Source organism: Nonomuraea rosea (assembly GCF_039539705.1).
In the GTDB taxonomy this organism is placed as follows: Bacteria; Actinomycetota; Actinomycetes; order Streptosporangiales; family Streptosporangiaceae; genus Nonomuraea; species Nonomuraea rosea.
Window position 1 is genome coordinate 113,555 of record NZ_BAABDQ010000027.1, and the last position, 55,970, is coordinate 169,524.

At 71.5% G+C, this 55,970-nt stretch carries 50 protein-coding genes (2 of these 50 running past the window's edge); 20 read left to right on the plus strand and 30 right to left on the minus strand.

Annotation, left to right across the window (positions count from 1 at the left end; translation table 11 throughout):
- The 5 genes in view from ABEA43_RS44160 to ABEA43_RS44180 are tightly spaced (at most 60 nt apart) and all read right to left on the minus strand, a layout consistent with a single transcriptional unit that may run on beyond the window.
- On the minus strand, positions 1–963 hold the 5' portion of the coding sequence (locus tag ABEA43_RS44160; protein WP_345571858.1) for a sugar ABC transporter ATP-binding protein. The gene continues 525 nt to the left of window position 1, outside the view; the window shows 963 of its 1,488 coding nt (coding positions 1–963); its start codon is at positions 961–963; the stop codon falls past the left edge of the window.
- On the minus strand, positions 960–1,901 hold the full coding sequence (locus tag ABEA43_RS44165; RefSeq protein WP_345571860.1) for a sugar-binding transcriptional regulator: 942 nt from the start codon (positions 1,899–1,901) through the stop codon (positions 960–962). The genes ABEA43_RS44160 and ABEA43_RS44165 overlap by 4 nt, the downstream gene beginning before the upstream one ends.
- On the minus strand, positions 1,898–3,412 hold the full coding sequence (locus ABEA43_RS44170) for an FGGY-family carbohydrate kinase (RefSeq protein ID WP_345571862.1): 1,515 nt from the start codon (positions 3,410–3,412) through the stop codon (positions 1,898–1,900). Before ABEA43_RS44170 ends, ABEA43_RS44165 begins: the two co-directional genes overlap by 4 nt.
- Positions 3,413–3,414: 2 nt before the next feature.
- On the minus strand, positions 3,415–4,467 hold the full coding sequence (locus tag ABEA43_RS44175) for a galactitol-1-phosphate 5-dehydrogenase (protein ID WP_345571864.1): 1,053 nt from the start codon (positions 4,465–4,467) through the stop codon (positions 3,415–3,417).
- 60 nt (positions 4,468–4,527) lie between these two features.
- Positions 4,528–5,511 (minus strand): substrate-binding domain-containing protein, encoded by a 984-nt coding sequence (locus ABEA43_RS44180; RefSeq protein WP_345571866.1) that lies wholly within the window; start codon positions 5,509–5,511, stop codon positions 4,528–4,530.
- 150 nt (positions 5,512–5,661) lie between these two features.
- Here ABEA43_RS44180 and ABEA43_RS44185 point away from each other — a divergent pair, with 150 nt between their 5' ends.
- The 3 genes from ABEA43_RS44185 (at position 5,662) to ABEA43_RS44195 (ending at position 7,312) form a co-directional block, all read left to right on the plus strand.
- Positions 5,662–6,096: a MarR family winged helix-turn-helix transcriptional regulator gene (locus ABEA43_RS44185; protein ID WP_345571868.1), complete on the plus strand. Its 435-nt coding sequence runs from the start codon at positions 5,662–5,664 to the stop codon at positions 6,094–6,096.
- The gene (locus ABEA43_RS44190) at positions 6,093–6,428 is read left to right on the plus strand and encodes an ester cyclase (RefSeq protein WP_345571870.1); all 336 of its coding nucleotides are present in this window, start codon (positions 6,093–6,095) and stop codon (positions 6,426–6,428) included. The genes ABEA43_RS44185 and ABEA43_RS44190 overlap by 4 nt, the downstream gene beginning before the upstream one ends.
- A 146-nt stretch (positions 6,429–6,574) precedes the next feature.
- On the plus strand, positions 6,575–7,312 hold the full coding sequence (locus ABEA43_RS44195; protein ID WP_345571872.1) for an MBL fold metallo-hydrolase: 738 nt from the start codon (positions 6,575–6,577) through the stop codon (positions 7,310–7,312).
- 11 nt (positions 7,313–7,323) lie between these two features.
- Here the strand turns inward: ABEA43_RS44195 and ABEA43_RS44200 are convergent, their stop codons facing one another.
- From ABEA43_RS44200 to ABEA43_RS44245, 10 genes are all read right to left on the minus strand, one after another.
- A complete protein-coding gene (locus tag ABEA43_RS44200; RefSeq protein WP_345571874.1) occupies positions 7,324–8,640 on the minus strand; it encodes an Nramp family divalent metal transporter in 1,317 nt (438 codons plus the stop codon).
- A 3-nt stretch (positions 8,641–8,643) separates the two neighbouring features.
- Entirely contained in the window at positions 8,644–10,335 is a 1,692-nt protein-coding gene (gene groL, locus ABEA43_RS44205) for a chaperonin GroEL (protein ID WP_345571876.1), read from the minus strand.
- A gap of 20 nt (positions 10,336–10,355) precedes the next feature.
- Complete coding sequence (locus ABEA43_RS44210; RefSeq protein WP_345571878.1) at positions 10,356–11,381, minus strand: NAD(P)-dependent alcohol dehydrogenase; 1,026 nt, start codon at positions 11,379–11,381, stop codon at positions 10,356–10,358.
- Positions 11,378–12,175, minus strand: a complete 798-nt coding sequence (locus tag ABEA43_RS44215) for an iron-sulfur cluster assembly protein (RefSeq protein WP_345571880.1) — start codon at positions 12,173–12,175, stop codon at positions 11,378–11,380. The genes ABEA43_RS44210 and ABEA43_RS44215 overlap by 4 nt, the downstream gene beginning before the upstream one ends.
- Positions 12,172–13,206, minus strand: a complete 1,035-nt coding sequence (locus ABEA43_RS44220; protein WP_345571882.1) for an amidohydrolase family protein — start codon at positions 13,204–13,206, stop codon at positions 12,172–12,174. Before ABEA43_RS44220 ends, ABEA43_RS44215 begins: the two co-directional genes overlap by 4 nt.
- Before the next feature lie 4 nt (positions 13,207–13,210).
- Positions 13,211–13,588, minus strand: coding sequence for a propane 2-monooxygenase effector subunit MimD (mimD, locus tag ABEA43_RS44225; RefSeq protein WP_345571884.1), 378 nt, complete (start codon positions 13,586–13,588; stop codon positions 13,211–13,213).
- The gene (locus tag ABEA43_RS44230; protein ID WP_345571886.1) at positions 13,585–14,748 is read right to left on the minus strand and encodes a ferritin family protein; all 1,164 of its coding nucleotides are present in this window, start codon (positions 14,746–14,748) and stop codon (positions 13,585–13,587) included. Before ABEA43_RS44230 ends, mimD begins: the two co-directional genes overlap by 4 nt.
- A gap of 13 nt (positions 14,749–14,761) precedes the next feature.
- Entirely contained in the window at positions 14,762–15,796 is a 1,035-nt protein-coding gene (locus ABEA43_RS44235) for an FAD-binding oxidoreductase (RefSeq protein ID WP_345571888.1), read from the minus strand.
- Between the two features lie 3 nt (positions 15,797–15,799).
- Positions 15,800–17,452, minus strand: a complete 1,653-nt coding sequence (locus ABEA43_RS44240) for a ferritin family protein (RefSeq protein WP_345571890.1) — start codon at positions 17,450–17,452, stop codon at positions 15,800–15,802.
- A gap of 90 nt (positions 17,453–17,542) precedes the next feature.
- Positions 17,543–17,788, minus strand: coding sequence for a hypothetical protein (locus tag ABEA43_RS44245; protein ID WP_345571892.1), 246 nt, complete (start codon positions 17,786–17,788; stop codon positions 17,543–17,545).
- 179 nt (positions 17,789–17,967) lie between these two features.
- On the opposite strand from ABEA43_RS44245, the gene ABEA43_RS44250 reads away from it, so the two are divergent.
- The 3 genes from ABEA43_RS44250 to ABEA43_RS44260 all read left to right on the plus strand — a co-directional run bounded on the left by ABEA43_RS44250 (position 17,968) and on the right by ABEA43_RS44260 (position 22,143).
- Positions 17,968–19,776, plus strand: coding sequence for a sigma-54-dependent Fis family transcriptional regulator (locus ABEA43_RS44250; protein WP_345571894.1), 1,809 nt, complete (start codon positions 17,968–17,970; stop codon positions 19,774–19,776).
- A 191-nt stretch (positions 19,777–19,967) separates the two neighbouring features.
- Positions 19,968–21,410, plus strand: coding sequence for a serine/threonine-protein kinase (locus tag ABEA43_RS44255; RefSeq protein WP_345571895.1), 1,443 nt, complete (start codon positions 19,968–19,970; stop codon positions 21,408–21,410).
- A 100-nt stretch (positions 21,411–21,510) separates the two neighbouring features.
- A complete protein-coding gene (locus ABEA43_RS44260) occupies positions 21,511–22,143 on the plus strand; it encodes a pyridoxamine 5'-phosphate oxidase family protein (protein ID WP_345571897.1) in 633 nt (210 codons plus the stop codon).
- 12 nt (positions 22,144–22,155) lie between these two features.
- Here the strand turns inward: ABEA43_RS44260 and ABEA43_RS44265 are convergent, their stop codons facing one another.
- Entirely contained in the window at positions 22,156–23,529 is a 1,374-nt protein-coding gene (locus tag ABEA43_RS44265) for an SPFH domain-containing protein (protein ID WP_345571899.1), read from the minus strand.
- 142 nt (positions 23,530–23,671) lie between these two features.
- On the opposite strand from ABEA43_RS44265, the gene ABEA43_RS44270 reads away from it, so the two are divergent.
- Both ABEA43_RS44270 and ABEA43_RS44275 read left to right on the plus strand, forming a co-directional pair.
- Positions 23,672–23,905 (plus strand): DUF6289 family protein, encoded by a 234-nt coding sequence (locus ABEA43_RS44270; protein ID WP_345571900.1) that lies wholly within the window; start codon positions 23,672–23,674, stop codon positions 23,903–23,905.
- Between the two features lie 109 nt (positions 23,906–24,014).
- The gene (locus tag ABEA43_RS44275; RefSeq protein ID WP_345571902.1) at positions 24,015–24,512 is read left to right on the plus strand and encodes a DUF305 domain-containing protein; all 498 of its coding nucleotides are present in this window, start codon (positions 24,015–24,017) and stop codon (positions 24,510–24,512) included.
- A gap of 51 nt (positions 24,513–24,563) precedes the next feature.
- On the opposite strand, the gene ABEA43_RS44280 is transcribed toward ABEA43_RS44275, so the two are convergent.
- The 4 genes from ABEA43_RS44280 to ABEA43_RS44295 form a co-directional block, all read right to left on the minus strand.
- Positions 24,564–24,782 (minus strand): hypothetical protein, encoded by a 219-nt coding sequence (locus ABEA43_RS44280; RefSeq protein ID WP_345571904.1) that lies wholly within the window; start codon positions 24,780–24,782, stop codon positions 24,564–24,566.
- Positions 24,783–25,007: 225 nt separating this feature from the next.
- Positions 25,008–27,020 carry a S8 family serine peptidase gene (locus tag ABEA43_RS44285; RefSeq protein ID WP_345571906.1) on the minus strand — a complete coding sequence of 671 codons (2,013 nt, stop codon included), beginning with the start codon at positions 27,018–27,020 and terminating at the stop codon, positions 25,008–25,010.
- A 128-nt stretch (positions 27,021–27,148) separates the two neighbouring features.
- Positions 27,149–27,469 (minus strand): SCO4225 family membrane protein, encoded by a 321-nt coding sequence (locus tag ABEA43_RS44290; RefSeq protein ID WP_345571908.1) that lies wholly within the window; start codon positions 27,467–27,469, stop codon positions 27,149–27,151.
- Positions 27,470–27,522: 53 nt separating this feature from the next.
- Positions 27,523–29,154, minus strand: a complete 1,632-nt coding sequence (locus ABEA43_RS44295; RefSeq protein WP_345571910.1) for a hypothetical protein — start codon at positions 29,152–29,154, stop codon at positions 27,523–27,525.
- 236 nt (positions 29,155–29,390) lie between these two features.
- Here ABEA43_RS44295 and ABEA43_RS44300 point away from each other — a divergent pair, with 236 nt between their 5' ends.
- Entirely contained in the window at positions 29,391–32,198 is a 2,808-nt protein-coding gene (locus ABEA43_RS44300; RefSeq protein WP_345571912.1) for an AfsR/SARP family transcriptional regulator, read from the plus strand.
- A gap of 68 nt (positions 32,199–32,266) precedes the next feature.
- On the opposite strand, the gene ABEA43_RS44305 is transcribed toward ABEA43_RS44300, so the two are convergent.
- From ABEA43_RS44305 to ABEA43_RS44315, 3 genes are read right to left on the minus strand one after another with little or no spacing between them, the layout of a single operon-like run.
- On the minus strand, positions 32,267–32,956 hold the full coding sequence (locus ABEA43_RS44305) for a winged helix-turn-helix transcriptional regulator (protein WP_345571914.1): 690 nt from the start codon (positions 32,954–32,956) through the stop codon (positions 32,267–32,269).
- Positions 32,957–32,984: 28 nt separating this feature from the next.
- Entirely contained in the window at positions 32,985–33,656 is a 672-nt protein-coding gene (locus ABEA43_RS44310) for an alpha/beta fold hydrolase (protein ID WP_345571916.1), read from the minus strand.
- Positions 33,653–34,657, minus strand: coding sequence for an LLM class flavin-dependent oxidoreductase (locus tag ABEA43_RS44315; RefSeq protein WP_345571918.1), 1,005 nt, complete (start codon positions 34,655–34,657; stop codon positions 33,653–33,655). The genes ABEA43_RS44310 and ABEA43_RS44315 overlap by 4 nt, the downstream gene beginning before the upstream one ends.
- Before the next feature lie 159 nt (positions 34,658–34,816).
- Between ABEA43_RS44315 and ABEA43_RS44320 the strand changes: the two genes are divergently transcribed.
- Positions 34,817–35,746: an endonuclease/exonuclease/phosphatase family protein gene (locus ABEA43_RS44320; RefSeq protein ID WP_425570485.1), complete on the plus strand. Its 930-nt coding sequence runs from the start codon at positions 34,817–34,819 to the stop codon at positions 35,744–35,746.
- On the opposite strand, the gene ABEA43_RS44325 is transcribed toward ABEA43_RS44320, so the two are convergent.
- On the minus strand, positions 35,736–36,389 hold the full coding sequence (locus tag ABEA43_RS44325) for a DUF3159 domain-containing protein (protein WP_345571922.1): 654 nt from the start codon (positions 36,387–36,389) through the stop codon (positions 35,736–35,738). The two genes, ABEA43_RS44320 and ABEA43_RS44325, sit on opposite strands and share 11 nt — an antisense overlap.
- A complete protein-coding gene (locus tag ABEA43_RS44330; protein ID WP_345571924.1) occupies positions 36,380–37,555 on the minus strand; it encodes an FAD-dependent oxidoreductase in 1,176 nt (391 codons plus the stop codon). Before ABEA43_RS44330 ends, ABEA43_RS44325 begins: the two co-directional genes overlap by 10 nt.
- Before the next feature lie 105 nt (positions 37,556–37,660).
- On the opposite strand from ABEA43_RS44330, the gene ABEA43_RS44335 reads away from it, so the two are divergent.
- The 3 genes from ABEA43_RS44335 to ABEA43_RS44345 all read left to right on the plus strand — a co-directional run bounded on the left by ABEA43_RS44335 (position 37,661) and on the right by ABEA43_RS44345 (position 41,905).
- Positions 37,661–38,269 carry a TetR/AcrR family transcriptional regulator gene (locus ABEA43_RS44335; protein WP_345571926.1) on the plus strand — a complete coding sequence of 203 codons (609 nt, stop codon included), beginning with the start codon at positions 37,661–37,663 and terminating at the stop codon, positions 38,267–38,269.
- Positions 38,270–38,409: 140 nt separating this feature from the next.
- The gene (locus tag ABEA43_RS44340) at positions 38,410–39,324 is read left to right on the plus strand and encodes an LLM class flavin-dependent oxidoreductase (protein WP_345571928.1); all 915 of its coding nucleotides are present in this window, start codon (positions 38,410–38,412) and stop codon (positions 39,322–39,324) included.
- An 85-nt stretch (positions 39,325–39,409) separates the two neighbouring features.
- On the plus strand, positions 39,410–41,905 hold the full coding sequence (locus ABEA43_RS44345) for a polysaccharide lyase family 8 super-sandwich domain-containing protein (RefSeq protein ID WP_345571930.1): 2,496 nt from the start codon (positions 39,410–39,412) through the stop codon (positions 41,903–41,905).
- A 34-nt stretch (positions 41,906–41,939) separates the two neighbouring features.
- On the opposite strand, the gene ABEA43_RS44350 is transcribed toward ABEA43_RS44345, so the two are convergent.
- Positions 41,940–42,749 carry an AfsR/SARP family transcriptional regulator gene (locus ABEA43_RS44350; RefSeq protein ID WP_345571932.1) on the minus strand — a complete coding sequence of 270 codons (810 nt, stop codon included), beginning with the start codon at positions 42,747–42,749 and terminating at the stop codon, positions 41,940–41,942.
- A 313-nt stretch (positions 42,750–43,062) separates the two neighbouring features.
- On the opposite strand from ABEA43_RS44350, the gene ABEA43_RS44355 reads away from it, so the two are divergent.
- Positions 43,063–43,893, plus strand: coding sequence for a maleylpyruvate isomerase family mycothiol-dependent enzyme (locus ABEA43_RS44355; RefSeq protein WP_345571934.1), 831 nt, complete (start codon positions 43,063–43,065; stop codon positions 43,891–43,893).
- A gap of 28 nt (positions 43,894–43,921) precedes the next feature.
- Here ABEA43_RS44355 and ABEA43_RS44360 read toward each other — a convergent pair whose 3' ends face one another.
- From ABEA43_RS44360 to ABEA43_RS44375, 4 genes are all read right to left on the minus strand, one after another.
- Positions 43,922–45,670, minus strand: coding sequence for an acyl-CoA dehydrogenase family protein (locus tag ABEA43_RS44360; RefSeq protein WP_345571935.1), 1,749 nt, complete (start codon positions 45,668–45,670; stop codon positions 43,922–43,924).
- Complete coding sequence (locus ABEA43_RS44365) at positions 45,667–46,362, minus strand: AfsA-related hotdog domain-containing protein (protein ID WP_345571937.1); 696 nt, start codon at positions 46,360–46,362, stop codon at positions 45,667–45,669. The genes ABEA43_RS44360 and ABEA43_RS44365 overlap by 4 nt, the downstream gene beginning before the upstream one ends.
- Positions 46,359–47,309 carry a 3-oxoacyl-ACP synthase III family protein gene (locus ABEA43_RS44370; RefSeq protein WP_345571939.1) on the minus strand — a complete coding sequence of 317 codons (951 nt, stop codon included), beginning with the start codon at positions 47,307–47,309 and terminating at the stop codon, positions 46,359–46,361. Before ABEA43_RS44370 ends, ABEA43_RS44365 begins: the two co-directional genes overlap by 4 nt.
- A gap of 115 nt (positions 47,310–47,424) precedes the next feature.
- Complete coding sequence (locus tag ABEA43_RS44375) at positions 47,425–49,953, minus strand: LuxR C-terminal-related transcriptional regulator (RefSeq protein ID WP_345571941.1); 2,529 nt, start codon at positions 49,951–49,953, stop codon at positions 47,425–47,427.
- Positions 49,954–50,042: 89 nt separating this feature from the next.
- On the opposite strand from ABEA43_RS44375, the gene ABEA43_RS44380 reads away from it, so the two are divergent.
- The 6 genes from ABEA43_RS44380 to ABEA43_RS44405 all read left to right on the plus strand — a co-directional run.
- Positions 50,043–51,329: an NAD(P)/FAD-dependent oxidoreductase gene (locus tag ABEA43_RS44380; protein WP_345571943.1), complete on the plus strand. Its 1,287-nt coding sequence runs from the start codon at positions 50,043–50,045 to the stop codon at positions 51,327–51,329.
- 165 nt (positions 51,330–51,494) lie between these two features.
- Positions 51,495–52,682 carry a low temperature requirement protein A gene (locus tag ABEA43_RS44385; protein ID WP_345571945.1) on the plus strand — a complete coding sequence of 396 codons (1,188 nt, stop codon included), beginning with the start codon at positions 51,495–51,497 and terminating at the stop codon, positions 52,680–52,682.
- Positions 52,683–52,776: 94 nt separating this feature from the next.
- Positions 52,777–54,507 carry an L-aspartate oxidase gene (locus ABEA43_RS44390; RefSeq protein WP_345571947.1) on the plus strand — a complete coding sequence of 577 codons (1,731 nt, stop codon included), beginning with the start codon at positions 52,777–52,779 and terminating at the stop codon, positions 54,505–54,507.
- A 191-nt stretch (positions 54,508–54,698) separates the two neighbouring features.
- On the plus strand, positions 54,699–54,788 hold the full coding sequence (locus ABEA43_RS44395; RefSeq protein ID WP_345571949.1) for a universal stress protein: 90 nt from the start codon (positions 54,699–54,701) through the stop codon (positions 54,786–54,788).
- A 36-nt stretch (positions 54,789–54,824) separates the two neighbouring features.
- The gene (locus ABEA43_RS44400; RefSeq protein ID WP_345571964.1) at positions 54,825–55,703 is read left to right on the plus strand and encodes a universal stress protein; all 879 of its coding nucleotides are present in this window, start codon (positions 54,825–54,827) and stop codon (positions 55,701–55,703) included.
- Between the two features lie 156 nt (positions 55,704–55,859).
- A protein-coding gene (locus ABEA43_RS44405; RefSeq protein ID WP_345571951.1) for an SDR family oxidoreductase crosses the window boundary here: on the plus strand, positions 55,860–55,970 show its 5' end (the start). 642 nt of this gene lie beyond the right edge of the window; 111 of the gene's 753 nt are visible here — the first part of the coding sequence; the start codon lies at positions 55,860–55,862; its stop codon lies beyond the right edge, outside the window.

Consider the following 55,970-nt stretch of genomic DNA (forward strand, 5'->3'; position numbering starts at 1 on the left):
CGGGCTCGCGGGCTTGAGCGGGCGGCCGTCCAGCCGCGCCACGACGTGCGCCTTGAGGTCGCCGAACAACGCGCGCAGCAGCGTGGTACGCCCCGCGCCGCCGAGCCCGGCGAGCCCGACGACCTCGCCGGGACGCACCTCGATGTCGCGTACGTCCAGCAGCCCCGGCACGTGCACCCGGGCGACGCTGAGCAGCGGCTCGCCCTCGGGCGCGGCCCGGTCGGTGGCGCCGACCAGCTCGGGGACGTCGCCGATCATCGCGGCCACGATCTCGTCCGGCCCGGTCGAGGCCAGGTCGTAGACGCCCGCGGTACGGCCGTCGCGCAGCACCGTGGCGCGGTCGCCGATCTCCATCACCTCGTCCATCCGGTGCGAAATGAAGATCACCGAGCGTCCCTCCGCGGTGAGCGACCTGATCACCTCGAACACCGCGAGGAGCTCGCTCTCGCCGAGCGTGGCGGAGGGCTCGTCCATGACGATGACGCGCGCGTCGGCGGTCAGCGCCTTGGCGATGGCGGTGAGCTGCTGGGCCGCGATCGGCAGCTCCCTGACCCGGGTGGTCACCGGGAAGGCCGCGCCGACCCGGTCCAGCGCCTCGCGGGCCAGCTGCGCCCGCCGGGCCCGCCGCACGAGCGGGCCCAGGTGCGGGGCCCGGCCCAGCAGCAGGTTCTGTGCCACGGTGAGGTCGGGCAGCAGGTCCAGCTCCTGGTAGATGACGGCGATGCCGGCCGCCAGCCCGGCGTGCGGGGTGGCGGCCCTGAACGGCTGGCCGTCCAGCAGGATCGTCCCCTCGTCCGGCTGGTACGAGCCCGCCAGGATCTTCATCAGCGTGCTCTTGCCGGCCCCGTTCTCGCCCAGCAGGCAGTGCACCTCGCCGGGACGCACGCTCAGCTCCACGCCGTCCAGGGCGACGGTGCCCGGGAAGCGCTTGACGATGCCGGTCATGTGCAGCCGCTCGGTCATGGCTCCTCCAGCAGGCGGATGGCGTTCTGGTCGTCGGTGACGAGCACGTCGCACAGGCCGCTCGTCACCACGGCCCGGCACACCGCCCGCTTGGCCTCGCCGCTGACGAGCGCGACCGAGGTGACGGCCGAGCGCAGGGCGTCCAGGGACAGGCCGAGCGTGCGCCCGTCCAGGGCGGGGTCGACGATCCGGCCCTCCGCGTCGATGAAGCGGCCCAGCACGTCGCCCACCGCGCCCGCGCTCGTGAGCCGGGCCAGGTCGTCCGCGTCGATCTGGCCGGAGTCGACCAGCACCGAGTCGCTGCCCATGCCGCCGGGGCTGAACAGGAACAGGTCCGCCCTGGCGGCCAGGGCGAGCACGTCGGAGACGGCCCGGTCGCTCTCCAGCACCGCGCGGGTGCTCTCCTGCTCCAGGATCGCCGGCGCGGTCAGCAGCGTCGCGGTGCCGCCGCCGTGGTGGGCGATCAGGCTCGCCATGCTGTGCGCGCTGGTCGGCTGCCGCGAGCGGCTGAGGCCGCCGTTGATCTGCACCACGTGGACGCCCGTGGCCCATCCGGGGGTGAGCCCGCCGGCCAGCCGGTCGAGCGTCCGGCCCCAGGAGACCCCGATCAGCCGGGGCACGGGCCGCAGCTCCATCAGGTGGTCGGCGCCCGCCGCGGCCACGCGGTCGCGCACCTGCTCGGCGTCGCCGCTGCCGCCGTTCGCGACCACGATGGCGTCGCGCAGGCCGAACCGCTCCTTGAGGGACTTCTCCAGGGCGTGCACGCGGGAGCGCGGATGCAGCACTTCGATCCGGACGATGCCGGCCTCGCGTGCCTCCGCCAGCATCCGCCCCACCTTCCAGCGGGTCAGGTGCATCGCGTGGGCGATCTGCTCCTGCGTCTCGCCGCTCTCGTAGTAGCGGACGGCCACCTGGTAGAGCTGGTCCTCGCCGGTCATGAGCCGGACCTCCGTCCCGGCTCGCTCAGCCGGTGGGAGATCTCCGTCGTGGCGGCGGTGGCGGCGAGGTAGTCGGCGTAGCCGGTCCGGTACGCCGCCACGTGCGCGGCGACCGGCTCGACCGTGCGCACCTCGGGTGCGTACTGCGCGGCGGCCTCCGCCAGCGAGGCGTACCGGCCCGAGCCGGCCGCGGCGAGCACCGAGCAGGCGCGCAGCGTGAGGTTGTCGCCGGCGACCAGGTGGACCGGCCGGCCGAGCACGTCCGCGGTGGTCTGGAGCCACAGCTCGTTGTGCCGGATGCCGCCGGAGAGGAAGACCTCGTCCACGGCCACCCCGCCGTCGGTGAAGGAGTCGAGAACCTGGCGGGTGCCGTACGCGACGCCTTCCACGGCCGCCCGGTAGACCTGCTCGGGAGAGCTGGCCAGGGTCAGCCCGAGCACCGCGCCCCGCAGGCGCGGATCCCGCAGCGGCGTGCGGTTGCCCATGAAGTAGTCCAGGACGATCAGGCCGTGATCGACCGGCGGCAGCGCCCCCGCGGCCTTGATGAGGCCGCCGAGCTCCGCCCTGGGCCGCCCGATGAGCCCCTCGCCCGCCCAGGCCAGCACGGAGCCCGCGCTGACCTGGCCGCCCTCGACGAGCCAGCGGCCCGTGTGCAGCGCGTCCGGGTACGGCCCCCAGACGGTGGGCGGGAAGACCGGCTCGTCGATCTCCGTGACGAACGCGTTGGACGTGCCGCAGACGATCGACACCCGGCCTTCCGGAGCGCCGCCGATGGCCAGCAGCGACAGGTGCGCGTCGATCCCGCCGGACACGACGACGGCGGGGCCGGTGACGCCCAGCTCGTCGCGGGCCGCGGCGCCGAGCGGCCCGACCGGGTCGCCGACGGGCACGATGTCGTCGGGCAGCTTGCCGGCCAGGTCGCCGATGCCGAGCGACTCGTACAGGTCGAGCGGGAAGCCCGCCCCGCGCGGGTCGTAGTTGCTCTTGCAGACCGCGTTCATCCGGGATCCGGCCCACCGCCCGGTGAGCCGCCAGACCATGTAGTCCACCGCCTCGGCGACGCGGGCGGCGGCGCGATAGGTCCCGGGCTCGTGGCGGGCCAGCCACATGGCCTTCGGCACCAGCCACTCCACCGCGTCGCTGCCGCCGGAGTAGCGCAGGACCGGGTGACCGGTCCGCGCGGTCAGCGCCGACTCCTCGCCCGCCCTGCAGTCCATCCAGAGCAGGGCCGGCCGCAGCGGGCGCCCGTGCCGGTCGAGGACGGCCACCGTGGAGGCCGTGGTCGCCACCGCGACCCCGGCGATGTCCGGGTTCCCGGCGGCGGCGAGCGCCTGGCGCGCCGCGCTGACGCTCGCCCGCCACCAGTCGTCCGGGTCCTGCTCGGCCCAGCCCGGCCGGGGATAGCTGGTCGGGTACGAGTCGTCGCCCGCTCCCATCGGCGACCCGTCCGCGCTGTAGACCGCGGCCCGCGCGCCTTCTGTGCCCAGGTCGAGGGCGAGGAAAGCCGTCATCGTCACTCCTCGTTCGGCAGGAAGAGGACCTTGGAGCTGAAGACGGACCGCTCGCCGAGCGCGGCCATCGTCTCGGGCAGCGCGTCCAGCCCCAGCTCGTGCGTGATCATGAACTTCCACGCCAGGTCGCCCGAGGCCAGCGACCTGGCCGCGACCCGCCACTCCTCGCCGGGGAACGGCGCGGAGAAGGAGTTCCACGCGCCGTGCAGGGTGACCTCGCGGCGCAGGAACGAGCTGAACGTGGACTTGGGCAGCACCACCGGCTGGTGCGGGATGCCGATGAACACCGCCTCGCCGTGCCTGGCCACCAGGGTCACGGCCTGGTCGACCGTGGCCGGCACGCCCGCGGACTCGATGACCACGTCGTAGCCGTCACCGGCCGTCTCGGCGGCGGCCTCCGCGCTGGTCGCGGTGTGTGTGGCGCCCGCCTCGGCGGCCATGGCGGCCTTCTGCTCGTTCAGCTCGATCACGAGCACCTCGGACGCCCCCGCGATCCTGGCCCACTGCACGGCGAACAGCCCGATCGGGCCCGCGCCCACCACCGCCACCCGGTGGCCGCCGCGCATCTTCGTGCGCCACAGGGCGTGCAGCGCGATCGCGGCCGGGTCCAGCATGGCCGCGGCCCGCGGGTCGAGATCGGCGGGCAGGACCATGAGGTTCTCGTCCGGCACGGTGACGTACTGGGCGTAGGCCCCGTCCCTGCGGCTGCCGAAGTAGCCGTAGTCCTTGCACAGGCTGAAGTGGCCCTGGCTGCAGGGGCCGCACTTGTGACAGGGGATGAGCGGGGGCACGGTGACCAGGTCGCCCTCGCGTACCCGGCCGGTGGCGGCCAGGCGGTCGCCGAGGCGTACGACGTGCCCCGAGAACTCGTGGCCGCAGATGATCGGGAAGTGGTAGGCCCCCGCGTGCAGCATGCGCGGGACGTCCGATCCGCACACTCCGCAGGCCGCGACCCGGACGAGCGCCTCTCCTGGGCCCGGTTCGGGCACGGGCACCTGCTCGACCCTGATGTCGCCGGGAGCGTGGAGCACCGCGGCCTGCATGGTTTCCGGCATCGTGTCGCCTTTCTCCTCGGCTGCCCTCTGCGGCTGGCCTGCTGTGTTCATAAGCGGCGGCTATTGGGCGGCTTGGGCGAACTCGCCCGCGCCGGTGTACTGGGCCGCGTTGCCGGTGTCGATCAGGGCGGTGCCCGCGTCGATGGTGGCCTCGACCTTCTCGCCCTTCTTGACCTTGAGCACCGTCTCCACGGCCTTCGCGCCGAGCGAGAGGGGGTCGTTGAGCGCGGTGGCCACGTACTGGCCTGACGGGATCTGCTTGACGGCCTCCATGAGCCCGTCGACGCCGGAGACCAGGACCTTGTCCTTGCCGTTCTCCTTGAGGACCTGCAGCGCGCCGAGCGCCATGTCGTCGTTGTGCGCGTAGACGGCGGCGACGTCGGGGTGGACCTGGAGCAGGTCCTGCATCGCGGTGACCGCCTTGGAGCGCACGTAGTCCGAGTACGGGCCCTCGATGATCTTGATCTTGGGGTTGGCGGCGACCGCCTCGTGGAATCCGGCGCTGCGGTCGCGGGCCACGGCGCCGCCGGCGTCGCCGCGGATCTCGATGACCTTGCCGCCCTTGGCGCCGAGCTGCTCGCTGAGCCGCTTGCCGACGAGCGCGCCCATCGCCTTGTTGTCGCGCCCGACGTGCGCGACCGCGCCCTCCGGCACCGGCCGGTCCACGGTCACGACCGAGACGCCGGCCGCCTTGGCCGCGGCGATGCCGGGCTGCACGCCCTGCGGGTCCACGGGGTTGATGAGCAGCACGTCCACCTGGCGGGTGATGAGGTCCTGGATGTCGTTGTTCTGCTTGGTGACGTCGCCGCCCGCGTCGGCGAAGTAGAGCGTCGCGCCGGCCTTCTTGGCGGCGGCCTCCGCGCCTTCGCGGAGCTGGACGTAGAAGGGGGACTGCTGGGTCGCCTGGCTGAATCCGATGGCGACGGGGCCGTCCGATTTCTGGCCGGCGCCTTCGGGGGATCCGCCTGGGGTGGCGGTCACCGAACAGGCCGACAGGGCGATGACCAGCAGCGCAGGGATTGTGATCGACCGGAATCCACGCATATGGGCCTCCGTATGTGACGTAGATAACGCACGGTAGGTCGGGAATTAACCTGCTTGCAACACTTGAGCCAGATTTTGCTCATATGAGCAGAAGGTCTGGTTGGACGGTCAACTGTTGATTGCATCAAGAGTTGACGCTATAAAGGGACGGTGCACGAGGAGACCCCAGAGGACACGTTCTTCCGCGAGCTCGCCGGCGCCTGCGCCCTGCTGCGGCAGGCCTTCGCCCGGCACGTGGGGCTGAGCCCGCACCGGGTGCAGCTGCTCGTCCGGCTGCGGCGCGACGGGGAGACGAGCCACAGCGACCTGCGCCAGGCGCTGGGCATCGACGGGGCGAGCGTCACCCGGCTGGTCAAGGAGTTCGAGTCCGAAGGGCTGGTCGGCCGCCGCCTGGACCCGGCCGACAACCGTTACACCCTGGCCGCGCTGACCCCCGAGGGCGAGCGCGCCGCGATCGAACTGGAGCGGGCGCACCAGGTCTACCAGGAGCGGCTGCTCGGCGGCGTCACCCCGGAATACCAGGAGATCGCGCTGGACGTGCTGCGCCGCGTCCGCGCGAACATGACAGGACAGGAGCCTCGATGACCGACGACGTGCGGGCCGCCGCCGAACGCATGTACGCGGCGTTCAACGCCCGCGACCACGCCGCCACGGCGGAGATCTTCACCGCGGACTTCTACGGCCATCCCCTGGGCGCGACCGGACCGGAGAGCGTCACCCGGGCATGGCGGCGCTTCCACGAGAGGTTCCCCGAAGTCCGGGTCGTCGTCGAGGACCTGATCGTCGAAGGGGACACGGCCGCCGTCCGCACGAGCGTGCACGGCATCCCCGGGCAGCAGCCGCCGACCATGCTGGAGCTCTTCCGGGTACGCGACGGGCGCATCGCGGAGCTGTGGGGATTGTCCTCGCTGCGATAAAGCCCGCTATATCAGGGAAAATCATTATGCCCGGACGGTGATAAACACCTCTCCCGCCCATCAGCATCCGCTTTTCCGGCGCGTCCGTAACCGAATTCCCGGCTACATATCACGCGGAAAAGTCATGTCCAGAAAGGGGCAGGGAAATGGAGCTTCATCTCATCGGGACCGGGTCCATCTTCACCGACCGGCTGAGCGCCTCCGCGCTCGTGGACGGCAAGATCCTCATCGACACCCCGAACGGTTCGGTCAAGGCGATGCGCCGCGCGGGCCTCGATCCGCGAGCCGTCGACATCTGCCTCATCACCCATTTCCACGCCGATCACTTCTTCGACATCATCTTCCTGCTCATGGAGCAGGGCCTGCTCAGCCGGCGCGACAGCGAGCTGGTGCTGATCGGCCCGGCCGGATTCGCGGAACGCGTCGAAAAGCTCTTCTCGCTGAGTTATCCCGGCACCTGGGAAAACGTCCGGCCCAACATCTCCCCGCGTTTCGTGGAATTCGGCGAAGAGGGCGGCGAGTGGTCCGGCCAGGGTTATCGCATTCGCGCTCTTCCGGTGAAACACACCACGCCCATAGCGCTCGGCTATTCCATCGTGGACGAGCCGGGCGCCCGGCTCGGCTACACCGGCGACACCGTGTACTGCCCCTCCGTCGAAGAGCTCGCCTCGATCAGCTCGACCCTCGTGCTCGACATCTCCTTCCTCAAGGCGAAGGCCGGGCACATGGGCCTCGACGACGCCGAGGCGCTGGCCGGCCGCCGGCCGGACCTGCGCCTCATCGGCACGCACCTGGGCGACGAGGTCACCGGCTCGTCCCGCCCGAACATCGTGCTCCCGGCGGACGGCCAGACCTTCCAGATCACCGGCCAGATCACCGGCTGACGACGGGCCGGCTAAGCGAGGAAGGTGACGTAGAGCAGGTACACGTTCAACGCGATGATCATCGCGGCGATGCCGCCGGCCGCCGCGTTCGTGACCCGGTTGTTGACGAACGTGCCCATGATGTCCGCGCGGCGGGTCAGCAACAGCAGCGGCACCAGCGCGAAGGGGATGCCGAACGACAGCACGACCTGCGAGATCACCAGGCTGTCCGTGGCCGGCAGGCCCAGCCCGAGCACCACCAGCGCCGGGAGCATCGTGAGCCCCCGCCGCAGGAACAGCGGGATGCCGCGGCGGATGAAGCCCTGCATGACCACCTGCCCCGCATAGGTGCCCACGCTCGACGACGACAGCCCGGAGGCGAGCAGCGCCACCGCGAACGCGAGGGCCGCGCCACCGCCGACGAGCCGGCCGAGGCCCGCGTGCGCGCCCTCGATCGAGTCGATCCCGGCGTTGCCGGTGGCGTTGAACAGCGAGGCCGCGATCACCAGCATCGACAGGTTGATCACACCCGCCGCGCCGAGCCCGACCACCACGTCGAGCCGCTGGAAGCGCAGCAGCTCACGGCGTTCGGCGTCGTCGGCGCACCGCACGCGCGCCTTCGTCAGCGCCGAGTGCAGGTAGACGACGTGCGGCATGACGGTCGCGCCGATGATGCCCGCCACGAGCAGCAGGCTGTCGTCGCCGGCGAGCCGCGGGACCAGCCCGCCCGCGACGCCGGCCGGGTCGGCGCCCACGACGACCAGGTCGTAGAGGAAACCGAGGAACACGATGAGCAGCAGCCCCGCGATGGCCAGCTCGAAGCGCCGGTAGCCGCGCTGTTCGAGGGCCAGGATCCCGAACGCGACCACGGCGGTGATCAGCCCGGCAGGGAACAGCGGCACGCCGAAGAGCAGGTTCAGCCCGATCGCCGCCCCCACGAACTCGGCCAGGTCGGTCGCCATCGCGATGATCTCCGCCTGCACCCACAGCCCCCGCGACACCGGGCGCGGCAGGTGCTCGCGGCACAGCTCGGGGAGATCGCGCCCGGTGGCCACGCCGGCCTTCGCCGACAGGTACTGCACCAGCATGGCCATCAGGTTGGCGACCACGATCACCCAGACCAGGGTGTAGCCGAACCGCGCGCCGGCGGTGAAGTTCGTGGCGAAGTTACCCGGGTCGATGTACGCGACCGCCGCCACGAACGCCGGGCCCATCAGCGCCACGACGCCGCGCACCCGCCCGTGGGAGCGCAGCAGCCGCAGCGCGCTCGGCCCGTCCGCCGGCGCTGAGGCGACGGACAGGCCGTCGCCGGAAACGGGACCCATGCCGTCGCCGGACACGAGAGCCATGCCTCACCCGACCGACGGCCCGAGGCCGAGCGACTGCGGCGTGCTGGAGTCCGGCGACGGCTGGTGCAGCCCCTCGTCGAGCGGCCCGAACTCGGTCATGAGCGCCCGGCTGCCGCCCCACGGCGTCTGCTCCTCGGCCACGAGCGTGTTCGTCGTGAGCAGGAGCCCCGCGACCGAGGCCCCGTTCTGCAGGGCCGCGCGGACGACCCGCAGCGGGTCGACGATCCCCATCTCGCACATGTCGCCGAAGCGGTCCCGCAGCGCGTCGAACCCGTCACCCGGCTTCATCCGCGCGATCCTGCTGATCACCTCCTGGCCGGAGAACCCGGCGTTGGCGGCGATGAGGTACGCGGGCTCGGTCAGGGCCCTGCGGACGATCTCGACGCCGGTGGCGTAGTCGTCCTTGACCTCCACCTCGTCCAGCGCGCCCGCCGCGTGCAGCAGCGCGGCGCCGCCGCCGGCCACGATGCCCTCGGCCATCGCGGCCCGGGTGGCCGACAGCGCGTCCTCGACCCGGTGCTGGAGCTCCTTGAGCTCGGCGTTGGTGGGCGCGCCCACCTTGATGACGGCCACCTTGCCCGACAGCGCGCCGATCCGCTCGGTGAGCACGTCCTCGTCCACGCCGAAGGCGGCGCGCCCGAGCTCCGCGCGCAGCTGGGTGAGACGGAACTCGACGGCGTCCGGCGCGCCGCCGCCGCCGATGAGCGCCGTCTGGTCCGCGGTGACCCGCACCTGGGCCGCGGTGCCCAACTGGTCGACGGTCATCGTCTCCAGGGTGAAGCCGGAGTGCTTGCTGTACACGGCGCCGCCGGTGATCGCGGCGATGTCCTCCAGCTTGTGCAGCCGCCGGTCGCCGAAGCCGGGCGCCCGGACCGCGACGCACTGGAAGATGCCGTTGACGTGGTTGTGCACCAGCATGCCCAGCGCCGTGCCCTCGACCGACTCGGCGACGATGACCAGCGGGCGTGGCGCCCGCATGATCTTGTCGAGGAGCGGCATGAGCTGCTGGACCCGCGTGATCTTCTCGCTGCACAGCAGGATGTACGGGTCGGCGATCACCGCTTCGAGGCTCGCCGGGTTGGTCACCATGTACGGCGAGACGTAGCCGTTGCCGAACTCGAAGCCCTCGACGAACTCGACGCCCATCCCGTGCCGCGCCGACTCCTCGACGGTGACGATGCCGCCGTCGCCGACGGTGGCCAGCGCCTTGGCGATCACCGCGCCGACGCTCTCGTCGTTGTTCGCCGAGATCGCCGCCACCCGCGCCAGGTCCGCCTCGGTGCTCACCGGCCGGGCCACGCCGCGCAGGTGCTCGACGAGCCGGCCGACGGCCAGGTCCACACCCCGCTTGACGAGCACGGGGTTGGCGCCGGCGTCGATCGCCGTCATGCCTTCCCTGACGATCGCCTGGGCGAGGACGGTCGCCGTCGTCGTACCGTCGCCGACGATGTCGTTGGTCTTGATCGCCGCTTCCTTGACCAGCTGGGCGCCCATGTTCTCGAACTGGTTCCTGAGGTGGATCTCCCGCGCGATCGTCACGCCGTCGTTGGTGACGACGGGGGAGCCGGTGATCTTCTCTAGGATGACGTTGCGGCCCTTGGGCCCGAGCGTCGACTTCACCGCTTCGGCCAGCTGGTCGACCCCGCTCAGCAGCAGGGTGCGCGCGTCCGCGCCGAAACGCAGTTCCTTGGCCATCGAACCTCCTGCGAGACGAACTAGGGGATGAGGATGGCGCGGCCGCGGACCCGGCCCGCGTCGAGATCCTGAAGGGCCTCCGCGGCGGCGTCCAGCGGGTACGTCTTGGTGTGCAGAGTCACCTTCCCCGCCTGCGCCAGCACCATCAGCTCGGCGAGATCCTGATAGGTCCCGACGATGTTGCCGACGACGTTGCGCTCGGTCGAGATGATGTCGAGCGTCGGGATGTGCACGGTGCCGCCGTACCCGATGACGTAGTACGAGCCCGCGCGCGCCGTCATCGCGAACCCGTCCTGCTCGGCGCCCAGCTCGGCGACGAAGTCGAGCACGACCTCGGCGCCCCGGCCGCCGGTGAGGTCCTTGACTGCGTCCAGCTGCCGGCCGTCGGAGACGACGGTGGCGTGCGCGCCGAGCTGCTCGGCTAGCTTGAGCGCGTCCGGGTTGCGGTCGACCACGACGATCGTCGTCGCGGTGAGGGCGGCCAGGCACTGGATCCCGATGTGGCCGAGCCCGCCCGCGCCGATGAGCACGCACGTCGTGCCGGGGTACAGCAGCGGGATCGCCTTGCGGACCGCGTGGTAGGCGGTGATGCCCGCGTCGGCCAGCGCGGCGACGTCCTCCGGCCTGGTCCTGGGGTCGAGCTTGACGCAGGCGCGCTCCGAGGTCAGCAGCAACTCGGCCATGCCGCCGTCGCTGTCGAGCCCGGGGAAGACGCTGCTCGCGCAGTGCATGTCCTGCCCGGCCCGGCAGGCGGGGCACAGCCCGCAGGTGGGTGTCGGGTGCAGGATCACCGTGTCGCCGGCCGCCACGCTGGTGACGGCGGAGCCGACGGCGTGCACGTGGCCGGCGTTCTCGTGGCCGAGCGTGTAGGGGAGCGCGACGCCCATCGCCTCGGCCCACTGGCCCTCGACGATGTGCAGGTCGGTACGGCACACCCCGGCTCCGCCGATCCGTACGACGACGTCGAGCGGACCGCGGACGGCCGGCTCCGGCACCTCCTCGACCACGGGCAACCGGTGATACGCGTGCAACCGGACGGCCTTCATCGGTCCTCCTCTCCCTCTCCCTTGTCCTGATAGCGGTGCCGCAGCATGCCGCGGCAGATGCCGGTGTTGGCCTCGATGCCCACCCGCGTGGTGCGCGCCCTGCGCAGATGCCGCGGAACCGCGTCCGCGCCGATTGGCGCGCCCGTCGCCGGGTCGATCAGCAGCGGGGCGTCGTCCCCCGCGGGCAGGCCCAGCTCGCGCCGCCGCTGCCGCAGCCGGTCGAGCGCGGGGGAACCGGGCACGTCCCCCAGCGTCAGCCGGGCCAGCACCACCGACCCGGCGTCCGGCCCAGAGTCCGGCCCGCCGTCCGATCCGCCGTCCAGCCCGCCGCCAGGCCTCGCGGTCGGGGCCGGGGCCGTGTCCGGGGTCGGCGCTGCGGTCAGCAGGGACCGGCACACCTGGTCCGTGCCGGCCAGGACCGCCTTGCGCAGGAAGTCGGCGCGCAGCTGGTCCAGCTCCCCGGCGGCCTCACCGGCGAAGGAGCGCTGGAACCCGGCCCGCGCGGCCACCCCGTCGTTGATCGCCTCGGCCGCGAAGTGGTCCTCCAGGACCACCTCGGTGTGCCGGACGCCCTCCATGGCGGACACCGCGTCGTGCGCGTCGGCGACCATCAGGAAGGCGAAGTTGGGCGCGCAGAAGTACGTCGGCAGCCGCAGCCGCACCTCGGCGCGCCCGTCGGCGGACAGGGCGCACGACGCGACGAACCCGAGCGCCGTGATCGGCTCGTCCAGCTCCGGGTCGCGCACCGTCGCCAGGGCGGCGAGGATGCGCGACCCGTCGTTCACGGCGGTCATGCCGGCGTGCCGGGCGCCAGCGTGCTGGAGGACGGCGCGTCGAGCCGGAGCTCGGCCGGCACCTCGATGCCGTAGAGCCGGGCCGCGTTCAGCCCGAGGATCTTCTTCTTCGTCGCGGTGGTGACCCGCGGGTAGTCGGAGAACTCCTCGCCCGGGTAGTCCCAGTCCACGAAGCCCTCGATCTGCCACTTGGGCTCCCAGATCCCGTAGTCGCTGCCGAAGGTCATCTTGTCCTCGCCGACCCAGAACAGCAGCTCGCCCATCACCTTGGCGAAGAACTTGGGGCGGGCGTGCATGAGGCCGCCGATGACGACCGACAGTCCCGCGTACACGTTGGGCTCCTGCGTCGCCATGAAGCAGAAGTCCTCGATGCGCGGCAGCCCGACGTGCTCGACGATGAAGTTCAGCTCGGGGAAGTCGGTCGCGGCGTGGTCGATGTCGGAGACGTCGAACGCGTCCTTGTCCAGCGGCCAGATGGTCGGCCCCTTGTGCACGTGGATGTTGACGATGCCGAGCTCCCGGCACGCCTCCAGATAGCGGTAGGCCGCCGGGTCCTTCAGCGTCCAGCCGCGCGAGCCCTCGCGCCACTCGGCGGTGTAGAGCTTGACGCCCTTGGAGCCGTAGCGCTCGACGTTGTGGGCGAGCGTCTTGAGCCCGTCGTCGCCGTCGCGGGGGTCCCAGCGGGTGTTCGCGATGAACCTGCCGGGATGCTTCGCGCCGAGCGCCGCGTTCCGCTCGGTGGTGTTGAAGCCCTCCCGGTACCACTCCGTCAGGTACGTCGGCTGGAAGATCGCCACGTCCACGTGCCCGTCCTGGAAGAGGTCCCGCATCAGGTCCTCTTCCGAGTACTTCTGGAACTTCTCCAGCGGCCAGTGGGTCGTCGGCGGGCCCAGCCCCTGGTAGGCGTGGAAGCACTCGATCCAGCCCTTGGCGTACCGCTCCGCGCCCGGCACCCAGTTGTCCGGGGCGGCGTTCCAGTAGTGCATGTGGCTGTCGACCACGAAATACTTCTCGCCGTCCTTCTCGTACACGACGTCACCTCCTCGGCGCGACGGTCAGGTCGAAGCCGAGATACCCGGCCGCGTCCTCGGGGTTGGCGAACATGATGGTCCGGTCGTCCTCGTGGATCATCCGGCCGTAGTGCGTGGACATGTTCTCCTCGAACTCGGCGGCGTCGAAGTAGCCGGGCTCCTCGCCGAGCGCCTCGGAGATCTCGTCGTAGACGACGTCCATCCGCCGGACCGCGTCGATCCTGATCATCGAGGGCAGCGGCGTCACCCGCACGTCGGGCTTGGTGCCCATGACCTCGGCCACCACCACGCCGATCTGGTTGTTCATGAGCGTGAACCCGCACATGCCGGAGGAGGTGCTGTCGGACTTGAAGGGGCTCTCCGCCGTCCTGAACGCGGTCATTGGGTCAGCTCCTTCGGGCTCTCCAGGTGCAGCTCGGACAGGATCCCGGCGAAGCGGCTCTTGGCCCGGTCCAGGCAGTCCTCGAAGCGCGGCGGCTTGGCGTCCGGCTGCGACCACAGCGGCTGCAGCGTGCGGGCGGCCGAGAGGGCGTGGGGCACCCAGATCGAGACCCACTCCTGCATGATCGTCGTGTTGTGGCGGGCGAACTCCCTGTCGCCGGTCAGCAGCCCGAACATGACCTTCGTGTAGCGCAGGTCCCGCTCGGCGTAGTCGTACTCCTCGGCGCCGACGATCGTGGGCGTGACGAAGTCACCGTTGCGCGGGGCCGCCTGCTGCACCAGGTGGCTCCTGAACAGCTCGCCGACCAGCGGCTCGAAGACCACGTTCGCGGCGAAGACCGCCTCGCACCAGTCGTCGACCGCGGTCAGCTGCTCGGCCGTCCGCCGTACGCCCTGCCACGACGGGTCCTGGTCCCAGGCTTCGAGGTGCGCCGCGCCGTCGAACGCGCCGATCTCCTCGCTCAGCGTCAGGTTGTACAGGGCGAGGTCCTGCGCCGCCCTGATCCGGTGCATGCTGTTGACCGAGATCGCGTTGTTGTGCATGTTGGTCGGCGCGCGGCGGTTGGCGTTGGCGAAGAGGTAGAGCCCGAGCCCGTGGTCGACGTGCATCCACGCGCCGACGTGGCTCTCCACGAAGCGCACCCAGTTCGGGTTCCACTGCTCGAACGCCTTGGCCTGCCTGGCCGCCTCGATGTTCTGGCCGACCTGGCGCACCACGTTGGAGTTGTAGCGGTAGAGGGACAGCTCCCACTCCTGGTTGGGGTCGCGGAACTCGTGCCAGCCGTGCGCCGGCCAGTCGTAGCCCTTGCCGCCCGAGCCGGGTCCCCGCTCGGGCTCCGGCCGGTCCTGGCCCCACGCCTTGAGCGCGGTCCACTCCAGCGGGTAGCCGCCGCGGCCGTCGGCGAACCCGTAGAGCCAGCCCTGGCTCAGGTAGTGCCGCGGGTCCGGCTGGACCTCGACGGTCACGTCCTCGTAGTGGGTCCGCTTGCGCTTCTGCGGGGTGTAGTAGGTGAACTCGCGCGCGGTCGAATCCGGGAACTCCCTGGCGCCGGCTTCGGCGTCGGTGAAGACCGGCTTGGGCACGCTTCGCGGGGTTGTCATAAAGGTTTCCCCCTCACCCGGTCGTGGTGAATTTGTCGTAGTAGATGTGCTTCGGCGGCACTCCGAGCGCGGTCAGCATCGGCATCGCCGCCTCGACCATCGGCGGCGGCCCGCAGAGGTAGGCGTGCGCGCCCTTGAGGTCGTGCTCGTGCCGCTCGACGACGTCGGTGATGAGACCGACCTCGCCGTCCCAGCCCTCCTCGGGGGCGGGCTCGGACAGCGCCGGCACGTACCGGAAGGCAGGCAGGGCCTGCTCCAAGGCGCGCAGCTCACTCTCGAAGCACAGGTCGCGGCGGCGCCGCGCGCCGTAGTAGTAGGTGGCCCTGCGCCTGACCCCGCGCTCGGCCATCGAGCGCAGCAGGGCGAGGATCGGGGCCATGCCGGCGCCGCCGCCGACGAAGACCAGGTCCTCGTCGTGCCCTTCCCGCAGCGTGAAGACGCCGAACGGGCCGGTCAGGTCGAGGCGGTCGCCGACCGCGAGCCGGCTGTCCAGGAAATGCGAGAACAGGCCGTCCGGGTACACCTTGATGACGAACTCCAGCCGGCCGCCGTCGCGGCTGGAGGTGTTCGCCATCGAGAACGACCGGGTGGCCCCGGTGCCGGGGACGGCGATGTCCACGTACTGGCCGGGGAAGAACGTGAGCTCCTTGGGCTCGACGAGCCGCAGCACGAGATGGCGAAGGTCGTGGGTGACCGGGTCGTTGGCGACGACCTCGGCCACCGCGCTCACGATCGGCAGCCCGGAGCGGATCATCTCCTCGTCGTAGTTGAGCAGCTCGATCGTGACGTCCTCGTACACGTGCGCCCGGCACAGCAGCGTGAACCCCTCCTCCCGCTCGTAGTCGGGCAGGGCGAAGGTCGAGTACCGGTCGAGCTCGATGTCCTCGCCGTCGAGGACGAACGACTTGCAGGCGGCGCACTGCCCCTCCTTGCAGCCGTGCATGAGCATCAGCCCCTGCTCGGCCGCGGCGCGCAGCACCGTCTGCTCCTCCTCGACCTCGATCTCGATGCCGACCGGTTCGAACCGGACGACATGCTTGTCAGCCACAGCTCACGCGAGCTTGGGCGCCGGTCGGCCGGCGGGGCCGCCGCGCACGTAGTCGGCGTGGAACGCCTCCCGCTCCTGCGGCGACATCTGGTTGAGCAGCACGTTCGGGCTCTGCAGCGGCGGGCAGCGGCGCAGGTGGTCGAGGGTCCACATCTTGGACGGGTCCAGGTTCAGATGCGGCTGCGCGACCAGCGTCCTGCCGTCGTCGCGGACGAAGCCCATGTCGGAGACGACGTCGGCCCAGTTCCAGCCGTGATACAGCGTCTCCCACTCACGGGAGCCGATCAGCTGGCCCATGTTGGGCGTCTCGCGGCCCTGGTAGACGGGGCGGAACGCGGTGACGTCGGTCCAGCGGCAGGCCTCGTGGCAGTACGTGCGCACCTGCCCGTTCACCTCGTCCATGACCATGTCCTCGCGGACCAGGCAGGGCACCATGCAGGTCCAGCAGCGGTGCGGGTACTGGTAGTCGACGTCCTCGAACACGATCGGGTGGTGGCCGTTGGGCATCGAGAGGCGGTTGTAGTTCTCCCACCACTTGCCGTACCGGTCGTACCAGCCGGGGTACTTGTGCTCGAACCACTCGAAGTCCTTGTCGGTCATCGGGTCGATCCGCCAGTAGTTGGCCAGCCAGCCGGTGGCGAAGAACTGGGCGACCTCGTGCACGTAGCCCTTGTTCCAGATCTGGTTCCACGCCTCCTCGATCAGGTCGTGCGGGATGACCAGGCCGTACTTCTCCAGCGGCACGAGGTAGCTGCGGTAGTAGTCGTCGTAGATCCACCGCCGCCACATCTCGGCGTAGCTCTCCCGGTCCTTGCGGCGGTCCTTGGTGCCGTACTCGATGAACGTGCCGATGGCCGCGTCCACCACCCGGTGGTTGTTCCACCAGGCGTAGCGCAGGTCGCGCTCCAGGAGCTGGTGGTTGCCCTCGTCGGCGAGCGCCATCAGCAGGGTCGCGTAGCCGTTGCTGATGTGCCGGGACTCGTCGGACTGGACCGAGTGGAACACGGTCGGCAGCAGGTAGTCGCCGTTGGCGGCGGCCTCGGCGGGCATGGCCACGAACAGCGTGTTGGTGAACGCCGTCTCCGCCACGATCGTCAGGTAGATGCTCGCCGCGGTGATGGCGTCGCCGGTGATGAAGCCCTCGGCGAACTGCCGGCCGATCGTCCCGCAGTAGTCGTTCTGGAAGTTGCGCAGGCTGCTGTTGAAGCCGGCCGGGTCGATGTAGTTGTTCATGTACAGGCGCTTGAGGTTCTGCTGGATCGTCGAGTGCCGCACCTCGTCGATCATCTGGATCGCCTGGCCGTTGTGCAGCTCCGGGTTGGGGACCGTACGGAACAGCAGCGGCATCGCCCGCGCCGCGGAGATCTCCGGCAGGGGGATGATGCTGAGGAACAGCTTCTGCCACTCCAGCCAGCGCTCCTGCACCTGGCGGAACATGTTCCCCCGGATGGCGCCGTCCGCCGCGCCGTAGACGCGGTGGTCCTTCTCCTCCTGCATGGGGAAGTACGACCGCAGCACCTGCTTGAGCGGGTCCTTCTTCTGCGCCTTCCTGAAGGTGTAGTCGGTGCCGTACTGGGACACCGGCTCGTGGTACATCGGTTCCCAGGACAGCTCCTGGATCTTCTGGTGAGCCTTGGCCACGCTCTGGCGACTCATGCGTCCTCCTCACCGTGGGGCCGACACTCCTCGTGCGTCCGGATGAGACCACGGCACGACCGCCGCGGCGGTCTCAAGATGAGGCAGCGCTCACGGATCGCCCAGCACGGCGGCCCGGAGGTCGGCCAATTCCCGCCGTACGCCCTCGGCGGCCTGCCGGCTCCCCTCCGGCGCCGGCACGACGCCCAGCGCCCGCAGCAGCTCGGCCGCCGGCGCGCCGGGGTCCGCGCCGCCCAGGACGGGGTGCAGGCCCTGCTGGGCCAGGTGGTGGAAGACCAGGTTGACGACGCTCCACGGGTTGTAGGCCTCGTCCTGCGGAGCACGCGGCGGGTCCATCGGACACCTCCTCGCGGATCGGGAACCCGATCGAACGGCGTCACCGGCGATCCGGCGGTCTCAATTTGAGACAGGTCTCGGACACCCGCCGCGTATTGTGTGAACACGACGTTAACCGCGAAGCCCATCCCGTGGGCCGGACCCCGCCCGCGGGAACGTTCCCGCGAACAGGGGGCCCCATGCCGCCCGCGCTGACGCGTCCAGGTGACCCCATCGACGGCGAGCCTCTGGCCAAGGCCCGCGAACGCTTCCTGACCGCCGAGCCCGTCGATCCCCGTCAGGTGCGCGACGCCATCCTGGCGTCGTGGTGGCGCTCACGGGACTGGAAGGTGGCGGCCGATCACATCGACCTGACGTACCTTCGTGACCCCGACCTCGACACCCCGCTCAGCCGCAGCGCCATGCCGGTGCTCACGCATCTGCGGGAGCACCTGGACGGCCAGCCGATCAGCATCATCCTCACCGATCCCGCCGGCCTGGTGCTGGCCCGGCTGGCGGCCGACCGCGATCTCGACGCGCACCTCGACCGGGTCCAGCTCGCGCCCGGCTTCAGCTACGCGGAGGAGCTCGTCGGCACCAACGGCATCGGCACGGCGCTCGAAGGCGGCGGCCCGATGCAGGTGTTCGGCCACGAGCACTACGCGGAGCACCTGGAGGACCTCGCCTGCGCCGGCGTGCCGATCCATCACCCGATCTCCGGCAAGACGGTCGGCGCCGTCGATCTGACCTGCTGGCGCAAGCACGCCGACCCGCTGCTGCTGGCGCTGGCCAAGACCACGGCCGACCAGATCCAGCAGGCGCTGTTCGCCGACAGCAGCGTCGGCGAGCTCGAACTGCTCCAGGAGTACCTGCGGACCTGCCGGCGCACCGCCGGCATCGTGTTCGCGCTGAGCAACGACGGCGTGATGATGAACGACCACGCCCGGCAGGTCCTCGACCCGGGCGAGCAGTCGATCCTGCTCGGGCAGGCGGCCGAGACGCTGGCCGGCCGCCACCCCACCACGGCGGTCACGGTCGAGCTGCCCAGCGGCGTGCGGGCGCGGCTGTACTGCCGGCGCGTGCCCGGCGACGGCCGGCTCGCCGGCGGCGTGGTGCACGTGAAGCTGACCGAGCTCGCGAACCGGCAGCGCACCGAGATCGTGACGCCGGCGCGGACGTTCCTGCCCGGCCTGGTCGGCTCGGGCGCGCTGTGGCTGCGCGGCTGCCACCAGGTCGAGGCGATCCACGCCTCAGGGGAGTGGCTCGCCCTGGAGGGCGAGCGCGGCGCCGGCAAGCTGGCCCTCCTCAGGGCCGTGCACCAGCGGCGCACCCCGGCCGCCCGCTTCTCCGTGCTGGACGCCGCCGAGGCCGCCGGGCAGAGCTGGCTCGACGGGGCCCGGCAGGAGCTGCTCGACGGCGTGGGCAGCCTGGTGATCCGGCACGTGGACCGGCTCGGCGCCGGGCGGCTGCGCGCGCTGTCCAAGGCGCTGCGGGCGGCGACGGCCGCGGACCGGCCGGGCCCGCTCTGGGTCGCGGTCACGCTGAGCCGGCGGCACGACGGCGAAGAGCTGAGCGAGCTGCTGCGGTACTTCCCGAGCACGGTCGAGCTGCCGCCGCTGCGGCACCACGTCGAGGACGTGCCCGCGCTGGTGCCGTTCTTCCTGGCCAAGCTCATGCCGGACGGCCGGCTGTCCTGCTCGCCTGAGGCGATGCAGCTTCTCGTACGGTCGAGCTGGCCGGGCAACACCGAGCAGCTCTGGCAGGTGCTCAGACGGATCGTCCAATACCGGCGCACCGGCTCGATCCAGCCGAACGACCTGCCGCCGGAATGCCGCACGGTCAGCCGCCGCGTGCTCAGCCCCCTGGAGTCCATGGAGCGTGACGCCATCGTGCAGAGCCTGCTCGACACCGACGGCAACAAGATCAAGGCCGCCAGGTCGCTCGGCATGTCCAGGGCGACGATCTACCGCAAGATCCACGAGTACGGCATCGTCCCCCCGACCGCCTGACGGCGGCGGGCCTTTCCGCGCCGCACGGCCGCCTGGCGGGGGCCTTTCCGCGCCGTCAGGCCGCCGAAGTCCGGCGGGAGCGCCGCGTCTGCCCGGATCTTCGCTTACTGTGCATCTCGGGGGAACACTGCGGAAGAATGTCCCAGGCTGGCATGGCATGACAGGGGGAACAACGGAGGATGACGTCGGGGATGAGCACGCGGACGCAGGAGCATCTGGGCCCGTACCGGTTGATCCAGAAGATCGGCGAGGGCGGCATGGGGGTCGTCCACCTCGGTCTCGACGGCGCGGGCCGCGAGGTCGCGGTCAAAGTGCTGCACCCGCATGTGGCCGCCGATCTGAAGGCGCGCGACCGGCTGGTGCGCGAGGTGGAGACCATGCGGCGGGTGCGCAGCCCGTACGTGGCCGAGGTGATCGACGCCGAGCTGTCGGGCGGGCGGCCGTACGTGGTGACCCGGTTCGCCGCGGGCCGCACGCTGGAGGACACCGTGCTGACCCAGGGCCCGATGCCGGCGGGCGAGGTCGTCAGGCTCGCCCAGGGGCTGTGCCAGGCGCTGGTGGACGTGCACGCGGCCGGCGTGATCCACCGGGACCTCAAGCCGACCAACGTCATGCTGGTCGGCGGCGAGCCGCTGGTCATCGACTTCGGCATCGCGCACGTGGTGGACGCGGCCCGGCTGACGCAGAGCGGGATGTTCGTCGGCACGCCGGGCTATCTGGCGCCCGAGATCATCCGTGGCTCGGTGATCACGCAGGCGGCCGACGTGCACGCGCTGGCCTCGACGGTGTTCTTCGCCGCCACGGGGACGCCGCCGTTCGGGACGGGGACGTTCGAGGCGGTCTGCTTCAACACCATGGAAGGCCGGGCGCAGCTCGACCAGGCGCCCGCCTGGCTGCGGGGCTGGCTGAGCGGGGCGCTGCAGGTCGATCCGGCGGCCCGGCCCAGCGCGCGGGAGCTGCTGCGGACGGCCAGGGCGCTCGATCCGGGCGGCCGCCCGGCCCGCGGCGAGCGGCTGTCGGCGCGCACGCTGACCATGGACATCGTCTCCGACCTGCTGCCGCCGGTGGAATACGCGCGCAGGAGCGAGGAGCAGCCCGCTCCCGCGCCGACCGTGCACGCCGGCCGGCAGGCGGAGCACCGCCCGCCCCCGCCTCCCGCGGAGCCCTTCGACCTGCGGCGCTTCCTGGCCGGCAGCGCCTTCTCCGGGGTGCTGATGCTCGTTACGCTGGTGGCGCTGACCGTCCTCATGCCGGTGACGGTGGGAGCGGCGGCGGCGGCGCTCGCCCTGGCGTTGCGCGCCGCCGACCACTATCTCGCCGAGTCCCGGCCGGCGCTGTCCAGGGCCGCGCTCGTGGCGGTGGGCCACCTGCTCCTGTCGCTGGCGTTCGGGATCGCCGCCGCGACCGTCCTGCATCTGGCCGGCCGGTTGAGCACGAACCACGCCGAGTCCCTGGCCGCGGGGGCGTTCACGCTGGGGCTGTTCGTGCTGCCCGGCGCGGGCGCGGTGCGCAGGACCGTCGCTCGCGGCCTCTCCCGCGTCCTGCCCGGCCACAGAGCGACCGTGGTGACGGTGGCCGTGCTGGGCCCGATCGCGCTGACCTCGATGATCGTGGCCCTGCTCGAAATGCTGTAGCCCCGCCAGGTCAGTGGGGCGCGGCGCGGCATGGACGGCATCGCTCCACCTTAATGACCGCCCTGTAGAGATCTCGACGGGTTAGGCTTACCTTAGTCGGATGGCGAACCCTTCTGAGATCCGTACGGTGACGACCGCGGCCGAGCTCCGCGAGATCGTGAAAGAGCCCCCGCAGACCATCTGGGACAAGGACATCGCACGGATCGACGAGCATGCGCGCACGATCATCGCGCATTCGCCGTTCGTGCTGCTGGCGACCTCGAACGCGGAAGGGATCTGCGACGTCTCCCCCCGGGGCGACCCCGCCGGGTCGGTGCTGGTCCTCGACGACCACCGGCTCGTCCTCGCCGACCGGCCGGGCAACCACCGGCTCGACAGCCTGCGCAACGTGCTGGACAATCCCCACGCCGGGCTGCTGTTCATCGTGCCGGGGATGAACGAGACCCTGCGGGTGAACGGCCGCGCGACGCTCGTGTCCGACGCGCCGTTCTTCGACGACCTGATGGTCAAGGGCAAGCGGCCGCGGCTGGCGGTCCTCATCGACGTCGAAGAGCTCTACATGCACTGCGCGAAGGCGTTCCTGCGCTCGTCGCTGTGGAAGCCCGAGACGTGGCCGGACCGCAAGAGCCTGCCCACGCTCGGCCGGATCGCCAAGGATCAGATGGGCCTCAAGGTCCCGGCGAAGGTGATCGACGCGGGGCTGGCCATGGACGCGAAGACCAACCAGTACTGACCCGCGGGGCGCTCAGGGACGCGGCCCGTCGCCGTCGATCGCCGAGCGCAGCACGCCGACCACGATGGCGAGCTCGCTCAGCAGGCCCGAGACGGTCGTCCGGTCGCTGCCGTTGATCGAGACCACGCGCAGCTCCTCGGGCTTGGGGAGCTTCGCCATGATCTCGGGCAGCAGGCCGATCAGCCTGGCCTGCAGGCTGGCCGGCGTCTGCTGGTTGTCGATGTCGGCCCGCAGCCGCGCCCGCTCCACGTCGAGCAGCGCCCGCTCGTGGTCGGCCAGCACCTGGGAGTGCGCCAGGTGCAGCTCGCCTTCGAGCTCCAGGCGTTTGAGCTCCTGCTCCCGCTCGATCCTGAGCCTGCCGGTCTCGGCCTCCTCGGCGTGCCGCTCGCGCTCCATCCGCAGCGCGTGCCGGGTCGTCTCGGTCTCCAGCTCGGTCACCGCCCTGGAGTCGTCGTGCTCGCGCTGGGTGCGCCGCAGCCGCTCGGCCACCTCGGTGTCGAACCGCCACGCCTCGTTGCGGGCGCGCAGCTCGGCCAGCTCCCGCTCGTACTCCAGGCGCTGGGTCTCCTTGAGCCGCTCGGCCGCCATCTCGCGCTGGGAGATGGCCTCTTCGGACTGCAGCTCGGCCAGCCGGGCGATCTGCCCCTGCTCGGCCCGGTAGGGCTTCTGCAGGTTCTCCCAGAGCCGTGACGAGCTGACGACCGCCTCCTTGATCTGGACGGTGACGATGCGCAGGCCGAGCCCCTGGTCGCCGTTGTCCTCGCCCTCGGCCACCGCGCGCAGCCGGGCGGTCAGCTCCTCGATGATGGGCTGTTTGTCGCTGAGCACGTCGCGGACGCCCATGGTGGCGACCTTGTCCTTGATGGCCGCCTCCGCCTGCTCGCGCAACTGGAGGTTGACCAGCCGCATCGGGTCCTCCGAGTCGCCGAAGTCCAGCTTGCGGTAGGCGGTGGGGAAGGTCTGGATCCCCCACTGCACGTAGCCCTGCACCAGGACGCCCTGCAGCTCGCGGCAGATGCAGTACGCGTTGATCAGGATGGTCTGGGTGGCTCCCGGCACCACCAGGAACGAGTCGGTGGCCGGGTTGAAGCGGAACGACACACCGAGGCCGATGTGGAGGGGCTTGTCACGGCCGCGGCGGGTGTGCACCACGAAGGCGTTCGGCGGGACGAGCACGTTCTTCCAGCGCCAGAAGCCGGTGATCCGCACGTCCACCGGCCCCGGCGACTTGTCGGGGGCCGCTCCGCCGAGTGCCCGCTCGCGCTTGACCAGCGGGCCGGCCGCGGGAGCCGGCTCGCCGCGGCGTGCCCGGAGATCGTCCTCGAGCACCGCCTGCTGCGCGACGACCTGCTCCAGATAGGCGTTGCCCTTGCCAGCGGTGCTCATAGTCCCCTCCGGCCCATCTGACGAATGCCGACGAGTCTCGCCTACGCCGCCGAACCACCGCAACCACGTCTTTGCGCCGTGCTCTTGACCGGGTGCCGGATCGGACGATCATGAGGGTGAACCCCCCTCAGGAAGGATCACCATGATTCGCCGCGCCCTCCTGGCCACCCTCCTCGGCCTCGCCACCGTCGCCGCCGTCGGTGCGACTCCCGCGTACGCGCGGGCCTGCATGCTCGACTACTCCTGCGTCACCACCTGGTACGCGGACAACACCTACACCACCGTCGTCGGCGCCAAGTACGAGAGCTGTGTCGGCGACAGCTCCATGTGGGGCGTCCGCAGCGGCCACCCCACCTTCGTGGAGACCCCCTGCTGAGTGCCGCCGGTGCCGGCCCGATCCCCGTCGGGCCGGCACCCCCGCTCTTTGGCAGGGGAGGAAAGGGGAAAAGGCCGAACCGCCACGCGCCGCCCCGCGTATCCCAGGTATGCGTTGGAAGATGGCGATGGTGGCCGTGTTCGGCCTGCTGCTGACGGCCGGATGCGCCGCGGCCGCGGACACGGCGGGGAGTCACGTCGAAGCCGATGTGGTCTTCAGCACGGAGATGATCACGCACCACGAGCAGACGATCCAGCTCGCCGAGGTGGCCGCCGGCCGCGGCAACGGCTCGTACGTGCGCGAACTGAGCAAGAAGCTGATCGCCGAGGAGCAGGCGGACATCACGATGATGTCGTCGTGGCTGCAGTCCTGGCAGGAACCGGTGCCCGCGCCGCCCGCCACGACGATGGGCGGGGAGCTGCCGAAGGGGGCCGATTTCGACCGCCAGTGGCTGAAGGAGCTGTCCGGGCATCTGGAGCACGGCATCCACATGGCCGAGACCGTACGGACGACCGGCAAGCACGGCCCCACGCTGGAGCTGGCCGAGAAGATCCGCACCGGGCAGCAGGCGGAGCTGGCCGAGATCGCCAAGCATCTGGCCGAGTGACGCCGTCCGGCGCCCTGGTGGGCGCCGGACGGCTGATCGTTCAGCCCTGGGTCAGGCCCAGAGGAAGTAGTAGTGGCTGTTGTTGTCGTAGTCGCAGTGGAAGGACGTCCACCAGCCCCACTGGATGCCCAGGCTCCCGCCGTTGTAGCAGTCGGATTGCAAGAAGTAGGCGTACCTGATGCTCTCGGCCTGGGCGGGTGTGGCGGTCATGGACACGAGCACGCCGGCGGCCAGAGCGGTGGAGATGAGTAGGGCCCGAACCTTGCGCATCCGATTCCTCCAAGGGGCGTCGTACGAGGGAGGCCGCCGCGGAGAGTCCGCAGGCCGCTGACCGGCTCACGGTGAGGTGGGCGGCGCTCGCACTATCGCATTCGCGACCCACGCTGAACAGGTCCGCCACCCCACTGCGGCGTGGGGGGCGGACATGACCAGGGCCGATGGGCGAGCGGCCGGTGAAGAGCCTGAAACGTTCATCCCGGCCGGGCGCGCACGGGGTCAGAACTTGATCCACCATCCGTCTATGTAGCCCGTGTCGCCTGCGGTGACGTCCTCGACCCGCAGCTTCCACGTCCCGTTCCCCGGTGACGAACGGCCGTCCACGGGATAGAGCTCATGGATGACGTCGCCGCTGTTCTTGGCGTCGGCCACGCGCAGTTTGTACACCGTGCCGTTCGGGCTGACGAGGTCGATCTTCAGGTCGCCCACCCAGGTGTGGTGGATGTCGGCGTAGACCGTCACCTTGTCGTGGGTGTTGCCAGGGAACCAGCCGACGATCGAGATGGAGGACTCGACGACGCCGCGATCGGGGATGGCCTGGTCGGCCCAGTTCTCGAAGTAGGGGAAGTCCATCGACCAGCCGTCGATGAGGCCGGTGTCACCGGTGAAGGCGTCCTCGACGCGGAGCTTCCAGGTCCCGTTCGCCGCCGCCACGGTGCTGGCGTCCACCTTGTAGGTCGCGTCGATGACGTCGGCGTCGCTGGGGGAGGGACCCTGCAACGCGTGGACCTTGCCGTCCGGGCTGATCAGGTCGACCTTCAGATCGCCCACCCAGGTGTGCTGGATGTAGACGTAGACGTGCAGGTGCGCGGGCCCGCTGCCGAGGATGCCGCTCACCTGGATCGGCGAGTCCACCCGGCCCGGCTCCGGGATCTTATAGTCGGTCCAGTTGGAGAAGTACTGCGTCCACTGCCCGTCCTCGGGCTCGGTCGGCGTCGGGGTCGGGGTGGGCGTCGGGGTCGGCGTGGGGGTGGGTGTGGGGGTCGTCGTGTTGAGGGCGGCGGCGTCCAGCTTGAGCCTGGGGGTGCTGGCGGCGGTGTACGCGATCGACTTGCCCGTCGCCTTCATCCGGGTAATGAGCTCGCCGATCGGGGTGGCGGGGAACTTCTGCCGCAGTACGGCCAGCGCTCCCGTCACATGCGGGGCGGCCATCGAGGTGCCGCTCATCGTTCCCCACTTGGCGCCGGGAACCGAGGAGAGGATCCCGGTGCCGGGAGCCAGCAGGTCCAGCAGGGGACCCCGGTTGCTGAAGGTGGAGACGGCGTCGTCATCGGTGGTGCTGCCCACCGCGACGGCCGAGGAGACGCAGGCGGGGGCGGTGACGGCGGCGCCGTACCCGTTGTTGCCCGCCGCGATCACCGTGGCCACGCCGGACTCCAGCAGGAGGTCGATGATCTCCTTGCGCACGTCCGTCTCGCAGGCCGCGGCCCACTGGCCGCCGCCCAGGCTCAGGTTCGCGGCCACCACCGGGACACCCGACTCCTTGAGCTCCAGGACCTTCTCCAGGGCGAGGAGCTGGGCGCTGGTGAAGCTCAGCACGCACGGCGCGGCACCCACACCGCAGAAGTCCTCGGTGGCGAACTTGCTGAACACCTGCATCGCGACCAGCTGGGCGCCGGGGGCCACGCCGGCCGGCGGAGCACCGGTGACGTTCGCGCCGTTGCCGGCGGCGATGCCGGCCACGTGGGTCCCGTGGTCGCAGTCGAGGGTGGCGGCGGCGCACGGCCCCTGGTCGGAGTCGGCCGATCCGGTGCCCTCCTGCTCGTCCTCACCGCCGGGGCAGAGGCTGGTGGCGCTGTAGTCGACGTCGGAAGGGGAGAAGCAGGCCTCGGCGACGACCCGGCCGGTGAGGAAGGGGTGACTGCGCGCCACGCCGGTGTCCAGGACGGCCACCGCGCTGCCGGCGCCGGTCAGCCCCGCGGCCCTGGTCTTGTCGGCGCCGATCAGGGGGATGCTCTCGGCGAGGACCGGCGGGACGGGCACGTCCTCGGTGACGCTCACCACGCCGGGCTGCGCGGCCAGGCGGTCCAGGCCGGCCGCGTCGACCCGCATGGTGACCACGGGAAGGCGGGAGAAGGTCGCCAGGGTCGTGCCGGCGGCGGCCGCGTCGAGAAGCTGGCCCCGGGACTGGGTGCGCACGTTGACGCGGACCTTGCGGGCGTCGGTCGTCTTCTTGCGCAGGACGGGGTCGATGGCGGGGGGATCTACGGCTTTTGTGACTACGCCGGTCATAGGGGTCGCCGACGCGGATTGGGCGCCCGTGGATGCCGTGACAGTTAACGCCAGAATGATGGCCAGGGGCCACACGGAGACTGGGGACCTTTTCATGGCAGTATTTCGCCTTATCTAAACCTGTCGCGTTATCGAATACGTGAGCCGCGGAGCAGCAGCCACAACAGCCAGGCCTGGAGGACGCCGCACCCCACCAGCGTGACGAGCAGGACATCGCCGTCCAGGGCGTTTCCCCCGATGCCGGAAAGCGCCGGAATGAGGATCGGCAGCGAGGTGGGGAAGGTGATGACCACCAGCACCACGCCCGGCCCGATGGGAGCGCCGGCGGTCAAGGAGACGTACTCCGCGACTCCCGCCGTGACCACCACGACCGCGAGATAGGAACCGGCGGCCAGCGCCGCTCTTCTGCCGTTCTCGCGGTTGCGGATTCTCGTGCCGATCCAGCTCATCCGGGACCTCCGTGAAAGGGACCGGATGACGGTCGCCCGCCATCCGGTCAAGGTCACCTGGTCTTGTCCGCGCCGTTCTTGGGCTTACCGAGGGCCACCCCTACGCGGTAGATGACGGCCCACCGAAGGCAGCTCGGCCGGGAGAGGAGGATGTACTTCGGGCAGGTCTTGCTGACGAGCGTGGTGAAGAACAGGTTGTCCACGCTCTTCTCTTGGTTGCGGTCGAGATACCACCTGTAGCCCTTGTAGGTGTTCCCGATCAGGCCGTAGCCGTAGTCGTGCATGTCACAGGGCACGCGGTAGTCGAACTTGTAGAACAGGTTCCAGCGGGGCTGGTCCGGCGCCGACGTGCAGTGGTCGTAGTTGATGCCGACGACGCGGAAGCCGGTGGGGGTCTTCTTGAAGTACGGGTTGTGCCAGCCGTTGTGCGCCACCTTGGTCGCGCAGCCGTACTTCGTGTACCACATCCAGTTCCGGACGGTGGAGCAGTAGCTGGGGGAGGACAGGATCCCGTCGATGTCGGGGTTGGGGAAGTCGGCGGGGTCCGGTGGGGTGTCGGTGGGGTCGAACGTTCCGGCCGGCCCCGACAACGCGTCGGTGGCGGTCGGGTGGTCGGGCTCGGTGTTGGTCACGGTGGGGGAGGCGCTGTTCGCCGGGAAGGACACGTCCCAGGTGCCCAGGTTCAGGGAGTCGATCTCGGACAGGCGGCCGGCCCCGTCGTAGGCGTAGGTGTCCTCCTGGGTGCCGCTGCTCGGGTCGCTCGTCGAACGGAGCCAGCCCGACAGGTCGTAGTCGAAGCCGGCCACGGTCTTCGGCGCCTCGGAGCCGGAGACGAGCGTGATCTGCTTGACCTGGCCGGCGTAGTCGCCGAAGGAGCCGGAGGTGGCCGTCGTGGTGGTCGCGTAGTGGAACGTCACCGTCTCTTCGGGCTTCTCGCCGGCGGCCGGCTCCTTGACGGTGCTGATGCGCCCCGCGGAGTCGTAGGTCAGCGAGGTCGTCCCGAACGCGCTGGTCCCGAAACCGGCGACCCGCCAGTTGTCGCCCTGGAGCGTGCCCAGCTTGGTCCAGGTGTAGGTGGGGCTCAGCGCGGCCGCGGGGATCGCGGCGCCGCTCTCGCCGGCGAAGGCGTCGTCGCCCTCATCCGTGGCCGTGCTCGCCGGGAGGGTCTCCACGATCGTGGTGCGCAGCTCTCCGGCCGACGCGTCCCACTTGGTCGTCTCCGTGATCTTCGAGCCGTCGGCCGCGTCGTACTTCTGGACGCCGCCGCCCGAGGGGAAGGAGACGCTGCTCGTCAGCGCGTAGCGGGACGAGGAGCCGGCTTCCAGCTCGGTGACGACGATGGCGCCGCTCTGGACCTCCAGCTTCCTGGTGATCGTGCCGCCGAGGATCTCGGCCTGCCAGCCCGGGCCGAAAACGCCCAGCTCGGGACGGGACGCGGGGGCGGTCTCCGGCTTGGCCAGGCCGCCGTCCACGACGCTCACGTCGTGCCGCCGGCCGATCGCGCCGACCGTCACGTCCACTTCGTGCAGCTCGTAGGTGTTGGATTGGGGGAAGTAGAGTCCGGGGCCGATCTCCTGGACGGGGACCGTCGGGGCTTCCACGACGGTGTCGGCGGCGGCGGGCGGCATGACGAGCAGGGGAAGCACTATCGCCGCGACCGCGGTGGCTAAGGTGAACCTGCGCAAGCTTGTCTCCTCACAGGCGCTACTCATTGGTAACGTGATCGTCGCGACCGCGCCTGGCAGGTGGATGGCAGCTCGATGGCACCGGTAGCCGGGATTTTCCACCCTGATCGACCCGCCCCGTTGACGCGCCCGGTTTGGCTGATCATTGTGTGATTGATCAGCAAAAAAGCGGCATTGTGCCGTGCGCGTCTGGCATCCCGCTGGCAACTCGATGGCACCAGAGAGGGGAGCAGTCCGTGAAGATCAAGCTGCTTGGCCCACTGGAGATCCGCGACGACCGTGACGTGCTCATTCCGATCACGTCAGCCAAACAACGCATCATCCTCGCGGCGCTGGCCTTCCGCCTCAGCGAGGTCGTCCCCGTCGAGCATCTCGTGGACTGTCTATGGGGCGCCGAGCCGCCCTTGACGGCGCGGGACACCGTACACAGTCATGTCATGCGCCTGCGCAAGCTCCTCGCGACGTCGGAGGTCCTGCTCACCCAGCCGGGCGGCTACCTGCTGAACGTGGACAGGTGCGACGTCGACACGGCACAGGTCCAGCGCCTGCGCGCGCGAGCCGCCAAGGCCGCCGCGGCCTTGAACCAGCAGGGGCAGGCCGCGCTGCTCCGGGACGCGCTGGCCCTGTGGCGCGGCGAACCCTTGACCGGCATCGACTCCGACGTGCTGCGGGCGCACTACGTCCGCGTATGGGAGGACGCCTGGTGCCAGATGATGGAGGAGTGCGTCGACGCCGAGCTCGCGCTGGGCCGGCACGCCACGCTCGTCGGCGAGCTGCGTTTCCTGGTGGCCAGCCACCCGCTGCGTGAACGGTTCCACGGCCAGCTCATGCTGGCGCTGAACACCTCCGGCCGGCGGGCCGAGGCCCTGCGGGTCTACCAGGAGCTCCGCCGCGTGCTGATCGAGGAGCTGGGCATCGAGCCGGGCGAATACCTGCGCGACGCGCACCGTCAGGTGCTGAACGCCTCGCCCGAGCCCGCGTCGATGTCCCCCGCCCTGCTGCCGCTGGACGTCTACGGATTCGTCGGCCGCGACCCCGAGCTGGAGCGGCTCGACGCGATCCTGGCCGCCGCCGGCGAGCAGCCCACCGCGGTCGTCGTCACCGTGCTGTCGGGGGCGGCGGGAGTGGGCAAGACGGCGTTGGCGGTGCACTGGTCACACCATGTCAGTAAACGTTTCCCGGATGGCCAGCTCTACGTCAACCTCCGGGGCTTCGACCCGACCGGATCGCCGATGAGCCCCGCCGAGGCGGTGCGCAGCCTCCTGGAGGCGCTGGGCGTGCCGGCCGAACGGGTCCCGGCCGGCCTGGCCGCCCAGACCGGCCTCTACCGGAGCGTGCTGGCCGGCCGCCGGGTCCTGATCGTGCTCGACAACGCCCGCGACTCCGAGCAGGTACGCCCGCTCCTGCCGGGTTCGCCGGGCTGCCTGGTCCTGGTGACCAGCCGCAGCCAGCTGTCCGGGCTCATGGCGATGGAGGGCGCCCACCCGCTGTTCCTCAAGCTGCTGCCCGTCTCCGACGCCCGCAAGCTGATGGCCAAGCGCCTGGGCGCGAACCGGGTGGTCGACGAGGCCGACGCGGCGGAGGAGATCATCAGGCGGTGCGCGCGGCTGCCCCTGGCCATCGCGATCGTGGCCTCACGGGCGGCCAGCAACCCCGACGTCTCGCTGTCCGCTCTGGTGGCCGAGCTGGACGACGCCTACCTGGACGTCTTCGACGGCGGTGAGCCGATGACGCAGATCCGTACCGTGTTCTCGTGGTCCTACCACGCGCTCACCGCCGACACCGCGCGGTTGTTCCGGCTGCTCGGCTCGCACCCCGGCCCGGAGATCACCGCGCAGGCCGCCGCCAGCCTCGTGGGCCTGCCGCTGGCCAGGACGCGTCCCCTGCTGGCCGAGCTGACGCGTACGCATCTGATCACCCAGCACGCGCACGGCCGCTACGCCTTCCACGACCTGCTGCGCGCCTACGCCGCCGAGCTCGCCAGCGCCCACGAGGTCGAGTCGGAACGGCAGGCCGCACTCCACCGGCTGCTCGACCACTACGTGCACACCGCGGACCGCGCGGCCCGGCTGCTCAACGTCCATCAGAGCCCGCTGCTCCTGGCGCCGCCCCAGCCCGGGGTCGTCCTGTCGGCGACGACCGACCACGCGCAGGCGCTGGACTGGTTCAGGTCCGAGCATCCGGTCCTGACGGCGGCCGTCTCCCTCGCCGCGCACTCAGGGTTCGACACGCATTTATGGCAGCTCGCCTGGCTGCTGAACGACTTCCTGGATCGGCAGGGCCGATGGCGCGAGCAGGCCACATTGCAGGAGCTGGGGCTGGAGGCGGCCCGCCGTACCGGCGACAGGATCGGGCAGGCGCACGCCTACCGGAACCTCGGGTGGGCGCTCACGAAGCTGAGCCGCTACGACGACGCGCTCGGGCACTTCCAGTCGGCGCTCCGGCACTACGGCGACCTCGGCGACCTCACCGGCGCCGCGCACACGCACGGCAACATGTCGGGCGTGCTCGAACGGCAGGAACGCTACCGGGAGGCGCTCAGCCACGCCAAGCAGGCGCTCGACCTCTACCAGCGGACCGGCCACCAGGCCGGGCAGGCGCGGGCGCTCAACGCGGTCGGCTGGCACTACACGCTGCTCGGCGAGCATCCCAAGGCGCTCGCCTACTGCTGGCAGGCGCTCGACCTGCAGTATCTGACGGGTGACCTGCACGGCCAGGCGGCGACCTGGGACAGCCTGGGCCACATCCACCATCACCTCCAGCAGCACGAGCAGGCCATCGACTGCTACCGGCAGAGCCTGGAGCTGTTCAGGAACGCGGGCGATCTGTGCAGCGTGGCGGGGACGCTCACCCGGCTGGGCGACAGCCACCAGAAGCTGGGCGAGGACGAGACGGCCCGGCTGATCTGGGGCGACGCGCTGCACATCTTCGAAGAGCTCGACCACGCCGATGCCGAGCGGGTCAGGGCGAGGCTCAATGGGCTGCCGGACTGGAGCGCCATGGCCCCCGAGCACATCACCCGATCGGCCGGCCTGCCTCTGTGAGCCGGCCGGGCTCGTGCGCGGGACGGGTTTTGTGAGCCGGCCGGGTGCGTGCGCCGTCGCCGGTGACGTCAGGAGGCCTGGACCGGGGACGCGGACCGGGCCCGGTGCGGTGGCAGCGGGAACAGGTGGTGCAGCCGGCGCAGGGCCTCCCGATCGCCGGTGACGGAGGCGGCGCCGCTGCCGATCGCGTCGGCAAGGGTCCAGGTGCCGGCGGTGATGTCGCGGAAGGCCTCCGCGCTGATCGTGACGACCGCGTCAGGGCGCTGGGCCGGGCCGTGCGCGGCCTCGATCGTGCCGTCCTCGACGCGCGCGTGGAAGACCTCCTCCGCCACGCGGAACTCGTACAGGGCCCGCAGACCGGCCGCGGCCTCGGCGTCGAAGCAGGCCTTCAGCCCGAGCACGGCCCAGCCGGGGTGGAAGGCCTCCTGCTCGCGAGGGTCGTCCATCGCCCAGGTCATCCCCCACCGGGCCAGGGCCAGCACCACCGGCTCGAGCTCCGCGCCGGCCGCGGTGAGGGCGTAGGCGGGGGTACGGGCCGGCGGCGGGAGGGTGACCTTGTGGGCCAGCCCTTCGCGTTCGAGGTGTTTCAGCCGGGCGGCCAGCAGGCCGGTGCCCAGGCCGCGCAGGCTGTGCTGCAGGTCGCCGAAGCGCTTGGGGCCGGTCAGCAGCTCACGGATCAGCAGCAGCGTCCACCGCTCGCCCACGAGGTCGAGGGTGCGCGCGGTGGCGCAATATTGGTTGTAGCTCCGCTGTTCCACTTCATCATTCTAATCCTTGAGCTACTTGTTATTGAACTGAGACAGCGTCCAGCAGCAGGCGGGCCAGCGCCTGCGGGTGGGTGAGCATCACGTCGTGCGGGCCGTCCAGGGCGATGACCCGGTAGCCGAGCTCCGTGGCGAACGTGTCGAAGGGATAGGTCCGCGGCCGGCAGCAGACGGCCGTGCCGGGGATCCGGTCGACGGCGCCGCTCAGCCGGGTCGCCTCCGTGAAGGTGCGCAGCGGCTGCGGCCGCAGCCGCGAGGCCAGCAGGCGCGCGTCGTCAGGGTCGGTGATGCCGAAGCTCGCCGGGGGAGGGGCGGGGACGTGATCGCCGTCCGCGAACGCGCGGATCGCGTCGACGAAGGCGCCGGGCGCCAGGTCGAACAGGCTGACGCCGTCGCCGCCGGCCCAGCCGTCCACCAGGACGACGTGCTTGACCAGCTCGGGCCGCAGGTCGGCGGCCTGGCGGACGACCAGGCCGGCGTAGCTGTGCCCGACCAGCACCACGTCCTCGCCGGCCGCCGGGCCGGCGTCCAGCGCGGCGAGGATCTCCTGGACGTGGGCGTCCAGGCCGGCGTCGCCTTCCAGGGTGAGGGCGGGGGTGAGGGTGCGCGCCCCGTCCTGGTGCAGGTACGGGATCACGCGCTCCCAGGCCCAGGGGCCGTGCCAGGCGCCGTGCACGAGGACGTACGTGGTCATGCTGTTACCTCCGCGCCGAGCAGCGGCGGGACGGCGCCTGCGAGCTCTTCCGCGCCGGTCCCGGCGAGCTCTTCCGTGCCGAGCAGGGGCAGGACGGCGCCGCCGAGCTCTTCCAGGGCGGCGTCGTGGTCGTCGGCGGCCAGGCGGATCACCACGTGCCGGGCACCGGCCTCGGCGTAGGAGGCGAGCCAGCCCGCGGCGTCGCGCGCCGTGCCGGCGAACATGGCCTGGATGCTCTCGACCGCCTCCAGCGGGGCGTTGTAGTAACGCTCGACGCTCACCCGCAGGCGGTCGCGCGCCCGTTCGGGATCCTCGTCCAGGCACAGCGTCGCGTACAGACCGGGAGTGACCTCCCGGGCCGCGCCCTCCTGGATGAACGCCCGCTCGCGTGCGTAGGTCTCCGTCTGCGGCGGGTAGGGCAGCCAGCCGTCGGCCAGGCGTGCCACCCGCGGCAACGCCGCGCCGCCGCCCGCCAGCCAGATCGGCGGGCCTCCCGGACGAACCGGCCCGGGCGCCAGGGTGACGCCGTGGAAATCGAAGTGCCGGCCGGTGAACGAGACCTCCTGGCCGCTCCACAGCCGCCGCATCACCTCGATCGACTCCTCCAGCCGCCCGAGGCGGCGCGCGAAGTCGACCCCGATCGCGGTGAACTGGGCCTCGGTGCCGGCGTTGGGAAATCCGCCGCCCATGCCGGCGATGAGCCGCCCGTCGGAGAGCCGGTCCAGGGTGGCGAGCTGGTGGGCCAGCAGGATCGGATGACGGAGCGCGGGCAGCAGCACGGCGGTGCCGAGGGTGACGCGGCGGGTGGCGGCGGCCACGGCCGACAACAGGAGCAAGGGGTCGGCGCGGGGCCTGGTGAGAGGGCTGTCGCCGGCCCACACGGAGTCGAAGCCCAGCGCTTCCGCGCGCCGCGCCTGCTCGACCAGCCGCGCCAGGTCGTGATCGCCGCTGACGACCTGATCGCGCGTCGGCAACAGGTAGCCGATCTTCAAGGGGGGCATGATCTTCCTCTGGTCATCGTTCGCTTCCTGTTTTTGAAGTCTAGTCTTCCTTTTTTGAAAGTAGCAACGGGAAAGCAGGCGGAGGCCCGTACGGTCGGCCTTATGAGCATCGAAGATCGGCAGGCGCCCGCCTCGGGGAGCCGCCGCCGTGCCGGACGGATGTCCTGGACGCGTGGGCGGGTCGTGGCGTCGGCCGCGCTGCTGGTGGCCGGGCTGCTGGCGGTCCCGTCCGTGGTGCCCAACACCGTGGGCCATCTCGGCAGCCTGCTGGAGACGTTCCTGCCCTGGGGCGGCCTGGCCGTTCCCGCGCTGCTGGTCGTGGCGCTGCTGCGCCGCTCGGCCACCGCGCTGGTGTCCCTGGCGCTGCCCGCGGCGGTCTGGATCGTGCTCTTCGGCGGACGCGTGCTGCCCGCCGACCGGGCGCCGGCGGCCCACGATCTGACCGTGCTCCAGCACAACGTCAGCGACGAGAACCCCGATCCGGGAGGCACCGCGCGCGCCCTGGCCGAGGCCGGAGCGGACCTCGTCGCCCTGGAGGAGCTGACGCCTGCCGCCCTGCCCGGCTACGCGGCCGCTCTCGCGCCCGGCCACCCGCACCACGTGGTCGTGGGCAGCGTCGGGCTGTGGTCCAGGCATCCCCTCGCGGACTCCCGGCCGGTGGACATCAGGCCGGCGGGCGTCGGAGGAGACTGGAACCGGGGGATGCGCTCCACCGTGCGGACGCCGTCCGGCGACGTGGCGGTGTACGTGGCGCACCTGCCCTCGGTTCGCATCCGGCTGCCGGACGGGTTCGGCACCGGGTGGCGGGACGAGAGCGCCGTCGCGCTGGGCGCGGCACTCGGGGCGGAGAAGCTGGCCAGGATCGTGCTGCTGGGCGACTTCAACGCCACTCTGGACGACCGCGGCCTCGCTCCGGTCACCTCCCGGCTGACGCCCGCGGAGGAGGGGTTCGGCTTCAGCTGGCCCGCCGCGTTCCCCGTCGCCCGGATCGACCATGTCATGACCCGCGCGGCGGTTCCCGTCACCACCTGGACCCTGCCCGCCACCGGCAGCGACCACCTGCCGGTCGCGGCCCGCGTCACGTGGTGACGGCCGGATCGGGCCCGGGGGGATTCACGTCGGGCACGTCCGCTCCGGCGCGCAGGATCCGCCAGCACACGTACGCGCACAGCCCCGTCGCCGGCGTGCTCAGCAGCGTTGAGGCGATTCCGAGCGCGGTCACCTGACCCGTCAGGTACAACGGCGTCATCACCATCGCGGCGAAGGCGAACTTCGCCAGGAACACCGCCGTGCAGGCCTGGTAGCGCCGCGACCGCGCCCGATCGTGGCGCCAGGAGGACCGTTCGCCACGCGCCCCTCCGACCAGCACCCCGACGATCGGCCACCGCACCAGCAAGGACACCAGGAACACCGCCCCCGCCCCCACCGACACCAGCACGCTCACCAGGTAGAAGTCCACCGCTTGCCCCGTGCTCCCGGCGAGCGACGCGGACACTCCCACGATCACGAGCCCGAACGCCGCCTGCCAGTACGTGCGGTCGGTGCACACCCGGAAGATCGCGAAAACCAGCACGGCGCCGACCGCCACCGACGCGGAGAGCGGTACCTGGCCGGTCAGCAGATGGGCGGCCAGGAACACCGTCTTCGACGCCACGCCCTCGGCGACGGTGCGCCAGCCGCCCAGGGCGGTGAACAGGGTCAGCGACTTCTGGGTCAGCACGGTCAAGGGCATGCGGCCGGCTCCACCGCGCCGGGACGGGGTGGGCGCGGCAGGGGGCGGCCTTGGGCGTCGAGGGTGGGCAGGCTGTCGCGGCGCATCCCCTCCTCGGCGGCGCCGATCGCGGTGCGCAGATCCTGCTCCCCGCGGGCGTGCGCGACCAGGGCGTCACGGAGGCGGTGCGCGTCCTGCATCGCCAGGTTGCCGCCGAACCCCGGGGCCGCGTGGATGGCGTCGCCGATGACCGTCACCGGACCGGCCGGCCACGACGGGACCGGCGGGATCATTGCGATCCGCAGCGCGACCGTCATGTCCGGCCACGCCGCATCGACGACCAGCCGCAACGCCGGGTGCAGAGCCGCGGCCAGCCCCTGGGCGAGCCGCCAGACCCCGGCCGGAGATCCGGCGGGTCCGAGCCGGTCCTGGGTGACGGGCAGGCACCACATCACGTAGTCCTCCACGCCGGCGACGGCGCGGGAGGAAAGGGCGGGCAGCCACCGGTCCCGGGCGGTGACCGGCGACGCGCTGAACCTGTGAACGCCCAGCGCCATCATCGTGCCGCGCACCTGCACGCTGGCAGCCCTGTCGCCGATCAGGGCGGGCAGCCCCGTTCCAGCCACGGCTCGCAGCGGGGTCGCGCCCATCAGCATGCGCCGTCCTGTGTCGAGCACTTCCACGTGCGGCAGGTACTGGCGGCGGACCGCCGAGCCGACCCCGTCCGCGCCGACCAGCACATCCGCGGTGTCCGTGCGGCCGTCGGCCAGCCGAACCCGGACGGTGCCGCCGGCGCGCCGCTCGAACCGCGTGAACGCCGTCCCGAACCGCACCCTGTCCTCCAGCCCGGTCAGCAGCACCGCCCGCAGCAGGCGCCGGCTGGCCTGCCGGCCCGCCCGGCCGCCGGCCGATGGCGTGGGCGCGACCACGAGCTCGCCGTCCCTCTCCGACACCCGCAAGGTGTGATCACGCGGCCCGCCCATGGTCGCCTCCGCCATCGCGAGGTGTCCCCGGGGCAGGCACGCGCGCAGCGCCCGCGTCCCCCGGTGGTCGATGTGCAGGCTCACGCCCTGGGGGCGGCCGTGTTCGCCGTCCCTTTCGTAGACCACGACGTCGATGCCCGCCAGGCGTAACCCTTGGGCCAGCGTCAACCCGCCGAGTCCCGCGCCGACCACGATCACTCGCATCCGCTGCCACCTTTCTTCACCGGTTGATGAGGTTTCAATCTAGCCCGATGTGGACGCAAAACTCAATCGACTGATGAAGAAAGCATTCGATAGGGTGTTCCGGTCATGGCAGAACCCCACTCCTCAGGCCGTCCCGGGCGCTGGCGGTCAGGCGAGGAGAGCAAGCAGCGGATCCTGCGAGCGGCCCGCGCGCTGTTTCGCGAGCACGGTTACGCCGGCACCACGGTGCGCGCGGTCGCCGTCGAGGCAGGGGTCGACCCGGCGATGGTCTTCTACTTCTTCGGCACCAAGCAGGGCCTGTTCGGGGCGGCCATCGAGATGCCCGAGCACGTCCCGCCCGCCATCGAATCGATCTTCACCGGCAGCCTGGACGACATGGGCGTGCGGCTGGTCCGTACGTTGGTGGAAAACCTGGACAAGTCAAACCGCACCCCGCTCGTGATGCTCACCCGCTCGGCCCCCACCCACGACGAGTCCGGAGTCCTGCTCCGCCAATACCTCGACCGGGAGATCACCGCCCGGCTGGTGACGATGCTCGGCACACCCGACGCCGCGGTGCGGGTCGCGACGCTCAACGTGCAGATCCTGGGCCTCGCGGTGGCGCGCTACATCGTACGCATCGAGCCGGTCGCGTCCGCCTCCGTCGACGACCTGGTCACGTGGTTCGGCCCGATCGTGCAACATTGCCTGACCGGGCCGGCCTCATCGCCGTGACGGCGCCTGGCCGACATCCAGTCGCCTTCGCCGGCTCAGCGGGTGTCGTTGCAATTCGTAGTACGAACTAATATGGTTCGTACTACGAATTCAGCCCGCCACCGGTTTCAGAGGCGGGCCCTCGAAGGAAAGGCGGCACCATGTCCGTCCAGGAAGTCGTCTTCGGCTTCGGCGCGCACAGCGGCATCGGCGAGGTGACGGACCTGCTGCGCATGGCTCAGCAGGCCGACCGCGACGGGCTCGACCACTTCTCGCTCTCGGACCATCCCTACATCGGCGGGCGCCTGGACGCCTACGCCGCCATCGGCTTCATCCTCGGACGTACCGAGCGCATCGCCGGCCTGGCCAACGTCACCAACGTGCCGACCAGGCCCGCTCCGATGCTGGCACGGGCGGTCACGTCGCTGTCGGCGCTGTCGGGCGGCCGCATCGTGCTCGGCATGGGCGCGGGCGGGCTGTGGGACCGGATCTCCGCCATGGGGGTGCCGCGGCTGTCGCCGGGCGACGCCGTGGCCGCCTTCGAGGAGGCGATCGTCCTGGTCAAGCTGCTGTCGGGGGGCGGCCCGCCGGTCACCTTCAAGGGCCGCCACTACCAGGTGGACCAGATCGAGCCGGCTCCCGTGGCCGCGCCTCCCGTGTGGACCGGATCGGTCGGCCGCAAGTCCCTGGCCGCCACCGGCCGGGTGGCCGACGGCTGGATCCCCGGCCACGCGGCGGATTGGCTCAGCGAGCGATACCGCACGTCCCGGCCGGTCATCGACGAAGCGGCGGCGGCCATAGGCCGCGATCCGGGAGAGATCCGCACCGTCTTCAACTTCCCCGGCCGCATCACCGACCGGGCGCTGCCCGCCACGCGTGATCGCGACGGCTGCTGGATCGGCGGCTCCACCGGCCAGTGGGTCGAGGAGCTGACCGGCGCCGTGCTGGAGCACGGCGCGTCCGGCTTCACGCTCTTCTCGGCCGGTCACGACGCGCCGGACCTCGTCTTCCTCGGCCGCTGGGCCGCCGAGATCGTCCCGGCCGTGCGCGAGGCGATCGCGAAGGAGAGCGGCTGAGCCGGACACCTGGGCCTGCGCAGATGGATCATGTATGGTGACCCCGGCATACCCTTCAACGGCCTGGAGCGTGCCCGTGCCGCACATGTCCCGTCGCCAGGTTCTCTCCCTGCTCCCCGCCGCCGGCCTGCTGGCCGTCGCCGCACCCGCGCGGGCCGCGGCCGGGGTCGACCACGCGCGGCTGCTGGCCAACACCGTGTCGATCTTCGCGGGCACCCCCGAGGTCAACGCCCGGCCCGAGGTCGCGGGGAAGCTCGCGGCGATCGTCAAGACCGCCAGGCAACGGCTCACGGCCATGGACCAGGCGGGCGCCGGCGAGCTGTTCTCCGGCCTCGCGCTGGGCACCGACGACGTCAACCTGCGGCTGGCCTACCAATACCTGTACGAGATCGCGCTCGCGGCCCGCACGCCGGGCGGCGAGCTCGACGGTGACGCCGCCGCACAGGGGCGGGTCGCCGACGGCCTGCAGTGGCTGCACGAGCGTTACTTCGGCGACCAGACGGCGGGCTACTACGGCAACTGGCACAACTGGGAGATCGGCATCCCCACCCACGTGTCCAGGACGCTGGCCCTGCTGCCCGGCCAGTTACGGCAGGAACGGCCCGGCCTGACGCCGGCGTACATCGCCTCCATGGACGCCTATCTGCGCAGCGGCAAGAACGGCGACGTCGATCTCGACTCGCGCTTCCACACCGGGGCGAACCTGGCCGACATCACCGCGAACCGGATCCTCCAGGGCGCGCTCACCGCCGACGACGCCCGCGTCGGCAAGGCCATCTCCGACCAGGCCACCGTCTTCGCCACGATCGACCCCTACCACCTCCAGCACGGGAACACCGACGGCTACTACCCCGACGGCTCCTTCATCCAGCACCACTCGGTCGCCTACACCGGCTCCTACGGGCGGGCCCTGCTGACCCGCGTCGTCCAGACCCTCAAGACGCTGGAAGGCGCGACGAGCGACGCCGTGTCCGAAGGGCTGCCCGGCGTCGTGTACCGCTGGATCGCCGACGGCTTCGCCCCGCTGATCTTCGAGGGGTGGATGATGGAGATCGTCAAGGGGCGGGCGGTCTCGCGCACCAACACCGGCTACGCCGACGTCGGGGTGATCGTGGAGGCCATCGCCGACCTGGCCGACCACGTCGAGGCGGCCGGCGCGCTCGCTCTGAAGAAGTATGTCAAGTTCCTGCCGGCCGCCGACACGGCGGCCTTCGTCTCCCCGGTCAGCATCGCCCGCTACGCCGCCATCCGCGCCGACGCCGCCATCCCGGCCGCCGACCTGAACGCGCCCGAGCGGTCCGTGGCGTTCAACGCCATGGACAGGACCGTGCACCGGCGCCCCGGTTACGCCTTCGCCCTGGCCCGCAGCTCCGACCGGATCAGCAAATACGAGTACATGAGCGGCGAGAACCTCATGCCGTGGTTCCAGGGCGACGGGGCTTACTACCTCTATCTCGCGGGCGAGGACCAGCGGGAGGTCTTCGGCGTCGACTACTACACGGCCGTCTCGCCGTACCGGCTGGCCGGGATCACCGCGCCGGTGGAGGAGCGGCGGACGGTGCCCGAGCTGTACGGCCGGTTGTGGTACGAGAACCCCGGCCACCCACTGAACTTCACCTCCTCCTCGGAGTCCCAGAACACCTACGTGTACTTCCCCCGCGCCGGGAACGCCTTCTCCGGCGGCGCGACGCTCGGCGCGTACGGCGCGGCCGGCATGATCCAGTCCGACGACGCCGCCTACACCGCCAAGCAGGCGGGCACCCTGCCCGACGACTTCGTCGCCTACCGCAACGCCCGCGCGACCAAGTCCTGGTTCATGCTCGACGACGAGATCGTGGTGCTCGCGGCCGGCGTCTCGGGCCAGGGCGGGCGCACCGCCGTGACCACCGTGGACAGCCGCATCGCCGCCCCCGGCGACGCGGTCGCGCTCACCGGCGAGCGCTGGACCGGCGGCGCCTGGCAGGCGGGCGACACCACGCCGCCGCGCTGGCTGCGCTACGCCAACGGCACCCGCCGCACCTCGGTCGGCTACGCCTTCCTCACCAGGCAGACCGTCACGGCCGGGCTGGAGACGGTGACCCGCAACCGCAGGGTCGTGCGCACGACCAACCCCGACACCAACGTGACCAAGAACGTGTTCACCGCCGCGGTGGCGCACGCCGCCGGCGACGCTCCGGCCCTCGCCTACGCCCTGCTCCCGAACGCGACCGAGGCCCGCCTGCGCGACTACGCCCGCGGCCCGCTGACCGTCCTGGCCAACGACCGGCGGGTGCAGGCGATCAAGCACAGGACCCTCGGCATCGTCGCCGCGAACGTCTTCGCCGACGGCCCCCGCCTCGTCGAGCGCCTGCTCATCGACGGGCCCGCCTCGGTGATCGTCCGGTCAGGCGACCGCACGACCGTCGCGCTGTCCGACCCCACGATGAAGCGCGACCGCGTCACCGTCGTCCTGCACGGCAGGTCGCTCAAGCTCGACAAGGGCGACGAGGGCGTGACGGTACGCCGCGTGCCCGGCGGAACCATGATCCAGGCGACGACCCGGCACGCCCACGGCCGCACCTTCACCGTCACCCTGCGCTGACGGCGTCACGACCAGGCACCCTGCGCTGACGGCGTCATGACCAGGCTTCTCCGGCCTGACGGAGGAGGAGGCCGGGCTGGCCCGGCGGTGCCGCCAGCAGCGGGTCGTGCCGCAGGATCGCCAGGAACCGGGCCTCAAGGGCGGGGCTGGGCGACGTGCCGAGCCTGGTGCGCAGTTCGGTCCTGGCCCGGTCGTACGCCTGGATGGCCGCCGCGGGCCTGCCCGCGCGGTAGAGGGCGGTCATGAGCTGGTGGTAGAACCGCTCTTCCAGCGGATACGTGCTGCTCAGCTCGTAGAGCTCGGACAGGACGAGCTCGTGCCAGCCGACTTCGAGGGTCAGGTCGATCGTGGCGAGGAGCAGGCTCAGCCGCTCGGCCTCCAGGCGGGTCCTGCACTGCAACGACAGCGGACCCCCGTCGTGCCCGGCCAGGGCGCGTCCGCGCCAGAGGCCGAGGCCGGCGCGGCCGGTGCGGATGGCGGCGAACTTGTCGACGTGGCGCTCGCACTCGAATGCCGCATAGAGCCTGCGGAACCGCTGGACGTCCACATCGGCTTCGCCGAGATGCAGCGTATAACCGGGATATCGGGATTCGATGTACGGACCCGCGCCGTCGTCCCAGCGCTGCAGGTCCCTGCGTAATCGCATAATGTGCGCGTGCAGGCCGTTCCTGCCCCTGTCGCGGTCCGTGTCGCCCCACATCTCCTCGGTCAGGTCGTCCGCGGCGACGTGCTGTCCGGGTCTCAGCAGCAAGCAGGCGAGAAGAGTCGTACGCAAGGCCCGCCGCAGGACGTGGTCCTGGCCGTGAGAGGTCACGACGAAGGGGCCGAGAAGCCGTATCTCCATGGCCCCCAGACTAAGTGATGAAAGATCTTGGAAACGTGTGAAAAATCCAGAACAATCCCATGCGCCCGGCGTGAGGTTTGTTAATCAGGGCAGATGTGTGTCGTTTAACCTGTTATCTGCGCGATAATTGCCTGTTGTATGCATATTGTCGCTTTCCATGTCGTGCCACCGTGTGCGGACCGGCCGGTGTGGGCGGCGGCGACGATCAGTACGGGACGGCCGGCCGGGCAACGTCAACTTGACGTGGCGCGCCATGAGTCTCTATAAGCGGATACGAGGCGAACGCCTTGTCCATGGGAGGTGCCTCGCACGAATGATGGGTGTGACTCGGGACGAGGTGTTGCGCGCCGCGGTGGCCAGGCGCAGGCCCGCTCATGCGGTGCCGGCGTGCGCCGCGCCGTACGCCGCCCGGGTGGCGGCCCTGGAGGTGCTGCTGCCGGAGCTGTCCGGCGAGGCGGGCACGGTGACCGTGGTGCACGGATGGCAGCCGTACCAGGTGGTGGGCCATCTCATGGCCTCCGACCGGCTGCTCGCGGCGGCGCTGGGCGCGCCGCTCCCCGGGCCGGGGCCGTCGAGCGACGACCCGGAGGTCTACACGGACGCGGTGCTCGCGGCGGCGGCGGGGGATCCGGACGGGGTGCTCGCCGAATGGCGGGCCCAGACCGCCGCGTTCTGCGCGTTCCTCACCGCCGCGGATCCTGGGCTGGCCGAGACCAGGCTCACCGCGGGCGGGCTGCGCCTGCGCGTTCGCGACCATCTCACGAACCGGGCTTTCGAGACCTGGGTCCACACGACCGACATCGCGCGGGCCATCGGGATCACCATGCCGGATCCGGTGGCTCATCATGTGCACGCGATGACGGACATGGGCTGCCGTTCGCTGCCGTTCGCGCATCGGGTGGGCGGCGGGACGGGCACGGGCACCGTCGCGCTGCGCCTCAGCGGGCCGGGCGGCGGGACGTGGCTGGTCCGGCTCGGGGACGACCCGGAAAAGCAGCACTCGACGATCGCCATGGACGCCGTCGAGTTCTGCTTCCTGTTCGCCGACCGCCGCGACCCGCGGACCGTCGAGGCACGGGCGGACGGCCCGCTCGCCAGGGAGCTGCTGGAGACGGCCCCCTGCCTGGTACGGCTGAGCCGGTAAGAACCAGGCTGAGCTGGTAGGAACCAGGCTAAGCCGGTAGGAACCAGGCGCCGAGCCGCCGCTCCGGCAGCCCGAGCCCGTCCAGCAGCGCCTCCGCGTGCACGGCCAGATCGTCCACCGCCTTCTCGACCAGGTCCGCCACGGAAAGCGCGGCGGCCTGGCTCAGCACCCCGCGTTCGAGCAGCCAGGCCCGGTCACGGGCGAGGTCGCGCAGGCCGTGGAGGCGTTCGGCCGCGGCCAGCGCCGTGGCCATCGCCTCGTCCTGCCGCCCGGCCACCAGCGCACGGAACGCCTCGGCGACCATGCGGCGCTGGTGCACCCGGGCCAGCTCCACGGCCTTGGACAGGTGCGGGTTCCACGCGTCGAACGGCGACAGGCCGGCCTCGCTCGCCTGCCGTACCGAGGCGGCCAGCTCGGTGTGCAGCGTGGCCTCCTGCACGCGCAGCAGCCCGAGACGAACCTCGGGATCGGCGAGGTCGCCCATGAAGGGACCCGTGAAAGAGTCTGTGAAACTGTCTGGGACCTCGCACGGCTGGAGGGTCTCGGCCATGGAACGCCCGGCGTCCATGAGGATCAGCAGGTTGTCGCCGCCCGCCGAGTTGTAGCTCTGCGCCAGGCCCTCGTAGGCGATGATCCGGTTGATCGAGAGCACGCCCTGGGCGCCGCTGCGGCGGCGGCACTCGGCGGTGATCTCGGCGCACAGCTCCGTCGCGGCGGCCTTGGCCAGCGCGTGCGTGCGATGCGCGGCCACCCACGGGGAGAAGGTGATCGCCGTCTCGTCGGGCGGAACCTCCCACGGCTTGTCGAGGAACGCCTCGATGGCCTTGTCGACCAGGGCCGTCACGGCGTAGGCGGAGGAAAGCGCGCCGTACAGCGCGTGCTGCTGGGTGCGGTAGTCCAGGACCGGGCGGTTGGGGGACAGGCGGCCCATCGTGCTCCGGGTGGCCGCGTACCGCAGGGCGATCGCGGCGGCGGCCCGGGAGGCGCTCGCCAGCCCGACCGCCCCGGCCAGCGAGGCCCACGCCGACAGCGCGAGCGAGCGGACGAGCCGGCGGTCCTTGCTGCCGAGCGGGTCCTCGAACAGCCCGGCGGGCGTGATGGAGGCGGTGTCCCTGAGCCAGTGGTCGTAGGGCACCCGGACGTCGTCGAAGGAGGTGACCGAGTAGTCGAGCGCGACGGGCACGGTGCCCCGCAGCGGCTCGACCAGCACGCCGGGGCGCAGTCCCGCGGCGTCGCGGAGCGGCACCACGAACGCGAACGTGCCGCACGGCTCGCCGTCCACGATCAGCTCGGCGTACACCGTGCCGATCTTGGCGACGCCGGGGAGCGCGATGCTGGCCATCAGCTTGCGCGCCCCTGGAGTGGGGGTGCGCAGGCGGAACGTGCGGGTCTCCGGCTCGTAGACCGCCTGCGTCCGCAGCGAGATGTGGTTGTTGCCGTGGCCGATCTCGGTGATCAGGATGGCGCCGACCGCGTCGAGCCGGTCCAGGGACGCGATCGCGGCGCCCAGTGTCTCCTCCGGGCGGCCGAGCTCCTTGATGCTGGTCAGCACCACGGCGTAGTGGATGGCGGCGGCGGCGAACAGCGACGGGTCCACGACGGCCGCCCAGTCCAGCACGGCGCTCATCGCCTGCGGATCGTCCAGGAGCGCCGTGCTCCCGCCGACGGTCTCGTTCACCACGGCGAGCTGGGCGTACGCCCGCCGGGCGAGCTCGTCGAGATCGCGGGGCGGCTCGGCGGCGAAGGCGGGGTGATCGAGCAGGGCGTCGAGGTTCACGAGAACTCCTTGGTCTTGAGCGCCTGGGTGTGTTCGATCTCGAAGATGTGGCGCGGGTCGAAGGCGTGCAGGTCGAAGGCGCACTCGGCGCAGCCACGGCCGGCCTGCTCGACCTCGGCGCGCCCGGTGAGCGGGATGCGTTCTGCGGTGGCCGGTCCGGCCGGCTCCAGCCAGGCGCGCAGCCGTACGGGGAAGGGGAAGACGAACCGGTGGAAGTCGAACCGGCAGGCGTGCATGACCGCGTAGCGCCGGGTGCCGTCGGCGGTCGGCGGGACGGTCTCGTCCACCAGCCAGGTCAGGAGCTGGATGGACGCTTCGATGAGGAGCATGCCGGGCACGTGGTGGCGTTCGGCCGTGTGGTCGCGGATGAGCTCGCTGTCGTTGGGGACGACGAGCTCGGCGGCGGCGATGCCGCCGGTCACCACGGGCTCCGAGATCAGCACGTTGTCCTGGGCGCGCTTGACCACCCGGTGCCGGAAGACGGTGCGCGGCGGCGGGTCGCCGAACTCCACCTCGTCCCCCGCCACGGCCCGCAGGCCCTCCCAGGCCGTGGCGTCGACGCCCAGACCCGCGCGCACCCGTAAGGCCCGGGGCGGGCCGGACGTGAGCCGGTCGTAGAGCTCGCCGACCGTCATCACATCGGGGAGCTGGGTCGCCGCCCCGAAGCACTCGCCGACCACCCAGACGTTCATCGGTGTCCTCCCCACTGGAGCTGGGCCGTGCCCCAGGTGACCCCGGCGCCGAACCCCATGATCAGCACGCGGTCGCCGTCGGAGAGCAGGCCCTGGTCGGCGGCGTCCGCCAGCGCGTACCCGATGCACGCCGCGCCCAGGTTGCCGACCCGGTCGCCGATGATGTGCAGCTGCTCGGCCCGCACCCCCGCCTCCTCGGCCACCCGCCGCAGCAGGACCGGGTTGGGCTGGTGGCAGATGAGCAGGTCGAACTCGTCCGCCGTCTTCAGCAGCTTGGGGAAGACGTCGGTGATGAAGGTCGCGACGGCGCGGCCGTCCATCTCGATCGTGTTGGGGCCGTCGGGCCGGCGGGTGCCCCCGCCCGGCTTGACGATGTGCTTGGCCTGCGTGCCGTCGGAGCCCCAGGTGAAGCCGGAGAAGCCGTACCCGGGCCGGACCTCGCCCAGCACACAGGCGGAGGCGCCGTCGCCGAACAGGACGCTGGTGCCGCGGTCGGCGGGGTTGACGATCCGCGAGTACACCTCGGCCCCGATGACCAGGGCGGCGCCGTCGCCGCCCCGGGTGGCCGCGAGCCAGTCGTGCGCGACGCGCATCGCGAAGAGCTGCCCGGTGCAGGCCGCGCCGAGGTCGAAGGCCACCGCCCGAGCGGCGCCGAGCTCCGCCTGCACGCGGCAGGCGGTGGACGGGCCGAAGTCGTCGGGCACCGACGTCGCCACGACGATCATCCCGAGCTGGTCGGCCGGCAGGCCGGCGGCGGCGAGCGCCCGTTCTGCGGCTCGCAGCCCCAGGTCCGACGTGGCCTCCGCGGCGTCGGCGACGTGCCTGGTCCGCACGCCTGTTCGCTGTTCGATCCAGTCCGGGCTGACGCCGCAGTCCGCCGCCACCTCTTCGTTGGTGCGCACGCGGCTCGGGGCGTAGGCACCCGTACCGACGATTCCGATGTTCATGGGGAGATGATCTGCGGGGCCGCTGACACGGCGGGGGGCAAGCTCGTGACGCCCGGCGGAAGCGAGGTGTCACACCCGGGCGTCCGGCCAGCTCGCCGCGGTGCCCGGCTGCGGTCTATGAGCCGAGTACGCCGGGGAGCTGGCCGCGCTGCTCGATGTTCAGCTTGCGGTAGATCCGGTGCAGATGACTGTGCACCGTACGGACCGACAGCTGCAGGCGTACGGCGATCTCGCGGTCGGACAGCCCGCGCGAGGCGAACCCGGCGACCTCGTACTCCCGCCGCGTGAGGATCGCGGGGGAGGAGCGGACGCCCGGCGTGCGGGCGCCTTCGCAGGCCGCGTACAGCTCTTCGAAGCGCGCCGACGAGGCCAGCGCGGACCCGAGCCGGCCCTCGGCCCGATGGATCAGGCCCGCGGCGGCCGCCGCCTCGGCCGCCCACAGCGTGCAGCCGGTGGCGGCGGCCGTCCGCGAGACGTCGTCCAGGGCGGACGCGTCCGCGCCGGCCAGGGCCGCGGCGTTCCCGGCCATGAGCGGCGGGAGAGCGCTCTGGCTCGACGCGGACAGCCGCTGAAGATCGCCGGCGACCTCGGCGGCGGCGCCCAGCCGCGCGGCCTCGTGCAGCACCCACGAGGCCATCAGCATCGAGCCGGTCTCTTCCAGCTCCGCGGCCTGACTGCGGGCGAGGGCCACCGCCGCCGTGAGGTCTCCTTCCGCGTACCGGGCCCAGACCGAACCGCTGCGGCGCGGTGCGGCGAAGCCCTCGGGCAGGGCCGAGCGCAGCCGCTTCGCCAGCTCGCCTGCTCGGTCCGCCGCGCCGAGCAGGGATTCGGCCTCGGCCAGCGCGTCCAGCCCCCACGTCTGGGGGTTCGCGGGAATGCCCTGGAGCGGCATCACGGCCAGCGCCTCCCGCAACCAGCGGCGGGCGGTGGCCGGGCGGCCGGAGAGCAGGAAGACCTGCCCGAGCTCGTGCGCCCAGTAGGCCCGCCACGTCGCGGCCCGTCCCGCCGCCTCGCCCTCCAGGGCGGAGCGCCCGAGTGCGATCGCCTCGGCGATCTGCCCGTCGAGTGCCAGAGCCTGCAAGAGGGCCATCCGGGTGAGCTCCGCGCGCGGCCCGTCGGCGGCGTCGAGCGCGGAGCGGGCGAGCTCGATCGCGTCCCGGGTGCGGCCCGCGCAGGCCAGCGCACGCACCTGGGAGCCCGCCAGCCAGGAGCGCACCTCGGGATCGGCCGGATGGCGCCGGAGGATCCGGTCTCCGGCCGCCACCGACTCGTGGACGTGCCCGATCGCGAACGCCTGCGCCGCCTGACCCGCTTCCAGCCGCAGCCGGACGCGCGGGTCGGCCGTCGTGCTCACGGCCGACGACATCGTCCGCCTGGCCTCGTCGATCTGGCCGCCGACCAGGAGGACGCGGGCCCGCGCCCAGAGCGCCTGGGCGCGGGCGGCGTCGTCCGGCGCGGCCGTCTCCAGCTCACGAGCCAGTTCGAGGGCCCGATCGGCCTTCCCGAGGTAAGGCAGCTCGGCGACGAGCGCCAGCCGGGACTCGAACGATCCGTCGGCGTCGACCGCCGCCTGCAGCAGGCGCGCGGCGAGCTGATGATGCAGCCCGTCGGACGCCTCCCTCGCGGCCTCGCGGAGCAGCCCGGCGTCGGCCGGGACACCCGCCTCCACCCGCCACACCGCGATCCTGACCCGGTCGGGCCGCCGGCGAGCTCCGGTGGCCTCGACGGCGCCGGCCAGCCGCCGCCGATGCTCGCGGGCCCGCAGCGGCGGCAGCGTGGCGCGCAACGCCTCGCCGTAGAGGGGGTGGACGAGCGCGACGAGCTGGCGCCGCCGGTCCGGGAGCGCGGTGAGCAGGCGCTCGGATTCGAGTGCCGCGATCACCTCGGCGTCGAGCAGCCGTTCCAGGATCGCCGCGCCGACCGGCTCGGCCAGGGCCACGAGCTCGGCCGCGGCCCGTACGCCGGGCGCGAGCCGGTCGAGCCGCGCGGCGATCGCCGCCGGCAGGTTCGCGGCTTCGAAGATCGGCTGAAGGAGCCGCCAGACCCCGTCCGTCTCCGTGAAGGTCGCGGCCTCGACGAGCTCGCGGAGCAGGAGCGGATTGCCGCTGCTCAGCCGCAGGAGGAGGGCGGGCAGCGCCGACTCCACCTGGCCGCCGAGCGCGGCCGCGAGCAACTCGGCGATCTCGGCCTCGGCCAGCCCCGCCAGCGCTATGCGGTCGAGGTCACGCCACCACCCGTCGGCTTCTCGTACGGCCAGCACCACGGGGACCGAGGCGCCGCCGAGAAGGTGCCGCGCCAGAGCGACGGACGCCGGGTCGAGCAGGTGGGCGTCGTCGATCACCAGCGCGCCCGAGCCCGCGATGCGGGTGGCCGCCGCCGTGAGCATGCGGGTGAGCTCGCCGCCGGCCGCCTGGGGAGGCAGCAGGTGGACGAACGGCAGCAGCGGGATCCCGCCCGGCGTGGCGAAGACCCAGCTCACCGGGACGCCGGCGGCCTCCGCTCTCATCCTGGCCTCGGCGAGCAGCCGGCTCTTGCCGATCCCGGCCGGTCCGGTGACCACCGCGCCGGGGCCGGCCCGCCCGGTCATCACCGCCACGATGCGATCGAGCTCGCACTCGCGCCCCACCAGCGGCCAGGAGCTCATAGCGGGAGGGTACTGCGCATGACGTTCCCCGAAAATACGGTAATCCGCTACTGATGTGGCGGGCCGCCGCTGCGCCGCATCGTGGCCTCATGACGTACGACGTTGTCATCGTGGGTGCGGGAGTGGCCGGGTGCACGGCCGCGATCCTGTACGGGAGAGCCGGCCTGCGGGTCGCGCTCATCGAGAAGCACCGCGACATATCCACGCACAAGGCTCTCTGCGGGCATTTCGTGCTGGGAGGGACGCAGTCGATGCTGCGGCGGGCCGGACTCTGGGCGGCCATGATCGAAGCCGGTGCGGTGACCGGGCACATCTCGCGCTGGACCGCCGAAGGCTGGTTCGTGCCGGAGCCCGGACTGCCCGAGTCCATCAGCCTCCGCAGGGAGAAGCTGGATCCGCTGCTGCGGACGATCGCGGCCGGGACGCCGGGGGTGGACCTCATGCTGGGCCGTACCGTGACGGGGCTGCTGGAGTCCGAGGGGCGGGTCACCGGCGTGCGCATCGGCGGGCGCGCCGGAGGGCACGTTTCCGGGCGCGCCAGCGGGCACGTCGGCGGGCACGTCGGCGGGCACGTCGGCGGGTTCGTCGGCGGGTTCGTCGGCGGCGAGGAGGTCCACGCGCGGCTGGTCGTCGGGGCAGACGGGCACAGGTCGCCCGTGGCGCGGCTCGCGGAAGCCGCCGAGCACGTCGCGCCGAACGAGCGTTTCGGCTGGTGGGCGTACTATCGCGGGGTCGTACCCGGCGGGCTGGGCGGCAACCAGATCTGGTCCCTGGACCCGGACGTCGGGATCCTCATCCGCACCGACGACGACCTGCACATGCTGGTGGCCTTCCCCGCGAAGGCGCGGCTCGCCGGCTTCTCGGCCGACCGGCCGGCGGCGCTGGAGCGGTTCATGGCGGCGCTTCCCGACGCGCCGGACCTGTCCTCGGCGGAGCGGGTCTCGAAGGTGATCGGCACGAACGACTACCCGTGCGTCCGCCGCGACCCCGCTCCACGCCCTGGGCTGGTGCTGGTGGGAGACGCGGCCATCACGGGCGACCCCACGCCGGCCGTCGGCTGCGGCTGGGCGTTCCGCGCGGCCGAGTGGCTGGTGGAATCGACGGCTCCGGCGCTGCGCGACGGCGCCGATCCGGCCGCGGGGGTCGCGGGGTATCGACGGGCGCTGCGCTTCATCGAGGCGCACGACCGGCTCGGCCGCCAGGACGCCCGCGCGCTCCCCGCGAACCCGGTGCAGAGACTGATCACGAAGGCGGCTCTGCGTGATCCTGAGCTCGGCCGTCGCGTCTACCTGTTCTCGATGCGCGCCATCCCGGTGAACGCGCTGATCAATCCGCGGACCCTCGTCCGGGCTCTGTGGGCGGTCATGCGCCCGTGAGAGCGCGCGACCTGGGTTCCCGCGCTTTCACAGTTCGGCGAGCTGTCTTTCGGGCGGGGCGTTGTCACAGATGGGCGAGCTGTCTCGGGCGGGGCGTTGTCACAGTTCGGCGAGCTGTCCTGTCCTTCTAGGGGACCGTTGTCACCTAGCGACAGGAGCGAGACCTTGCCACCACCCAGCGCCAGGATCCGGATCCGCGTGCGGATGCGCGCTCGTCCCATCGACGAGCCGCACCGCGTGTCGAGCCAGCTGGAGCTCCTGTTCGACCTCACCTTCGTGGTGGCCGTCGCGAGCGCCACCGCCCAGTTCGCGCACGACATCGCCGGCGGTCATGCCCTCGCCGGGCTGGTCCCGTTCCTGCAGGTGTTCTTCGCGATCTGGTGGGCGTGGATGAACTTCACCTGGTTCGCCTCGTCCTACGACACCGACGATGTCGCCTACCGGGTGCTGACCATGGTGCAGATGGGCGGCGTGCTGGTGCTGGCCGCCGGGGTGCCGGCCGCGATGGGCGATGCCGATTACGGCGTCGTCACGCTGGGCTACCTCATCATGCGGATGGCGCTCGTCTCCCAATGGCTGCGGGCCGGCGCCGAGGACCCGGAGAGCCGCCGCACCGCGCTGCGTTACGCCGCCGGGATCAGCTTCGCGCAGGTGGGGTGGGTGCTGCGGTTCTTCCTCGCCGAGTCGGGCGTCCTGCCCTCATCCGTCGCGCTGCCGTCGTTCCTCCTGCTGGTCGTCCTGGAGCTCGCGGTGCCGCGGTGGGCGGAGCGCGTCCGGCCCACCACGTGGCACCCGCACCACATCGCCGAGCGCTACGGCCTGTTCACGATCATTCTGCTCGGCGAGAGCGTCCTGGCCGCGAGCAGGGGAGTCGAAGGAGCGCTCAAAGCGGGTGAGATCAGCGGTCCCTTCGTCGTCATCGCCGTCTCCGGTCTTGTCCTGCTGTTCGCTCTTTGGTGGCTGTACTTCCTCATGGAGGCAGGGGAAGGTCTCAGCGACCGCCGTCATCGGTCCTACCTGTGGGGATACGGCCACTATGGCATCTTCGCGGCCCTGGCGGCGCTGGGCGCCGGGCTCGAAGCGGCGGTGGAGCAGGGCGGACACGCGGCGCCGGCGGCACTCGGTTACGCGGTCGCCATTCCGGCCGGCGTGTTCCTCATCCTGCTCTGGGCGGTGCACGCGCTCGTCGCCACGGAGCCGGTGATCCGTCCCGTCGCGGTCCTGGGCTGCGTCGCCGCCATCTTGCTGCTGCCACTCGCGACGCCCGTGGCCGGCGTGGCCGCCTCGGTCGCGGCGATCGCCGCCGTCTGCGTACTGCTGGTGGCCGTCACGATCACGGCCGCGCGATCATAGCCGGGCCGTGCCGCCGCGGCTGTCACAAATCACGCCGCCATCCGGTCGTCTCTTCCGGAATCGCATTCGTCGACGCGATCAAAGGGGACACACCATGAATGCGCCGGAGAAACAGGTCGCCACATCGGTCCTGGTCATCGGTACGGGAGGAGCCGGGCTGCGGGCGGCGATCGAGCTCGCCGAGCGCGGGGTGGACGTCCTCGCGGTGGGCAAGCGGCCGAAGGCGGACGCGCACACCTCGCTCGCGGCGGGCGGCATCAACGCGGCACTCGGCACGATGGACCCCGAGGACAGCTGGCAGCAGCACGCGGCGGACACCCTCAAGGAGAGCTACCTGCTCGCGAACCCCGAGACGGTCCGCATCGTCACCGAGTCCGCCGCGAGGGGCATCGAAGACCTCCAGCGTTACGGCATGCCGTTCGCGCGTGAGCAGGACGGACGGATCTCGCAGCGCTTCTTCGGCGCCCACACCTACCGGCGCACCGCCTACGCCGGCGACTACACCGGACTCGAGATCCAGCGCACGCTGATCAACCGGGCGGCGCAACTGGACGTGCCCGTTCTCGACAGCGTGTACATCACGCGCCTCCTCGTCCGCGACAACGTGGTCTTCGGCGCGTACGGGTTCGACCTGACCGACGGCAGCCGCTACGTCATCCACGCCGACGCGGTGATCCTGGCCACCGGCGGTCACACCCGGATCTGGCGGCGCACCTCCTCCCGGCGGGACGAGAACACCGGCGACTCCTTCCGCCTGGCCGTCCTCGCCGGCTGCCGCATCCGGGACGCGGAGCTGGTGCAGTTCCACCCCTCTGGTCTCATCGCGCCCGAGAACGCGGCCGGCACCCTCGTCTCAGAGGCGGCGCGGGGCGAGGGCGGAATCCTGCGCAACGCGGTGGGGGAGCGGTTCATGTCCCGGTACGACCCGGAGCGCAGGGAATTGTCGACCCGCGACCGCGTCGCACTGGCCGCGTACACGGAGATCAAGGAAGGCCGCGGAACCTGTGACGGCGGCGTCTGGCTGGACGTGTCGCATCTGCCGCACGAGACGATCATGACGCGCCTTCCCCGCGTCTATCAGACGCTCCTCGAACTGCAGATGCTCGACATCACCAAGGAGCCGATCGAGATCGCGCCGACCGCGCACTACTCGATGGGCGGGCTCTGGGTACGGCCCGACGACCACGGCACGGGCGTGGACGGCCTGTACGCGATCGGGGAGGCGGCGAGCGGCCTGCACGGCGCGAACCGCCTGGGCGGCAACTCGCTCATCGAGCTCCTCGTCTTCGGCCGCATCACCGGGCAGGCGGCCGCGGAGTACTCCGCAGGCCTCGACGCCCAGCGCCGCTCGGCCGAGGCGCTCGACGCGGCACGGGCGGAGGTGGACGACCTCCTGGCCGCCGACGGCCCGGAGAACGTGCGTTCCCTGCAACGAGCCGTCCGCGACATCATGACCGAGCACGCCGGCGTGGTGCGTGACGAGAGCGGCCTGCTCAAGGGCCTCGCCGAGCTCACCGAGGTGGAGGCGCGCATCGCCGACGTCGGCGTACACCCGGACCTCGCCGGCTTCCAGGACCTGGCCCACGCTTTCGACCTGAAGTCCGCGGCGCTCGCCGCACGCGCGACGATCGAGACCGCACTCGAGCGGCGCGAGACCCGCGGCTGCCACAACCGCTCGGACTACCCCGATCTCGACCCCGCGCTGCAGGTCAACCTGGTGTGGTCCGGCCCAGGATCAGTGCAGAGGGAGACCATCCCCCCGATCCCCGCGGAGCTCGCGGCCCTCATGCGAGAGGTCTCGACCACCGGAAAGCTCGTCGAGTAGCAGCAGCCACCGACGATCCGGCCCTTGGACTCGTCGGCCCGAGGACCGGTCGGCCCGAGGACCGGTCGGCCCGAGGACCGGTCGGCCCGAGAACCCGCTGGCCCGAGAACCGTCGGCTGGAGAATCCCTCCGGCCGGATTCCGCACCGTGGCGCAGCTCGCCGCGGCCCTCCCTTCGAAAGGACGACAACGATGAGCCCTGTAGTCGTAGGCGTGGACGACTCCGAGGAAAGCCTGCGGGCCGTGGAGTGGGCGGTCGGCGAGGCCGGACGTCGCCGTTAGCCGCTGCAGATCCTGCACGCCTTCATCTGGCCGCTCCTGGGAGCTCCCCTCGGACCGGCGCCGGGAGCACCGCCCGAAGGCGGCCTCCGCCATGACGCGGAACGCATCCTGGGGGCCGCGCTGGCCCGGGCACAGGCGGTCGCGCCCGGCATCGAGGTGACCACCGATCTGCCGGAAAGCGCTCCCGTCGCCGCGCTGCTGCACCGTTCTCACCAGGCAGAACTTCTCGTCGTGGGCAGCCGCGGGCTCGGCGAGCTCGGCGGCCTGCTGCTGGGATCGGTGGGCGCCCAACTCGGGACAGAGGCGGCCTGCCCGGTGGTCGTCGTGCGCGGGCCCATCACGGAACACGGCCCTGTCGTGGTGGGCCTCCCCGGGCCGCCCGGCGATCAGCCTGATGGTCAGCCTGGCGGCGATGTCGGCGGCCATCTCGGCGGCCATCTCGGCGGCATGGTCGGCGGCATGGTCGGCGGCGCTCCCGACGGGCATCTCAGCGAGCAGGACGAGAGCGAAGCCCTGCTCGCCTTCGCGTTCGCCCACGCGGCTCGGACGACGAACGCCCTGGTGCTGGCGCACGTCAGCCCTTCGGCCAGCGCAAACCCTTCGGCCAGCGCAAGCTCCTCGGCCAACCCAAGCCCCTCGGCTGGCGCAGGCCTCTCAGCCGGCCCAAGCCCCTCGGCCCTGCCCGAGTCCGCCTTGGCCCGGTGGCAGGAACGCTTTCCCGGGGTCACGGTCACCCAAGAGTCGCTCACCGGCCGGCCGGGCAAGACGCTGATGCACGCCGCGTCCCACGCATCTCTGCTCGTCGTCGGCTCCCACCACCGCCACGAACTCGGCGCACTCATGCACGGCTCCGTCAGCCAAGCCGTCCTGCACCACGCCACCTGCCCGGTGGCGATCGTCCCGGTCCATCGATAGCCGCCGCACGATCGAGCCCCGGGGTTTACGGTCTTCACTGCCCTTCACCGCCGGAAAAGAAATTCGCGGCAGTTGTCACAACCACGAGAGCTGTCCTGTCTTAGCTGGCGACCGGGTGGCGATCAGGTGCCCCGGCAGGGACAGAAGGGGTTTGCCATGAAGATCGTGGTAGTCGGCGGAACGGGGCTGATCGGGTCGAAGCTCGTGGCCAAGCTGACAGAGCACGGTCACGAGGCGGTGGCGGCGTCGCCGAACACCGGCGTCAAC

Excerpts from the sequence above, each read along its gene's own strand:
- ABEA43_RS44165 (WP_345571860.1), bottom strand. The coding sequence starts at position 1,901 with ATGACCGGCGAGGACCAGCTCTACCAGGTGGCCGTCCGCTACTACGAG.
- ABEA43_RS44170 (WP_345571862.1), bottom strand. The coding sequence starts at position 3,412 with ATGACGGCTTTCCTCGCCCTCGACCTGGGCACAGAAGGCGCGCGGGCC.
- ABEA43_RS44175 (WP_345571864.1), bottom strand. The coding sequence starts at position 4,467 with ATGCCGGAAACCATGCAGGCCGCGGTGCTCCACGCTCCCGGCGACATC.
- ABEA43_RS44180 (WP_345571866.1), bottom strand. The coding sequence starts at position 5,511 with ATGCGTGGATTCCGGTCGATCACAATCCCTGCGCTGCTGGTCATCGCC.
- ABEA43_RS44190 (WP_345571870.1), top strand. The coding sequence starts at position 6,093 with ATGACCGACGACGTGCGGGCCGCCGCCGAACGCATGTACGCGGCGTTC.
- ABEA43_RS44195 (WP_345571872.1), top strand. The coding sequence starts at position 6,575 with ATGGAGCTTCATCTCATCGGGACCGGGTCCATCTTCACCGACCGGCTG.
- ABEA43_RS44200 (WP_345571874.1), bottom strand. The coding sequence starts at position 8,640 with ATGGCTCTCGTGTCCGGCGACGGCATGGGTCCCGTTTCCGGCGACGGC.
- groL (WP_345571876.1), bottom strand. The coding sequence starts at position 10,335 with ATGGCCAAGGAACTGCGTTTCGGCGCGGACGCGCGCACCCTGCTGCTG.
- ABEA43_RS44210 (WP_345571878.1), bottom strand. The coding sequence starts at position 11,381 with ATGAAGGCCGTCCGGTTGCACGCGTATCACCGGTTGCCCGTGGTCGAG.
- ABEA43_RS44215 (WP_345571880.1), bottom strand. The coding sequence starts at position 12,175 with ATGACCGCCGTGAACGACGGGTCGCGCATCCTCGCCGCCCTGGCGACG.
- mimD (WP_345571884.1), bottom strand. The coding sequence starts at position 13,588 with ATGACCGCGTTCAGGACGGCGGAGAGCCCCTTCAAGTCCGACAGCACC.
- ABEA43_RS44230 (WP_345571886.1), bottom strand. The coding sequence starts at position 14,748 with ATGACAACCCCGCGAAGCGTGCCCAAGCCGGTCTTCACCGACGCCGAA.
- ABEA43_RS44240 (WP_345571890.1), bottom strand. The coding sequence starts at position 17,452 with ATGAGTCGCCAGAGCGTGGCCAAGGCTCACCAGAAGATCCAGGAGCTG.
- ABEA43_RS44245 (WP_345571892.1), bottom strand. The coding sequence starts at position 17,788 with ATGGACCCGCCGCGTGCTCCGCAGGACGAGGCCTACAACCCGTGGAGC.
- ABEA43_RS44250 (WP_345571894.1), top strand. The coding sequence starts at position 17,968 with ATGCCGCCCGCGCTGACGCGTCCAGGTGACCCCATCGACGGCGAGCCT.
- ABEA43_RS44255 (WP_345571895.1), top strand. The coding sequence starts at position 19,968 with ATGAGCACGCGGACGCAGGAGCATCTGGGCCCGTACCGGTTGATCCAG.
- ABEA43_RS44260 (WP_345571897.1), top strand. The coding sequence starts at position 21,511 with ATGGCGAACCCTTCTGAGATCCGTACGGTGACGACCGCGGCCGAGCTC.
- ABEA43_RS44265 (WP_345571899.1), bottom strand. The coding sequence starts at position 23,529 with ATGAGCACCGCTGGCAAGGGCAACGCCTATCTGGAGCAGGTCGTCGCG.
- ABEA43_RS44270 (WP_345571900.1), top strand. The coding sequence starts at position 23,672 with ATGATTCGCCGCGCCCTCCTGGCCACCCTCCTCGGCCTCGCCACCGTC.
- ABEA43_RS44275 (WP_345571902.1), top strand. The coding sequence starts at position 24,015 with ATGCGTTGGAAGATGGCGATGGTGGCCGTGTTCGGCCTGCTGCTGACG.
- ABEA43_RS44280 (WP_345571904.1), bottom strand. The coding sequence starts at position 24,782 with ATGCGCAAGGTTCGGGCCCTACTCATCTCCACCGCTCTGGCCGCCGGC.
- ABEA43_RS44285 (WP_345571906.1), bottom strand. The coding sequence starts at position 27,020 with ATGACCGGCGTAGTCACAAAAGCCGTAGATCCCCCCGCCATCGACCCC.
- ABEA43_RS44290 (WP_345571908.1), bottom strand. The coding sequence starts at position 27,469 with ATGAGCTGGATCGGCACGAGAATCCGCAACCGCGAGAACGGCAGAAGA.
- ABEA43_RS44310 (WP_345571916.1), bottom strand. The coding sequence starts at position 33,656 with ATGACCACGTACGTCCTCGTGCACGGCGCCTGGCACGGCCCCTGGGCC.
- ABEA43_RS44315 (WP_345571918.1), bottom strand. The coding sequence starts at position 34,657 with ATGCCCCCCTTGAAGATCGGCTACCTGTTGCCGACGCGCGATCAGGTC.
- ABEA43_RS44320 (WP_425570485.1), top strand. The coding sequence starts at position 34,817 with ATGTCCTGGACGCGTGGGCGGGTCGTGGCGTCGGCCGCGCTGCTGGTG.
- ABEA43_RS44325 (WP_345571922.1), bottom strand. The coding sequence starts at position 36,389 with ATGCCCTTGACCGTGCTGACCCAGAAGTCGCTGACCCTGTTCACCGCC.
- ABEA43_RS44330 (WP_345571924.1), bottom strand. The coding sequence starts at position 37,555 with ATGCGAGTGATCGTGGTCGGCGCGGGACTCGGCGGGTTGACGCTGGCC.
- ABEA43_RS44335 (WP_345571926.1), top strand. The coding sequence starts at position 37,661 with ATGGCAGAACCCCACTCCTCAGGCCGTCCCGGGCGCTGGCGGTCAGGC.
- ABEA43_RS44340 (WP_345571928.1), top strand. The coding sequence starts at position 38,410 with ATGTCCGTCCAGGAAGTCGTCTTCGGCTTCGGCGCGCACAGCGGCATC.
- ABEA43_RS44345 (WP_345571930.1), top strand. The coding sequence starts at position 39,410 with ATGTCCCGTCGCCAGGTTCTCTCCCTGCTCCCCGCCGCCGGCCTGCTG.
- ABEA43_RS44350 (WP_345571932.1), bottom strand. The coding sequence starts at position 42,749 with ATGGAGATACGGCTTCTCGGCCCCTTCGTCGTGACCTCTCACGGCCAG.
- ABEA43_RS44355 (WP_345571934.1), top strand. The coding sequence starts at position 43,063 with ATGATGGGTGTGACTCGGGACGAGGTGTTGCGCGCCGCGGTGGCCAGG.
- ABEA43_RS44365 (WP_345571937.1), bottom strand. The coding sequence starts at position 46,362 with ATGAACGTCTGGGTGGTCGGCGAGTGCTTCGGGGCGGCGACCCAGCTC.
- ABEA43_RS44370 (WP_345571939.1), bottom strand. The coding sequence starts at position 47,309 with ATGAACATCGGAATCGTCGGTACGGGTGCCTACGCCCCGAGCCGCGTG.
- ABEA43_RS44375 (WP_345571941.1), bottom strand. The coding sequence starts at position 49,953 with ATGAGCTCCTGGCCGCTGGTGGGGCGCGAGTGCGAGCTCGATCGCATC.
- ABEA43_RS44380 (WP_345571943.1), top strand. The coding sequence starts at position 50,043 with ATGACGTACGACGTTGTCATCGTGGGTGCGGGAGTGGCCGGGTGCACG.
- ABEA43_RS44390 (WP_345571947.1), top strand. The coding sequence starts at position 52,777 with ATGAATGCGCCGGAGAAACAGGTCGCCACATCGGTCCTGGTCATCGGT.
- ABEA43_RS44395 (WP_345571949.1), top strand. The coding sequence starts at position 54,699 with ATGAGCCCTGTAGTCGTAGGCGTGGACGACTCCGAGGAAAGCCTGCGG.